Source organism: Streptomyces sp. NPDC051315 (genome assembly GCF_044455165.1).
Lineage (GTDB): Bacteria > Actinomycetota > Actinomycetes > Streptomycetales > Streptomycetaceae > Streptomyces.
This window is the reverse complement of record NZ_JBITEN010000025.1, coordinates 57,672-112,080: the sequence shown is the minus strand read 5'-3', so window position 1 is coordinate 112,080 and position 54,409 is coordinate 57,672. Positions and strand designations below refer to the sequence as shown.

The window sequence follows — 54,409 nt, the reverse complement described above, 5'->3', positions numbered from 1 at the left end:
CCGCGAGATGGCTGAGGAATCCGGCGGCCATCTGGGAGCGGCCGGCGTTGTGGACGCAGACGAACAGCACGGAGGCGAGCGGGCTGGAGGACATCGGTTCTTCCTTCGTGTATAGAGCGGTTGCTGGAGCGCGGTGCGGAGTTCAGGTGATCGGCGGGCCGTCGGGCGGGTCGGTGGTGCGGGCGTCGACCGCGTCGCGGATCGGGCGGACGGCTCCGGGCGGACGCCGTCGGTATCTGGAGCGGCGCCGGCCCTCGGGCAGGGCAGGGGTGGGAGTGGCGGGCATGGGGAGACCCTTCGACGGCCCCACAGGTCAGCCATCGCTGGTATCAGCGCCGGGTGATGTGAAAATATCAGCCCATGATGACGTCAGTCGACACTGACCTGATTCGGGTGCTGGCCGACCCGCTCAGGCTTCGGATCGTGACCCTTCTCGCCCGCGAGACGCTGTGCACCACCCACCTGGTGGAGGAGACCGGTGCGCGGCAGACGAATCTGTCCAACCATCTGAAGGTGCTGCGCGAGGCCGGGGTCGTCGAGACGGAGCCGTGCGGCCGCTTCACCTATTACAAGCTCCGGCCCGACGTCATCGCCCAGCTCGCCGAGCAGTTCGCCGATCTGGCTGAACAGGCCCGTACCGCCGCCGACAACAAGAGGGCCTGCCCGTGACCCCCACCCAAGCGCCCGCGACGGCGCACCAGACATCCGTCGTCGCCAAGCTCTCCACGCTCGACCGGTACCTGGCCGTGTGGATCCTCATCGCCATGGCCGTCGGTCTCGGTCTGGGGCGGATGATTCCCGGGCTGAACGACGCGCTGGCGACGGTGGAGATCGGCGGTGTCTCCCTGCCGATCGCGCTCGGTCTGCTGATCATGATGTACCCGGTTCTGGCGAAGGTCCGCTACGACAAGCTCGACGCCGTCACCGGTGACCGCAAGCTCATGGTCTCTTCGCTGGTCATCAACTGGATCGTCGGGCCGGCGGTGATGTTCGCGCTGGCGTGGACCTTCCTGCCGGACCTGCCCGAGTACCGCACCGGCCTGATCATCGTCGGCCTGGCCCGCTGCATCGCCATGGTCATCATCTGGAACGACCTGGCCTGCGGCGACCGCGAGGCGGCAGCCGTCCTCGTCGCGCTCAACTCGGTCTTCCAGGTCCTCGCGTTCGGCCTGCTCGGCTGGTTCTACCTCGACCTTCTGCCCGGCTGGCTCGGCCTCGGCGACGGGGATCACCTGGACATCTCCATGGGGAAGATCGCCCTGAACGTCGTCGTCTTCCTCGGCATCCCGCTGCTGGCCGGGTTCCTCACCCGCCGCATCGGCGAGAAGAGGCTCGGCTGGGTGGACTACGAGAGCAGGTTCCTGCCGAAGATCGGCCCGTGGGCGCTGTACGGCCTGCTGTTCACGATCGTCGTCCTGTTCGCTCTGCAGGGCAGGACGATCACGTCCCAGCCGCTGGACGTGGCCCGGATCGCGTTGCCGCTGCTGGTGTACTTCGCCGTGATGTGGTTCGGCACCTTCGCCCTCGGCAAGGTCATCGGCCTCGCCTACGACCGCACCGCCACCCTCGCCTTCACCGCGGCGGGCAACAACTTCGAGCTCGCCATCGCGGTCGCGATCGCCACCTTCGGCGTCACCTCCGGGCAGGCCCTGTCCGGCGTGGTCGGCCCGCTCATCGAGGTCCCCGTCCTGGTGGCGCTGGTGTACGTCTCGCTGGCCTGGCGCCGGAAGTTCACCACCGCGCGCCTGGGGTCGTGACCCGGCGCACCGGTGTGGTGGTGGTCGGCGGCGGCCAGGCAGGGCTCGCCGCCGGCTACCACCTGCGCCGCCAAGGCCTGGACTTCACCATTCTGGACGCAGGTCCGGCGCCGGGCGGGGCCTGGCAGCACATGTGGGACTCACTGCACCTTTTCTCTCCCGCCGACCACTCCTCCCTGCCCGGCCGGCTCATGCCCGTCCAGCCCGGCGAGACCTACCCGGACGCGGCGCACGTGGTCGACTACCTCGCCGACTACGAGAAGCGCTACGACCTGCCGGTCCAGCACGGCACCCGTGTGGACGCCGTACGCCGCGACGGAGACCGGCTCCTGGTCGACGCCGACTCCGGCAGCTGGCGGGCGGGCGCGGTCATCAGCGCGACCGGCACCTGGTCGCGGCCCTTCCTCCCCGCCGTACCCGGCCGCGGCGTCTTCACCGGGCGGCAGCTGCACACGGTGGACTACCGCCGTCCGGCCGACTTCTCCGGGCAGCGTGTCGTCGTGGTCGGCGGCGGGAACTCCGGCGCGCAGATCGCCGCCGACCTCGCCCTGGACGGCAACGCCGAGGTGACGTGGGTGACCCCACGCCCGCCCCGGTTCCTCGCCGACGACATCGACGGCCGCGCCCTCTTCGGCGTCGCCACCGCCCGACGCCGCGCCCTCGACGCCGGCCGCACCGACACCGGCGGAGTCGCCTCGCTCGGCGACATCGTCGCCGTCCCGCCCGTACGCGCCGCCCGCGACGCCGGACCGCTGACGGCGCAACCGATGTTCAGCCGGCTCACCGCCACCGGCGTCCGGTGGGACGACGGTCGCCAGGCGGGTGTGGACACGGTCATCTGGTGCACCGGCTTCCGCCCGGCCCTGGCCCACCTGGCCCCGCTGGAGCTGCGCGGCCCGGGCGGGCGCATCGCCACCGAAGGCACCCGGTCCCTGGGCGAGCCGCGGCTGCACCTGCTCGGCTACGGTGACTGGACCGGCCCCGCCTCCGCCACCCTCATCGGCGTCGGGCGTCCCGCCCGCGACGCGGCCCGCCAGATCGCCGCACTGCTGCGGTAGGCGCCCTGTCGCAAGCCGGAATCGGCTCGGCGCCGTACGGACGCGTCGTCGGCTACGCCACCACCGGGGTGCCGGGCGCCGCCATCGCAGCACGCCGACCGCCGTGTGGGCGGTCGGCGTGCTGCGGGCAGCCGCTTCCGGCGCGCGCTCGTTCGCCGCCTCTTGCTTGCGGACCGCTGTGGTGCTGACGGCTGCCTTCGTCTGCCTGGCGGCCTGCCTGGTCCTAGGTGGCCTGCTGTATGCCCTGCCCGCCGGTAACGGCAGCCGCCCGCCGGTATCGGCAGCCCTCCCCTCACACCGGCAAGCGCCGCCGGAGTTCTGCGGGCATCCGCTGGTCAGGCAGCCGGCGTACTGATCAGCAGTCGGCCCATCGCGGCCAGCACGTCCGGCTCGACCCGGTAGTAGACCCAGGTGCCGCGCCGCTCGGAGCTGAGCAGCCCCGCTTCCTTGAGCTTCTTCAGGTGGTGGGAGACGGTCGGCTGGGAGACGCCGACGTCGGAGATGTCGCACACGCACGCCTCTCCGCCCTCGTGGGAGGCGACGGCGGAGAACAGCCGCAACCGCACCGGGTCGCCGAGTGCCTTGAACATCCGGGCAGCCGTCTCGGCTTCCTCGGCGGTCATCGGGCGTTCCGTCAGCGGCGGGCAGCACGGCGCCGCACCCTGGCCGTCGGCGGGCTCGAGCAGGGGCAGCACCTTCACATTCGACATGCGTCTATGTTGACACACGTCGAACCAAGGTGGGGGGTGTCGGCGGCGAGCGAGGTGGGTGCCGGGCGCCGGCGATCCGGTCGGCTTCCCGGGCTCTGCCTCGCGGCGAGTTCGGAGTGAGGAAGGGGCCGGCCGGGCGGGGCGGTGTCCAGGCCGGTGCGAGTCGGTCGAAAGCGGGGATTCGATGAATGTCTATGTTGACGTTCGTCAATACAGGTGGCATGCTGGGGCACACAAGACATCGACAGATGTCGAAACAGCAAGGAGTCGACTGTGAACGCGCCTGCCACCCAGCTGCCCGTCGTCGTGATCGGAGCCGGTCCCGTCGGCCTCGCTGCCGCCGCTCACCTGGTCGACCGCGGCATCACGCCGTTGGTTCTGGAAGCAGGCGCGGTCGCTGGTGCGGCGGTGCGCGAGTGGGCGCACGTGCGGCTGTTCTCCACCTGGGGCGAGGTCACCGACCCGGCCGCCGAGAAGCTGCTGGCCCCGACCGGCTGGGTGAAGCCGGACGCCGCCAGCTATCCCTCGGGCGGGGACTGGGCCGAGCAGTACCTCCAGCCGCTCGCCGACGTCCTCGGCGAGCAGGTGCGCTTCGGCACCACCGTCACCGGCGTCTCCCGGGCGGGCCGGGACCGGATCGTGGACGCCGAACGCGAGGCCCAGCCGTTCGTCGTCCACATCGTCCACACGGACGGCCGCGAGGAGCGGCTGTTCGCCCGCGCGGTGATCGACGCCTCCGGCACCTGGACCACCCCGAGCCCCGCCGGCGGCAGCGGCCTTCCGGCCCTGGGCGAGAAGGCCGCCTCCGACCGGATCACCTACCGCGTGCCGGACCTCAAGGACCCGGCCGTGCGGGCCCGATACGCGGGCAAGCGCACCGCGGTCATCGGGGCCGGCGCCTCCGCCTTCACGGCGCTCGCGTACCTCGCCGACCTCGCCACGTCCGACGACGGCACCGGCACCAAGGCCGTGTGGATCCTGCGCCGGGGCATCTCCGGCTCCACCTTCGGCGGAGGCTCCGCAGACCAGCTCCCCGCCCGTGGCGCCCTCGGCCTCGCCGCCAAGGCCGCCGTCGACGACGGCCACGCCGACGCGGTCACCGGCTTCCGCACCGAGGCCATCGAGCGCGACGACGCAGGCCGCCTGGTGCTCGTCGGCGAGGACGGCCGCCGCCTGGACCCGGTCGAGGACATCATCGTCCTCACCGGCTTCCGACCCGACCTCTCCTTCCTCTCCGAACTCCGCCTCGGCCTCGACGAGCGACTCCAGGCGCCGACCGCGCTCGCCCCGCTCATCGACCCCAACCAGCATTCGTGCGGCACCGTCCACCCGCACGGCGTCAACGAGCTCTCGCACCCGGAGAAGGGCGTCCATCTCGTCGGCATGAAGTCCTACGGGCGCGCCCCCACGTTCCTCGCGATGACCGGCTACGAGCAGGTCCGCTCCATCGCAGCGTCCCTCGCCGGCGACCAAGAGGCCGCCGAGCGCGTCGAGCTGACTCTGCCGGAGACCGGAGTCTGCGGCGGCGCGGGCCTCTTCGACGACCCCGACACCGCGCAGTCCGTCGACGGTGGCGGCTGCTGCGCGACCCCCGCCACCCTCCAGATCGGCATCGGCGCCCCGGCCTCCTCCGGCGGTTGCTGACTCCCCACTCACACAAAGAGGTTCGTCATGTCCCGCGTACAGCTCGCCCTCCGCGTCCCCGACCTCGCCGCTTCCGTCGCCTTCTACACCGAGCTCTTCGGCACCCAGCCCGCCAAGCTCCGGGACGGCTACGCCAACTTCGCCCTCGCGGAACCCCCGCTCAAGCTGGTCCTCATCGAAGGCACCGCCGGGGAGGACACGCGCCTGGACCATCTCGGCGTCGAGGTCGAGTCGACCGAGGCGGTGCGCGCCGCGACCACCCGCCTCGCCGAAGCCGGGCTGGCCACGGCCGAGGAGAACGACACGACCTGCTGCTACGCGGTGCAGGACAAGGTCTGGGTCCAGGGCCCGGGCCGGGAGCCCTGGGAGGTGTACGTCGTCAAATCCGACGCCGACTCCCTGGCCAAGCAGCAGGGCAGCACCTGCTGCACGGGCCCGGGCGAAGCCGTCCCGGACGAGCCGGCCGCCGCGGCCTCCGGTTGCTGCTGACCGCCGAACACCGGCGCTCACCCCCGCGGGACCGCGACCGGAAGCGGGGGCGGGGCGCGGTCCCGCTGCGTCATGCCTGCCCTGTGCGCTCCTCAGTTCACCAGTTGGGGCGTCGTCCGGTGACGCGAGGAACACCGGGCCGGGTACGACACGCGGATGCCCCTGCTTGACCTTCAGCGCGGGCAGGATCGGATGGTGAGGGTCGCAGAGGCGGCGGACATGGGTCACGCCGCAGGGGTTCCGTGGTGCCTTCGTGGCCGTGCTGGAGCCGAGGGTGGTGTTGACCAGGCCGGGATGGGCGGCGACCGTGCGCAGTGGCAGCTCGCGGGTGCGCGCCCACGCCGTGAGCCCTTCGGTGAACAGCAGGTTCGCCGGCTTGGAGTCGAAGTACGCCGGCCATCGGTGGTATCGCCGGGGCTGGTGCGGCCGGTCGGTGCGGCATCGGCCCAGCCAGTGCAGGACGGAGGAGACGTTCACCACCCGCGGCTGGGGCGCGTTCAGCAGAGCGGGCAGCAGGTGGCCCGTCAGAGCGAAATGCCGAGATGATTCACAGCGACGTGCATCTCGTGGCCTGCGGGGGGCGGGTGTACGGCAGCGCGGCCACCCCGGCGTTGTTCACCAGCACATCCAGTCGTCCTCCCGTAAGGCCCGTGATCCGTTCGGCGGCCTCGCGGACCTGGTCCAGCTGAGCCAGGTCGCACGCGACGCTGTCCACCCGCGCCGTCCCGATGCGGCGGCCCAGCGCTTCGGCGACCGCATGCCCTTGCCCGGAGGAGGGGCAGAGGATGATGACGCGCGCGCCGAAGCCGGCCAGGTGCTCGGCCGCCGCGGCGCCGATGACGCGGGACGATCCCGTGATCACTGCCGTGCGTCCGGACAGGTCGGCTACGGCCGCCGGTGTCCACGACTCCTCCCCGGTCCGCCGGCGCCGCCACGGCCCGGGAAGGTCAACACCGTCGTGTCGGCCGCCGCAGGCCCACCTCACCTCGCTGTCGTCCACGCTTGGTGCAACGACTGCCGAAGGGGCAGGGAACGGTCCGCCTCACAAGGACGTCGCCCCTCATGTGGGTGTCGACCTGTCCGGCCGTGTCGGGCGGACGGGCGCCGACGTCACGGCGCTGCTGCCGGCTCCCGTCGGCGAGCGAGCACTAGCTGGGTCTGCCGGCTCGGGCAGCGACGTTGTCGATGCCTGTACCACCCGGTGGAGAGACGTTCGGTGAAGCGCAGGGGCAGGGGTGCCGTTGCCGGTCAGCCCGCGTCCTGCCGGGCGGCAGGTGAATCAGCCGGCAGGCGGGGGTCGGTGGGTGAGGAGCCGGTGACGGGCCGGCCGTAGTGCCGGGTGCGTACGCAGAAGATGAGCAGGGCCAGAAGGGTCGTGGTGACGAACCATGGCAGAGCCAGGGCGGCGCAGGTGAAGGACTCCGCGTCGGTGAAGGAGGCGGCCAGGGCCGCCTGCGCGGGGCCGTACAGCGGCAAGGCGCTCAGCCATGCCTGGTCTCCGGCCGGGTTCGAGACCGGGCTTTGCATGCCGACGTCGATCAGCGTGGCCATCACCACGACGAAGAACCCCTCCAGTTCGCCACGCAGCAGGTAGCCGGCCATGATGCCGAGCCCTCCGTAGGCCAGCACCGCTGCTGCCACAGCGGCGGCGACTGCCCCCGGCTGAGTCAGCGGCCAGGACAGCCACAGCAGGCCGGTGGTGTAACAGGTGAGCAGTGCCGTGATGACGAGGAGGGCAATGATCCTGGCGGCCAGCAGTTGCAGCCGCGGATAACCGGCCAGTACCAGGCGCAGGTCCATGTCCCGGGCGCTGAAGGTGGCCATGAACATCATGAAACCGGCGATCACCGTGACGGCGTGCAGGGCGCTGGAGACCTGGATGGTGCGGTTCATCGACGCGGTCACCTCGATACCCAGCGCGCTGCTGAACGTGATGTCCGTGTCCAGAGCGGTCACGCGGACCAGGTAGATCCAGGTCGGGATGAAGAAGGCGATCATGCTCATCGCGAGGCGGTTGCGCAGGTGACCGGTCAGCGTGAAGCCGAGCGCCACCGTGAAGGCTGTCCACTGGTGTCTCATCGTGGTGTTCCCGCCGGGTACAGGCGTCCGTCGCGCAGATGGTGGACGGTGTCGAAGTGCTGCAGGTCGTGCAGCAGGTGCGACACCACCACCACCGAACGCCCGCGGCTGCGCAACCGGTCCGCCAGCTGCCAAAAGCGCTGGTGCGTGTCCCAGTCGAATCCCTGGTAGGGCTCGTCGAGCACCAGCAGCGGCGGATCGTGCATCAGCGCCAAGGTCAGGTTGAGCTTCTGCCGGGTACCGCCACTGAGCTCTCCCGCCCGGGTACGCCGCTCGGCGCCGAAGCCGAGCAGGTCCACCAGCTCCCAGGCATCGTCCAGCCGCGGCAGCCGGTAGGCGACCTGGAACAGCCGCAAATGCTGGGCGACCGTGAGCGTGTCATTGATCACCGCCTGCTGCGGGCAGTATCCCAGCGCGCTGAAACGCCGCACAGCGCCGCGGTCCGGCATGAGCTGTCCCACCGCGATACGCAACAGCGTGCTCTTGCCCGAGCCGTTCTCGCCCACCACTGCCGCGAGCATGCCGGCCGACACGGTGAAATCCGCTCCGCGCAGCACCGCTCGTCTGCCGTACGCCTTGTGCACGGCCCTCATGTGCAGCCGCATGTCTGATGCCATGTCGTTCTGTCCCTCGCCGCCTACTGCACCATCAACGTTCGCTCAGGGCAACGCGAGCGGCCAGCGCGCGGACACGCCTGATCCGTTCCTGCGGCCGCGAGCGTCATCGCCGCAGCAGCCGTACGGCCGGAAGGGAAGGGGGAGCGGGGGCGGCGTCTTGGTGCGGCGGCTCTTCCATCGACATGAGGGCCGGCGCGATGGACCCAGGTGACGCCTGCCGCCGTCCCTACCTCACCCGAGACCTGCCGCCTCGTCGTCGACGGGGATGCCCAGCCGGCCGGCCACGGTGGTGAGGGCTGGTCCCAGCTCGAGCGCGACCCGAGTGAGGGCGTGCCGGTCGCCCCGGGTCGGGTCCCGGTTGACGATCAGCACCGGTTTCCCGGCCTGGGCCGCTTGGCGGACGAAGCGGAGCCCGGACATCACCGTCAGTGAGGAGCCCAGGACCAGCAGGGATGCCGCCTCATGGACCAGCTCGCGGCAGTGCTCGACCCGCCGCGGCGGAACGGCTTCGCCGAAGAACACCACGTCCGGCTTGAGGACGCCGCCGCAGACCGTGCAGGGCACCACGCGGAAATCCCCGACCTGTTCGTCGGTGAGGTCGGCGTCCCCGTCCGGGTTGATCGCTGCGGCCACCGGCTGGAAGCCCGCGTTGGCCTCCTCCAGTCGCCGGGCGAGTTCGTGGCGCGGGCTGAAGGCACCGCAGGACAGGCACACGACCCGGGACAGGCTTCCGTGGAGGTCGACTACGCCCTCGCTGCCGGCGGCCTGGTGCAGACCGTCGACGTTCTGCGTGATCACACCCGAGAGCAGGCCGTGGCGCCCGAACGCGGCCACGGCCCGGTGCCCGGCATTGGGGCGGGCGCGGCCGAAGGTGCGCCAGCCGAGGTGGCTGCGGGCCCAGTACCGGCGCCGGGCCTGGGCGCTGGCGGTGAAGTCCTGGTAGGTCATCGGGGTGTGCCGGCTCAGGCTCCCGCCCTCGCCCCGGTAGTCGGGGATGCCCGACTCCGTGGAGATGCCCGCCCCGCTCAGCACCAGCACGCCGCCGGTGCTCAGCGCATCGGCGACCGGCTCCGGATCCGTGGTGCCCGGCGGTAGATCCTCGGCAGGGGTCCAGCTCACAGTGGGGCGCATGCGCATGCCGCCCAGGGTACGGAACGGGCTGCCTTCCGTCGTTCTCACCGATCAGGAGGAGGGTGCACCGTGGCACCGGAGCGGCGACCCGGCCTCCTTCTGGAAGGCCTCAACGCGACCAGGCAGAGGGCCCCTCCGGGAGCGGATCCGCGAGTTCGGTGACCCGAAAACGTCCGGCGTGAACGCCTGGCACGTTCGCCCCTCCATATCCACCGCGCGCCTGTGCCGACCAGCGAAGTGACGGGTCGTGGCGATGGCGCCACGAGCAGCGGTACGTGGCTGTCGTCAACGGCTTGAACGGCACAAGCCTGCGAGTCGATTCCCGGGGCAGCGTGGTGCTGACGGACTGACGCGTCCGTCACGGTCAGTCGAGACAGAACTCGTTGCCCTCGATGTCCTGCATCACGAGGCACGACTCGTTGTCGTCATCGGCGGGCAGGAGCCGCACGCGTACCGCGCCGAGCGCGACCAGTCGTGCGCATTCGGCCTCGAGCGTGGCCAGGCGCTCCTCACCCACGAGTCCGGTGGCGACCCGCACGTCGAGATGCAGCCGATTCTTGACGACCTTGCCTTCGGGAACGCGCTGGAAGAACAGGCGCGGGCCCACACCCGAGGGATCAACGCATGCGAACCATGCACCCTGATTCTCAGGCGGCAGCGAGCGATCGAAGTCGTTCCACGTGGCGAACCCCTCCGGTGGCGGCGGTACGACGTACCCCAACACCTCGCACCAGAAGCGAGCGACGCGCTCGGGTTCTGCGCAGTCGAAGGTGACTTGGAACTGCTTGATCGATGCCATCGGGCCACCGTAGCAGGGACTTCGGCCGTTCAATTGCCGGTGCGAATCCGCAGGGAGGGGAGGGCGGCCCGTGCGAGCCGCTGCTGTCCGGGGTGGTCGCAGGGGTGAACCGATGTCGATGCCTCCAAGGGGCTTCCCGCCGGTCCGGACCAGACCGCGGCCACGGCCCTCGCCGCGGTTCCCGACGGCAGCCTGCCGGCGCCGACTGCCGCGACCTCGACGCCGACCGGCGCGCGTGATGCGCCGTCTGTGACGCTGATGGCCAGGCCGGCGACCTCGTCGTCACCGACCGTGCCGTCGACTCCACGTCCGGGAGTGGCACCGCCTGCACGGCTCCGGCATGCGCCGCGTCCGGGAACAGGTCCTCGCCCGTAACGCGGCACTCAGCGCGGTGCCTGCCGGCAGCTGTGTTCTCGCTGCCCGGCAGTGGGGCGCACCCGGCCGGGTCCTGGGCGGGTCTCGCGACCAGGACAGGAACGACGGCCGTGTCGGTCGGCGGGTACGGGAGATACCCAGTCCACGAATGCATAATGTGACTGTCTTTACATACCGTGACTTTTCATGTGTTGACGCTCACCGCGGCGATTCTCAAGCTGGTAGGCGGGGCTGGTGGAAGGGACTGCGGGCGTGAGTGGTGGGCAGAGTGGACTTCCCCGGTTGCTGACGGCAGCGGAGACGGCGGCGCCGGTGGACGCGGTCGACGTGGTCGCGGAGGACCTGCAGCGGCGTTTCGAGGCCACGAAGGTCTCCTTCCTCATCGTGGACCTGACGGGGAGGGCGTTGGCGCGGTTGTCCACCGCCCCCGGGGAGGGTGGGCGGGAGGCGGAGCGGATTCCCATGGCCGGCAGCGCCTACGAGGAGGTGATCCGTACTCAGCGGCTCTACCAGGAGGCGACCGGCCATGGACAGCGGGTGATCGTGCCGGTCACCAACCGGGGGGATGCGATCGGACTGCTGGAACTGCTCCTGCCTGCCGGCCCCAGCGACGACGTCCTTGACGCGGTCGGGGAAGCCGCCCACGCCCTGGCCTACATCGTGATCGCCAACGGGCGCTTCACCGACCTCTACACCTGGGGCAAACGCTCCAGGCCGCCCACCTTGGCAGCCGAGATCCAGTACCAGCTCCTGCCCCCGTCACTGTCGTGCGAGGCTGCGCAGTTCACGCTGTGCGGGAACCTGGAGCCCTCCGAAGACCTCAGCGGCGACACGTTCGACTACACCCTGGACCGCGACATCCTGCATGTGTCGGTGACCGACCCCATGGGCCATGACATCGATGCTGCCCTGGCTGCCACGGTCCTGGTCAGCGCCCTGCGTGGCGCCCGCCGCGCGGGAGCCGGCCTGGCCGAGCAGGCCCACCGGGCCGACCTGGCACTGGCTGACCACGGTCAGGGTCACGCCACCGGGCAGTTGCTGCGGATCAATCTCCGCACCGGGCAGGCCACGCTTGTCAACGCCGGCCACCCTTGGCCCTGGCGGCTGCGCGACGGGGTCGTCGAGGTGATCACCTGCAAGGTGGACCATCCCTTCGGGCTCTCCGAGTTCACGTCTCACCCCTACCGCGTGCAGGACCTCGATCTGCGCCCTGGTGACCGGCTGCTCATGTTCACCGACGGCATGCTCGAACGGCACGGGGAGAAGGTCGACCTGCCGGGCCTGGTGGAGCGGACCGGGAACCTGCACCCGAGGGAGACCGCACTGGCGCTGACGTCCGCGGTCCGGCATGCCGCCGGCGGCCAGCTCGAAGACGATGCCACCGCCATGTGCCTGGACTGGCACGGTCCCCAGGAGACCCGGCGGCAGGTCAGCTCCGGCGCGGACACCCGGCAAGCCTCGGCAGTCCGCACGAAGGAGCAGCCGTGACCAGGGCGCCCCCTGGAAGCACCGCCATGGCCGACGGCCGCCGCGCCCAGGCGAACGCCGCCGCCGGCGCGTGCAGACCGCCATCCGGCAGGCCACCCGCAGCGGCGGTGGCGGGCATCGCCCCGGCCTCATCACCGCGGCAGGCAGGCCCACCCCTGGTCGGCGCGGTGCCTGCCGCACCGACCATCGCACCGCTGACCGCCCTCGCGCTGATCCGCCCGACCCGCGCCACGGCCACGCGCCGCTCCCGCCTGCCCCTCAGCCGGGGGTCGAGCGCGGGTGCGGTGGTCAGACGGCCGGGCGCATACGGCCGGGCCAGGCGGCCGGGGCCATGGGTGGTTCTCGGACGAGCGGCTCGGCGGGCTTCGGTCTGATGCCGTACGTACTGTCTGGACCCTGTAGGGAGACCGCCGGACCGGAAGTCGGCACTGAGGCGCAAAGGGCCTTCCGGCAGATGCCGGGAGGCTTGTGGCGACCGTTCCCGCACGCCGTGCCTGAGATCGTCGGTCGACTGGCCGCACCGCTCACAGCGCGGTGCCCGTCTCCTCGGCCAATGCCTTCAGAAGGCTGTCCTGGAACGCCTCGTCGTGGACCGCGCCGTGCGGCTGCAGCCGCTGCCCGTGGTACCAGTACCCGCCGGTCGTCAGGGCCTCGGGTTCGTCGCCGGAAGCGAGCCACTCCTGCGTCCGATGGCCGAGCTCCAGGTCGTCCGGTGCGCTCGGCCCGCCCATCTTCGTCGGCACCCAGCCCGGATCGACGGCGTTGCTCACCACCCCGGGACGCAGACGAGCCACCGCGGCGGCGAGGGTCGTGACGAACAGCTTGCTGTCGGCATACGAGCCCGCGTTCTCGCCCCGCCAGTCCACGCCGTCGAGCGAGGGGCGCCCTCCGAAATGCGAGCCGCTGCTCAGGTACACCAGTCGGCGGGGGCCGTGGAGCAGGGCCGTGAGCAGGTACGGTGCGACGACGTTGACCGGCATGACCGCCGGTCCGCTCCACACACCGGCGTTGTGGATGACCGCGTCGAGCGGTCCCGCGTCGTTCAGCTCGGCGGCGACACGCCCTACGGCGTCCCGCTCGGTGAAGTCGCCCACCACGATGTGTGCCCCGCGGTCGACCAGCGTGTCGAGGGCCGCCGCGCGCTCCCGGTTCCGGGCGTGCACCACCACGTCGTGTCCCGCGGACAACAGGGTGTCGGCCGCGGCACGCCCCAGGCCGTCGGCGGAACCGGTCACCAGGATCCGACTCACGGTCGCACCGCCCCTCGCCCCCGCGAGGTCCGGCCGGGCCCCACCACTGGGATGCCGAGAGCCTCAAGGGCGACGTGCGTGTCTGCTCCTCGCATGGGAGGGCCTCCTTCCGTTCCGAGCCGCTGACCGCGACCGCCACCGAGAGAAGCATTGCGGCTCCTCCCCGGCGTTCACGCCGAGGAAACCCGCTTCGCCGTCGTGACCGCCGTCATCGCCTTGGGCCAGCCGGCGTAGAAGGCGAGGTGGGTGATCGCCTCGATGAGTTCGGTCTCGGTGACGCCGTTCTCCTTCGCTCGTCCGAGGTGGAGAGCGCAGCTGCTCGGCGTCGCCGCCGGCGACGAGCACGGCGACGGTGATCAGGCTGCGGTCGCGGGCGGGCGAATCGGTGCGATTCCACACGTCCTCGAACAGGACGTCGTCGGTGAGCTCGGCGAGCTGGGGAGCGATGTCACCGATCGTACGGCGCCGCCGCCGACCTGCTTCTGCTGTTGGCCGGTCATCGAAGATCCTCTGGCCGCGGGTGTGCGACGGCGGCGCCGTGCCGCCAGGACGGCGGCGAGCCCGCAGGCTGCCAGGCCGCGGCCGGCGCGGCAGGGCACCGCGTGCCGGGGGTCCCGTCATCCGACACCGGCGCACAAGGCGCGGTCCACGAGCCCGCGGACGGCCCGCTCGGCCGCGAGCAGCTGCTCTTGGCCGCCGCCGGTGCCGTTGGCGACGACGACGACCGAGCGGCGCCCGTCTGCCGTGGAGCCGGTGCGCACGGTGAACCCCTCCAGGTCCCCTCCGTGGCCCCAGGAATGGCCGCCGCAGGTCAGTGGCTGCCGCATCAGTCCCAGGCCGTACCGGAGGCCGGGGAACCCCACCTCGAAGTGTTCGCCGACGGACACGGTCCTGCGCATCTCCGCGAGCTGGGCGGGAGGCAACAGGCGCCCGGCCAGCAGGGCGGTGAAGAAGCGGTCCACGTCGCGTTCGGTGCCGACGAGGGCAGCGGCCGCGTCCGCCCGGGAGACGTTCCTGGCCGTGGTGTCCGTCCAGGTGACCGAGCCGGGGAACAGGTGGTAGGTGTGCGCGTGCGGCGGCTTCAGATAAGGGTCGTCGCCGGGGGCGTAGGTGCCGGTCAGGCCGAGCGGGCGGATGATGCGGTCGCGCACCTCCCCGGCCCAGGGCCGCCCGGTGGCCCTTTCGATGGTCATTCCGGCGAGGACGTAGCCGGGGTCGGAGTAGTTCCAGTCGGGGTCGGGGTCATCGGCCGGTGCGGGCGGGAAGTCCGGGTGAAGGCCCGGCCACGGGGGAGCGTGCTCGGGCCGGTCAGGTGAAGGCGGGTCAGCAGGCGTCGTACTTCCAGGCGCCGTCCTCCAGCGTCCAGGGCTGGTCGGTCTGGTCGAACTCGGGCAGCCCTTGCACCTTGTAGGTGGCGCGGCCGAGTTCGCCGGACACCTCGGCCTTCACGTCGGTCGCCGGGTGGTCCTCCCCGTGGTCCGCCTTCGCCTGCTGTACGACGCCGGCGTACGCGTCCGCGGTGATCTCGCCCCGGCAGCGCTTGGACAGCATGTCGTACGCGGTGGCGGCGTCGGCCGCGAAGTAGGCGGCGGTGTACACGGCGACAGCGGCCTCGAGGTCGTCGCCCTCCTTGTCGGCCGGGACGCTGATGGTCGGCTCGGCCGCGGGCGTCCCCGAATCGCCGGCGGGTTCGGCCTTGCCGTCGCTGCTGGCGGTCGAGCAGGCGGTGAGTGCGGCGAGGAGTGCGGCGGCTATGACGGTGGTGGCGCGGGTGCGCATGGTGTCCCCCCTGGACGTGGTGCCGGAGAGGGCATGGTGCCACGGGGGTCGGACACTCGGGGCGGAATGCCGCAGTCCCCGAGCCGAGGCGGTCACGTGATGGCCGCCGGACAAGCCCTGGCTGCAGTGATCACGAGCGTTGTCAACGCCGGCCGGGCCAGGGACGGCACCCGCGTCGGCCCGTCCAGCCGCAGCGCCGGCTGGACGGGCCGGTGAGGGGGCGGGGGAACAGAGCCCCCTGGACCCTGCTCATCTACCGCAGGCACCCTTAGAGCTCCGAAAAAAGGGGCGCCCGGCTCGCGACGCCCGGCACGCACGCTCGCCGCGTTGCCGGAAGGTCCCGGTAGCTCCGCTACAAGGACCTACTGGCGCCTTACGATCGCACGCACCGGACGCCGCGAGCTGATCGGACTCCCCTTTTTGTTCGGAACTCTCAACGGCGGGCCAGCTCCGACCGTCGGTACGAGTACCCGAAGTAGATCACGAGGCCGATCACGAGCCACGCGGCGAAGCGCACCCAGGTCTCCGTGCTCAGGAACGTGATCAGCCAGATCGAGAAGACGATGCCCACCGCCGGCACGAACGGCATCCACGGCGTGCGAAACGACCGCGGCAGGTCCGGCTGCCGGTACCGCAGCACGATCACGGCCGCGCACACCACGATGAAGGCCAGCAGGATGCCGATGTTGGTGAGCTCGGCTGCGTCGCCGATCGGCAGGAAGCCGGCGATGGCCGCCGAGGCGAAGCCGACGATCCAGGTGACGCGGGTCGGGACGTGCCGCGTCGGATGCGTCTTGGCGAACCACTCCGGCAGCAGGCCGTCGCGGGACATCGCGTACCAGACCCGGGTCACGCCCAGCATGAACGTGAACATGACCGTAAGGATGCCGATGATGGCACCCACCGCGATCACGTCCGCGAGTCCGCCCAGCCCCACCGACTTGAACGCCGTCGAGAACCCGCTCTCCGGGTCGATGTCCGTGTAGTTCTGCATGCCGGTGAGCACCAGGCAGGCGGCCACGTACAGCACCATCGAGATCGCCAGCGAGTAGAGGATTGCCTTCGGCATGTGCCGCTGTGCGTCCTTCGACTCCTCGGCCGCCGTCGACATGGCGTCGTAACCGAACACCGCGAAGAACACGGTCGCCGCACCGGCGAACGCGCCGCCGAGGCCGTACGGGAAGAACGGGGTGTAGTTGTCGGTGGTGATGTGGAAGACGCCGACCCCGATGACCAGCAACACGACCAGCACCTTCAGCACGACCACCACGGTCTCGAACCGGGCCGCGTTCTTGATGCCGAGGTTCAGCAGGTACGCGATCAGCAGGCACAGCAGCGCGGCGAACAGGTCGATGCGGTGCCCCTCACCGGTGCCGGGCGCCCCCAGCATCCAGTTCGGCAGGTCGGCACCCATCTCGCCGACGAGGAAGCTGAAGTAGCCGGAGATACCGATCGCCACCACCGCCACGATGGCCGTGTACTCCAGCAGCAGGTCCCAGCCGATGAACCAGCCCGCGATCTCGCCGAGCACCGCGTAGCCGTACGTGTAGGCCGAACCCGCCTTCGGGATGAGTCCCGCGAACTCGGCGTACGACAGCGCGGCCGCGGCGCTGGCGACGCCGGCGATGAGGAACGAGAGGAGCACGGCCGGCCCCGCCGTACCGTTCGCCACGGTGCCCGCGAGGGTGAAGATGCCCGCACCGATGATGCCGCCCACGCCGATCGCGGTGAGTTGCCACAGCCCGAGCGACCGTTCCAGCCGTGTGCCCTCGACGAGTTCCGTCTCCTCGATGTGCTCAATGGGTTTGCGGCGGAGAATTCCCTCACCCATTCGGAGCCTGGCCATGCGCCTCACCTCTTCGTGATCAGCAAACGGCTGACGGCGGATCATGATGGCTCAGTGACGGACGCAGTGAAAGGCGCCACGCACGTATCCAGCCGAGCTCTCGCGATCGAACGATCGCTCGGTCGGTCGAGGATGACGGCTGCGGAGTGAGGGAGTGACCTGAGCCGGAGAGGATGGTTGTGATCGCGCTGGAGGAGCGCGGGACCGCCCCGGCATGAGGCCGTTCGGCCCCCGCCGGGCAGGGCCTGCCCGTTCGGCCGACCGCCGGCAGCGCGGCCGTAGCCGTGCGCACTCGCCTCTGGTCGCTTGCACTCCCGCACCGATGCGCGCCCGGGACGACGGATCCGCGGTGTTCTACGGGATGGTGCGGCCGTCGAGAAGGCGAAGCAGCACAGCGGCCTCCGCACGGAGCCGCGCGACTCGGTCAGCGTGCGCGGGTGCCGTCAACCGGGCTGCCGCTTCCAGCCGTTCGGTGGCCTCGGCTCGTACGATGTCCGCCACACTGTCCTCGCTCAGCTCACGCCGAGCCGCCTCGGTGGCACCGGCACCGACCGGCGACTGTTCGAGGGCCAACCCGCGCAGTGCCGCTTCGTCGACGGGCACCGCCTCCGCGTTGTCCAACGCGGCGAGCGTCGCGCGCAGGGCGCTCACTGCCGCCTTGTCACGGGCCCGCATCGCTTCCGGGAGGGCGCGACGCATACGAACACGTAGGGACATGCCGGGACCCTACGGCCATGCTGCCGGCCCCACAACGGGATATCCCCACAGCACGGCGTTCCCGCCACCCGGAAACGCCGACCCGGTCTCCCCGACGGCTGGGACGAGCCTGCGTTGGTGCGGGCGAAACCAGGGCGACCGGCTGTCGGTCTGCTTCGGCTCCCATGTCACCGCCGCACGCCCTCTGGCGAACGCGCGTAGACCTCAGGCACCATCGCCCTGCACCACCTGCACAGCCGACCCACAAGAAGCACGGCCGACCGCAGGAAGGTCTCCCATGAAGACCCACAAGGCCATGAGGGCCCGCTCCGTCCTCACCGCCCTCGCCCTCGTCATCGCTCCCGGTGCCGCCGTCGTCGGCACCGCCACCGACGCCTTCGCCGTCACCAAGATCAGCCACGCGACCGCCACCCAGATGTTCCGCAGCGTCGGCATCACCTGGTCGTCCTCGGGCAGCTGCTCCGACCGCAACAACCCCACCTGTACCTCCTTCGAGCAGCTCAACCTCGCCACCGCTCAGGGCGCCCAGACCTTGAAGCGGGCCGGCGGCTGCGCGCTCAACATCACCGGCGGCACCGAGACCGGCCACGCCTCCGGCACCTACTCGCACTGGAACGGCTACAAGCTCGACTACGGCAAGAACACCTGCGTCACGTCGTACATCAAGAACAACTTCACCTACATCGGCCTGCGCGGCGACGGCGCCCCGCAGTACAGGTCGGGCTCCGGCAACATCTACGCCGACGAGGGCAACCACTGGGACGTCCTCTACTACAACTGCGGCGGCTGCTGAGCCCGGAGGACGGCGACCGGCCACATGTCCACCCCCCAGTGCTGCCGGCCGCCGTCCTCGCGTCATCGGACCCCGGTGAGTTGGCCGACGGCGCCCGCGTTCTGCGCCACGGCTCCGGTCGGGCCCCAACTCTTCGCTACGCGTACGGCCCGGTGTGCATCGTGTCCGGTTCAGGCGAAGACCTCCGGGCCGTCCCCTTCCGGAAGGCGGGCGCTCACCGGGACACCTCGGTCGTGCGGTGAGCGGCGGGTCGCGGGGGGTTCTCCCGGCCGAGCAGGCCTGCCACGGACAGGGCCCCCGGGCCGGAGAAGACCAGCAGCAGGAATCCCCAGCAGAAGAGTGCGGGGGCAAGGCCGCCGTTCTGGAGGGGGAAGAGGCCGTCCTCCTGATGTTCGGTGAAGTAAGCGAACGCCATGATGCCCGAGCTGATGAAGGCCGCGCTGCGGGTGGCGACGCCCAACAGGACGAGGGAACCGCAGGTCAGCTCGATCACCCCGGCATACCAGAACGGCCAGTCACCTGCCGGGCTGGCCTTTCGTCCCAGCACGCCGAAGACCGTCGCGGCACCCTCCGTGGTGAACAACAGGCCCAGAACCATCCGGAACAGGCCCATCACGAGGGGCTGGTGCGTCGTCAGCCGGTCGCTGAGGCGCGGAGAGGTCATCGGCGTACTCCTCGAACGTGTCGATGGGATCTCGGGGATGCGGGCCATGAGGGTGCAGGGCGCGGACTTCCCGGTTGTCCGTACGTGTGCGCATTGCGCTGGGTTCAAGCAGACGGTCGACTTTTTCCGGATGCCCCTGCGCCGCACGGTTCTCCCCACGCGGCGACGCCCGTGCCGCATCAGGCGACAGCATGCGTCACCACGCTCGTCGAGCGGGTGGACCGGGGCAGGGACAGCGGGGGATGCGGCGGTGAGCGCCGTGAGGGAGTCCGCTGTCGCCACGGACCGGCCCTCACCGGCCTGAGAGGATAGGGGCCATGTCCAGAAAGCGGCAGCGCACCCCGACACTGGCCGAGACGGTGGCCTCTCTGCCGCCGGTCCAGAGCTCTGAGGGCGAAGACGCCCAAGGCGTCCTGTCTCCCGCCGGCCGCGAGGAGTTCGTCGACGACACCGGTCAACGCTGGCAGAAGGTCCGCGGCCCGCTTCATCCGAGGCTTGCCCAGCGCCTGGTCGTCCAAGCCGACGAGCTCATCATCGGCGAAGGCGGCGGAGGACAGTTCCGCCACGTGCCACCCGAGGACAGGCTCGAGACCTGGCATGCGATCAAGCACCGACTCGACGCGGACGGCACTCCCGGTTACCGGCCCTTCGCGTTCTCCTCCGCCGAAGGACGAACGCTTCTCTACATCGAGGAAGACTGCTGACTCGCAGCTCACCGACCAGCAGCCGGCAACATCCCCAACGCTCGTCGGGATCGTCGGCTTCTCCCACGGAGGCGGCAAGCCCCGGGCGAGGGGACGGGCGAGCCGGAGCTGGGCGTATGCGGCGATGATCAGCCGTGGCGGCGGTCGGCCGCTCGCGGTTCCCACAGCCGGGTCCGGGTCCCGCCGAAGGTCCGCATTCCGGCAGCGTGACGCTTCCGTGAGCGCTCGGCGAACCCCCCACCTGGCGGGTCAGTTCGAGACACCGTTCGAGCAGGAACAGGAAGGCGAACGATTCAGGCGAGTGCGGGAGCGGAAGCGGGCATCATGGCGAGGTGGCTGCTCCTCACTCTCCGCCGCTTGCCGTCGACGGCCGCGGCAACGCCCTGGTGTCCTTCGTCCTGGGAGCGGAAGACAAGCCGCCCGGTGACGCACCGCTGCCCGTTGCGCTGGTGGCCCTGTGGCACGGTGATCGCGTTCTGATGGCCTTCAACCGGTTCCGGCGGGCCTGGGAACTGCCCGGCGGACGGATCGACCCCGGTGAGACCCCTCGCCAGGCGGCCGCGCGCGAGTTGCTGGAGGAAACCCAGCACGTACCCGAAGGGCAGCTCCACTTCGCCGGCTTCGCGAGCTTCACTCTGGCGCCTGACCAGCGTGCCGAATACGGCGCCCTGTTCACCGGCCGGGGCGCTGACGTCTCGCAGACGTTCCAGTCCAACGACGAGATCACGGCCATCCGGTGGTGGGACATGCGAGAGTCCTTGCCAGGGCGAATCCAGCCGCTGGACGCCTACCTCGCGGAGCTCAGCCGCCACATCCTGGCGAGCGCCCGCCACGGCACAGCCGGAAGCCAAGGAACGGAGGGGCAGGTCGGTCCGGGGGAAGCGTTGCGCCGGCCCGTGGCGCGGCCCGCGGCCGCGGCGGAGGGGGCGGACCAGCCGTGATCTGGGGTCGGCACACATCCCGGCGCCCGTCTTGAGCGAGTGGAACGACGCCAAAAGCGCCGTTCCACTCCTGCCCCTCCGCTGATGGTGGGCCCACCCCACGTTGCAGGAGGCCAGCCGTCGAAGCGCCACCAGGGGTACGAGTCGAACGAGCGGGCGCGGTGCACTCCGGGGAAAGCGGCCGGGCCTCTGCCGTGCCTTCGCCCTACAGTGTGAAGCCCCGGTTGGGCGACCGGACTTTCTCTTCGAAGGAGTGGGGCATGGGAGACACCGGGGTGGCCGGCGCAGCGGTGGACGGGCTTGAGGCATACCGCGGTGAGCTGACCGGCTACTGCTATCGGATGCTGGGGGCGTACGCCGAGGCCGAGGACGCGGTGCAGGAGACGCTGGTCCGGGCCTGGCGGAACATCGATCGGTTCGAAGGACGGTCGTCGCTGCGGTCGTGGGTGTACCGGATCGCCACCAACGTGTGCCGGGACGCCCTCGTCTCCGGTAAACGGCGGGCCTTGCCGATGGACCTTTCCAGTCCGGCGGAGGGGGCGACCCCGCCCGGCCCCCCGCAGGACGCCGCCCTCTGGATCGAGCCTTTGCCAGTCGGTGATCCGGAGAAGACCGCGACAGCGGGCGAGCAGGTGCGGCTGGCGTTCGTCGCGGCGCTCCAGCACCTGCCGCCCAAGCAGCGGGCCACACTGATCCTGCGGGATGTGCTGGGCTTCTCGGCCCGCGAGGTTGCCGATCTGCACGACTCCACCATCGCCTCGGTCAACAGCGCGCTGCAGCGGGCCCGTACGACGCTGGCCGCGCGCCGGGACTCCGCGGGTTACTTTCCGCCGCAGCCCTCGGACGCTGCTCGTCGGGTGCTGGCCGAGCGGTATGCCACGGCCTTCTCCCGATATGACATGGAGGAGCTGAGCATGCTCCTCCACGTTGACGCCACTCTGTGTCTGCCGCCGTACGCGAAGTGGATGCGCGGTGTCCCCGACATCCAGGCGTGGCTGACCGGCCCGGCCGTCGGTTGCAGGGGCTCCCGCCTGGTCCCCACCGTGGCGAACGGCACCACCGCCTTCGGCCAGTACCGTCCGCGCCCGGACGGGGCGGGGTACACGCCCTGGGCCCTCCAGGTCGTCGAGTTCTCCGGCGACCGCATCACCGGCATCACCGCGTTCCGCGACACCGACCGCCTCTTCCCGGTCTTCGGCCTCCCGGACCACTTGTCCGAGGACACCCCTCTCGCCACCCGGGCGTGAACCCGGGTCCGGGCCAGGGCGCCGGGACGGTGATCGGCAGGGAACTCCTGGCGCGCGGGGTCCGGGTATCTCGGCCTCCACGGCGTCCACGCCACCTGCGACCCGCGCAAGCCCGGAGGGGCGCGGGTGCTCCGCAGGCTCGGTATGACACGGAGGACGTCATCCCCACACCGCGCTGACCCGCGACGGCTGACGAGACCGCGATATGTTCGGCATCCACGAGGACGAGTGGCGCGCGGTCACCCCACTCCCTCGCGTCCCCACCGAGCAGGAGAGCTGTCCATGACCGAGCGCGTTCTGGATCGTGTTGCCGGACACGAGCACCGGTTCAACACCCTCTTCCAGGAGTACTTCGACACATTGAGTGCGGAACTCGATGCGCCGTCGTTCAGCCGTTTCACCCCGGAGTGCCTGCGGTTGCTGCGGGACCTGTCACTGCGGGGCGGAAAACGCATGCGGGTCGTTCTGCTGCACGAGGCGGCCGGCCTGGTGACCGCCGAGCCGGTCGAAGGACTGGATGCCGCCGCGCTGAGCATCGAACTGCTCCAGACCCACGGCCTGGTGCACGACGATCTCATCGACGACAGCCCCACCCGCCGCGGCGGCCCCACCACTTACTACGCCTACCGCGAGCGGTTCCCCGACCACCCGCAGGCGGCCCTCGGCCTCACCGTGCTCGCAGGCGATCTCGCACTCGCTCTGTCCCTGCGGGTGCTGCTGGAAGCGGACATCCCTGTCGCGCTCCGGCAAGCCATGGTCGAGGTGCAGACACGGGCGGCCGCCGACACGTTCGTGGGCCAGATCGTCGACCTCGAGCGCGATTTCTCCGCCACGGCGGACGAGGAGGTCCTGCACGGCGTGGCCGACTACAAGTCCGCCCGCTACTCGATTCTCGCGCCCCTGCGGCTGGGCCTGCTGGCCGCGGGCGGGCAACCGGCGCTAGTCGATGACGAACTGCGCGCCTACGCACGGCTGGTGGGGATCTGCGGGCAGATGCGCGACGACTACCTGGACCTGTTCGGCGATGAGAACACCATGGGCAAGCCCACCGGCACCGACATCCGTGACGGAAGGCACAGCTACACCGTCAGCGCCCTGCTGTCCGCCGTGAGCGACCCGGAGCGTGCCGTGGTGGAAGCCGCACTCGGTGATCCGTCCTGCACACCGGAGACCGTCGCCGCCGTCCGGACCATCGCTGAGGACCGTGGTGTGCCGGCCAGGATGCGGACGGACATGCGACGCTACGCGGAGCAGGCTTCCACGCTGGCCGCCGACTGGCGGCAAAGGTGGCGGGAGGAAGCGGTCACCTTCTTCGAGCACCTGCCGCTGTGGAGCGTCGACCGAGTCGTGTGATGCCGGGAGCGCACGACAGGCCGGGCGCGCGCCCGGCCGGGGCCACGGGACGAGTCCGGTGGCCCCGGGCGGCTGTGGCCGGCGCGGGGCGTCAGCCGCGGGAGAGGGACAGCGCCTGCGTGATGCGCTCGGAGGCGCGGCGGGCCTCCGTCGCCGGGTCGGCGCCGCCGAGCACCCTGGTCATGTAGTCCTTGATCGGGTTGTCGGCCTCGACGGCGGCCCACTCGGGCGTACTGGGGGTCGCCCGGCCCTGCGCGGCGCCCGCCGCCATGGCGGCGACCCCGTCCTCGCCCGCGACCGCGGACGCAAGCTCGGCCTTGTTCGGTACGTAGTTCATGGTTCTGGCCAGGTCGGTGTTCCACTCGGCGCCGGCCAGCGCTGCGACCACGTCGATCGCTCCCTTCCGCTGGTCGGTGTTGCGGGGGATGACGAGGTCCGACCCTCCGGTGAAGACGGCGCCCGGTTCGGCCCCGGTCTTTCCCGGCACGGGGAAGAAGCCCAGCTTGTCCTTGAGGGCGGGGTTCTGCCGCACCACGGCCTGCGCGAGACCGGGGACGGCGATGATCTGAGCCACCTTGCCCGCTGCGAACACCCCGGCCTGGGGCGGGTGTTCCTCGTCCGCGTGGATCGGCCCCTCGCCGAGGGACTGCAGTCGCCGGTAGAAGTCCATGCCGCGCAGGGCGGCAGGAGTGTCCAGGGCTCCCTCCCAGCGGCCGCCGTCCTCCGTGGCGAGGTCGCCGCCCTCGTCCCAAATGAACCCGGCGAGGGTGTACCAGTCCTGACCGGCCAGGTAAATGCCCTGATCACCCGCCGTGTTGAGCTTCTCGGTCGCGGCCAGCCAATCCTCGCGGGTGCGGGGCGGGGCGGTGACTCCCGCCTGTTCGAAGAGGTCCTTGCGGTAGATCACGACCCGGTTCGCCGCGTACCAGGGGATGCCGTACTGGTGGAAGCGACGCTGCCCCGGTTCGGCGAGGCCGGGCAGCCACTCCTCCTTGCCCCACTTGGTCACGGACTCCAAGGTCAGGTCGAGCAGCCGGTTGCCGTCCACGTACTGCGGGACCTGCGTGTTGCCGACCTCGATGACGTCCGGTCCCTCCTCGCCGTCGCCCTCCAGAGCCGTCTGCACCTTCTCACCGATCCCCGTCCATTCCTGGATACGGATGTCGAGATCGAGGTTCGGGTGGTCGCGTTCGAAGTCCTCGGTGAACCGGTCCAGGAAGCTCCGTGAGGCGCTGTCCTTCATCAGCCACACGGTGACGGTGTGCCGGTCGGTCCCGCCCACACCGGGTACGACGCCGCATGCGGTGAGAAGGGAGGCGGACACACAGAGGGAAGCGAGGAGGCGACGTCTCACGGCGGTCCTGTTCTGCCTGGTGGACAGGGTCAAGGGGCCCGGCGTGGGGGACACGAGCGCCGTGGCTCGAACGGGTGTGCAGGATTTTGGTATGGACCAATGCGAAGGTCAAGGGGGAACCGGCCCGCCGCCCGACGCCCCGCCTTCCACCGCAGCCTGTCGCAGCGCGACGTGACGCACCCCACACATCGACTATGCGGCGCCGTGACCCTCTCGGCGTTCGATGTGAGCGGTTCGATGCGCTGTGCGCGGGCGACGCAGGGCGGCCCAGGCAGTCAGGTTGGACAAGTGGGTCGTCCTGATCCCGTGCGCACTGGGCGGTGACGCGTCCGGACAGCCGGCGCATCGCACGCCCCGAAGGCGATGCGCTACTCCGAACTGGCCCGGCTACCGGCCGACGTCGGCCAGCAAATGCTGCCCCAGACCCTACGAGCCCTCGAACGCGACGGCTTGCTCATCCGCACCGTGACGCCCACGGCCCCCGTCACCGTCACCTACGAGCTGACTGACCGCGGCCTCTCACTCCACCACCTGACCCGCGGGCTCAGGCAGTGGGCGCAGACCCACATGGACCAAGTCCTCGCCAACCGCGAGAAGCACGGCGCACGAGCTTCCCAGCGTGGGCGGCGTTCCCCGTCCCTGCTGCGGGCTGAGATGTACCTGGCCTTGAGTGACGTGCGGTGGGCGCGGATCGAACCGCTGTTCCCGGACCGGATGTTGCGACCGGGCCTGCGGCCGGAACGACGAGCGGCTGATCCACACGAACCGCCGAGGGGCAGCCTTGACGTCAGGAAGGCGCGGCCTCCGGGGCGATGACGCCCCGCCGGCTCACCAGGTCTTGCCGGCCTGCTCTCGGATCGTGCGGTTGATCCGGTTGAAGAAGTTGGTCATCGCGATCTCCAGGATGATCGCGTTCAGCTGCTCCTCGCTGAAGTGGTCGGCGGCGGCGTCCCAGATCTCGTCGGTCACGCCCGGTGCGCCGTCCTGGAGCCGCGTGGCGGCCTCGGTCAGGGCGAGGGCCGCCCGCTCCTCCTCGGTGTAGAAGGGCGTCTCGCGCCACGCGACGACGTTGTGCAGCCGCTCGTCTGTCTCACCGGCCTTCTTTGCCGCCTCGGTCGAGGCGAAGACGCACGGGCTGCAGCCGTTGATCTGGCTGGTGCGCAGATGGACCAGCGACAGCAGGCGCTTGTCGGCGCCCCCGGCGTGAATCGCCTTGTAGAGGTGCTGGATCGCTGTGATCACGTCGGGGTTCGCCGGGCCGTTCACGCGTGCTTCCATCGGTGGTTGCTCCTTCATCGGTTACCTGAGCCCCTTCGGGCCCGTCATCACCCATGACGGAGCAGAGTCGAGGAAGGTAACACCATGTCCGACACCAGCCCGGCGGACCCGATGGCCGAGGCGTTCGAGGCCCAGCGTGACCGGCTGTGCGCGGTCGCTTACCGCATGCTCGGATCGCACGCCGATGCCGAGGACGTGGTCCAGGAGGCCTGGCTGCGCCTCTCCCGCCAGGACGCGGCGACCATCCACAACCTCGCCGGCTGGCTGACCACGGTGGTCGGCCGGATCAGCCTCGATGTCCTGCGATCGCGCCAGGCCCGCCCGGACACGTCCAGCGGCGACCGCCTCTCCGAGTTCGTGATGACGCTCGACGACAGTCCTGTTCCCGAGGACGACGCAGTGCTCGCCGACTCGGTCGGGCTCGCGCTGCTCGTCGTCCTGGAGTCGCTCGGTCCGAGCGAGCGGCTGGCGTTCGTGCTGCACGACCTGTTCGCCGTGCCGTTCGACGAGATCGGCCAGATCCTCGGCAAGTCCACTGCCGCGACCAAGATGCTCGCCAGCCGCGCCCGCAGGAAGGTGCGGGCGATCGAGCGGCCGACCGGCGTCGGACGGGAGCAGCGGGAGGTGGTCCAGGCCTTCCTGGCGGCGGCTCGCCGCGGCGACTTCGAGGAGTTGCTGCGGGTACTCGACCCCGAGGTGAAACTGACCGTCGACACCCCGTCCGGCGCAGTCGTCACCCTCGGCGCCACCAAGGTCGCAGCCGGCGCGCAACTGTCCGCCGGCGCAGCCGCACAGGGGCGGGCGGCGCTCGTCAACGGCCTCCCGGGGATCATTTCGTGGCGCGCGGACGGCACCCCTCTCTCGGTCGTCGCGTTCACCGTCGTCGACGGCCGGATCACCGACATCACGATCGTGGCCGACCCGGCCAAGCTCGCGCTGATGAACCTGCCGGATCCGGCGTGAGTCCCTGCCGGGACAGGCCGCCGGAAGACCTCGTCGAGCGCGTCCCCAGAAGCCAAGGCGCCGTCGCCACCGGTGAGGACGGGAGCCCGCATGCCCCGCCGCCAGTCCCGCAGCAGGCTCGCCCCGGACCGCGAAGAGTCGCTCTAGCCGTCGGCCGTCGCCATCAGATGGCCAGCTGCCTCGGCGCTACGCTGATGATCATGTCCAATGATCACATTGACGACGCCCTCGCGTTCGCCCTCCAGGTCACCGGCTTTGAGCTGGCCACCGAACCGCCGGCCCCGGACACCCCGCTCGGGCGCATCCTGGCCTACGCCGCCGAACACGGGTACGAGAGCCTGACCGACGAGCACTTCGACATGGCCAAGCTGGGCCTGCTCTGACCTGCCGCTCTTTTCGCCGCCCGACCATGAACGCCCGCAGTACGGGTGCCGTTGCCGTTGCCGTCGCCTCTGACGCCGCGTCGGTGGTGGAGCCGGGGGGCGGAACCGGGGACGGGGCGGGTCGGCTGCTGTTCTCGCCCGGTAGGAGGTGGCGTGCGGGTCCGGCCGAAGTCCTTTTCGGTGGGCTGGCCGGTGCCTACGGTGGGCACGTGGGCAGGATGGTGGTGAGCTGGGTCAGGTTGTCGGGGTGAACGCGGATTCCGGGGAGCCAGAGGTGTCGTCCGTTGTGTGTGACCTGGATCCAGATGCTGGTGTGTCGGTGGTTCTCGTCGGTGACGGTGACGCCGTTGGCGATGGTGCAGCGGGCCTGGAGCAGATCGTGGTGCCAGACACGGTCGGCGGAGTTGGAGGTCACGTATGGGCGGTAGGGGTTGTAGGCCAGGGATAACGCGCATTCGTGCGTGCGCGGTTCCTGGCACGGCTTCTCGACGTTGTGGACGAGAACCCCGGCGCTGCTGCTTTCACTTGTGCCGCCCTTGGCGCCCTGCGCGGCGTCGGGCCCGTCGCGTGGGGGAAGCAGGAGCAGCAGTCCCGTCACGAGTGCCCCCGCAGCGACAGCGGTGGCGGCCACGGCGATGGCCCCGCGACTGGACAGCGGTCCGCGCAGCCGGCGCCACCGGGCGGGGTGGGGGAGGGGTGACGGGCCGGCAGCTTCGGCGGTGTCGGCGCCGACTGGCTCATCGGGGCGGTTCGGGTCGGCTGCTTCCCACATCGCGCGGTACTCGGCGGGATCCGCGCCCAACGCCCGGCACAACTCCCTCACCACAGGCCAGGCGGGCACGGTTTCGCCACGGAAGTAGCGGGAGAGGGACGAGTCGCTGACACGGACCTGAGCCTCCAGGCCGCGCAGTGTGCGTCCCGATTGCTGTTGCAGGCTCCGCAGCGCCTCTCCGAGCTTCCGTGCTGCCGCACCCTGGTCCGGTTGTCGGCCGGTCATCGATCGGGGCCTTTCTGCAAGGCGGGGCAACGCCGTCCCGCCGGCTGTCCCATGTCCCGGGACAGGCGTGTTCCAGCAGGTCAGGACTGTATTTATCCCGACATCGGTGAAGCAAGCGGGATCTGGTTGTGAAGGTGCAGCTTCCCGCGCAAACTCGGCATACCGGCTGAGCGGATCACCCTCGAGGGTGAGTGTGCCGGTGATCGTCGCCGTGTCGGCGGACGCCGCACGGGCCGACTTCGAACCCCTACCGAAAGGATCTTCACCATGCGTGTACGCACTGCACTGTCCGCCTTCGCAGCGGTCGCCGTGGTCGGGCTCGGCGTGGGCTCGGCGGCGCCTGCCGTCGCGGCATCCCACCAGGTGGCCACCGTCCAGGCGGCCGACGGCCTCGACGTCCACCGCGGCAAGTACATGACCCTGGGCGGCTGCCAGACGGCCGGCCAGCAGGGCGTCGAGCGTGGCCACTGGGACCGCTACCAGTGCGCCGAGGGCTCCATGTGGCCCTGGGTGTGGAACCTCTGGACCAACCGCTGAGAACGTAGCGCTGTCGGTGGCCTCACTCGCACAGGAGGAGGCCACCGGCGGCCGGCGATTCCTGCGCGGCCCCACGGCCTGGCGCGGGCCTGTCCGCAGCCCGTTCCGCGGCTTCGCGCGGGCAGCCGTCTGACGAACTGGCTGACGGCATTCTCGCGGCGACGAACGCTGCACCGAGTCCTGCACCCAGTTGCCGCGGGTGCCGCGGCGGGGTTTCGGCGGAACTGCTCGCGTCTTGGGGCGGGCTGCTCCCGGTCAGGAGGTACCGAGGCTCCCGACGGATGGTTCCAGCAGGTCGAAGGCGCGCGTCGCCTCCGATGCGACGATGGTCTCGATCTCCTGCACCGTCCGCCCGGCGAGGGTGAGGCACTGGATCCGCTGGAAGAGCATGCGGTGGACGGCGCCGAGCAGACCGGCTGCCGTGCGGATGGTGATGTCGTCGCCCGGCACGTCCTCGGCCTGGGCGAGCGCCTCCGCAAGTGCTTCTTCCCGGCGGTCGTGCAGGCCGCGCACGCAGATCGTGAGGGTGGGGCTGTCGGCGACCATCCGGGCGAAGTCCGGGCCGGTGAAGCCTGCCACGGGATCGTGTGCGGCAAGTGCGTCGGTGAAGGCGCGGCGCAGCGCGCCCAAAGCCGACTCGCCAGGGTGCCGGGCCGCCACGGCCGAGGCCAGGGTCACGACGAACTCGTCCTGGTGGTCAAGGGCCATGTCCTCCTTGCGGGCGAAGTAGTTGGTGACCGTCTTCTTGGAGACGCGTGCGGCGTCGGCGATCTCGGCGATCGTCGTGGCGTCGAAACCCTGCCTGAGGAAGAGGCGGGTGGCCTGGTCGGAGATGTGCTGGCGGGTCTCCTGCTTCTTGACCTCGCGCAGGCCCGCGGGCCGTGACGACGTGGGCTCCCTGTCGCTGCTCATGGGCGAAGTTTACACTCGTAGCATTTTTATGTTGACAGTCTTGCGTGCCCCAGGGTAATTTTACGTTCGACGTAAATATCGAGGGGATCTGTGACCGCCGACCCTACGAAATCAATGAGACCGCCACTCGTCACGGCGTCACCCGCGGCACAGTCCCCATCTCCTGACCGACCCCCTGACCGACCATCCGCCTCAGCCGGTTCGCCCCGGCCCGCACGGAGCAAGCCCAGTCCGCCCCAGCAAGGAGCTGCGTTGCCCGACACCCAGTCCGCCACCGTGCCCCCGATGCCGTCGCTGCCCGCCCAGGCGGAACGCCTGATCGAGCTGGGACTGCACACACACGCCGGGATACCGGCCGAGGAAGCCCGCGCCTTCGCCGGGCAACACCGGAACAAGGGCGGTGACACCCTGCTCGCCATCCACCCCGACCGCGTTCCCGCCTCGGTCCTCGCCCCGCTGCTCCGCCACGGCGACAAGCCCGGCTTCGTCGTCACCGACATGCCCGACGTCGACCGCTTCACGCCCCACGGGATCGACCTGCCCGACTCCCCGCTCTACGTGGTCACCGGCGTCGACCGGGGCGACCACATGGCCAACTGGAGCCCGGACGAGGCACTGCCCGCGCTGACGAAGGAAGACCGCACCCCGCTGCTGCTCACCGAGGGCATCCACTGGGTGCTCCAGCAGCCGGCGGCCCTCGAGCGCAACCGCTGCTTCATGACCATCGGCTCCCGGCTGCGCAAGCCGAACGGCACGTACGACGCCCGCACCCCCGCCATCTGGATCAGCAACGGCACCGGCCGGGACGGTCGCGAAAGGCGCAACGCCCCGAAGATCGGCTGGTGCTGGTGGGGCAACCGCCACACCTGGCTGGGCTTCGCCTCCGCCGAGGGCCGCGGAAACTGACGCATCCGGAGCCGGACGCCGACACCGTGCACCGGTCGCGACCGTGCGTCCTCGGCGATGATGACACCGACGGCCGCCTCCGCCCGACCGACCGCCAGGTACTCGACGCCGTCCTGTGACAGCTTCGCCAGATCACCGGCACCGGCTGGGACACCATCACCGGCGAGGGCGCCACCACCGGACCGGCGACCACCGAGCAGCAGCTTCGTCGTCGTCCTCACCCCTGCGGTACGGATCGTGCTCCGGTCAAGGCCCTCGCTCATGCCGACCGGGCGAGTGCCCGCACGCCGTAGCAGCCCTGCTGCAGGAGGAGCCGACCGTTCGGCGGAGGGTTTTCCCAGAACTGGACGCGGCCCGTGCAGCGGCGCTCACCCCAGCGGGATGTCCCGGAGGGCGGGGCGCCGGGTGGATCGCCGTGGCCGGGCACGGCGTACGTCAGGCGGTCAGGGCCTGCTCGACGGTGGAATGGCAGGAGATGACCTCGTCCAGGCCGACAAGCTCAAGGAGCCGCAGCACCGACTCCTGGGCGCCGGCGAAACGCAGCCATCCCCGGGCATCGCTCATGCTCTTGTGGGCGGCGACGAAGACGTTGACGCCGCTGGAGTCCATGAAGGTCACGCCGCGGAGGTCCACCACCGTCCGCGGCGGCGTCGCGCCGTCGTAGGACAGCAGGGCCTCTCTGAGCATGTCCTTGACGGCGTGGTCGATCTCGCCGTGCACGGTGACCACCTCGATGCCGTCGACCGAGGTGCGGTCGATCGACAGCTGGCCGGGCCGTGCTGAGGCTGAGTGAATGTCCGTCAACGTGTCCTCGGTTGCGCTCGCTGATGGGGACTCAAGGCCCTGGCACGATAGCGCGCCGGTAACCTGCCCGATGCTACGGCGAACACGTGTGCGGCCCATTTCCCGGCCCCCACGGGATATGTGAGGCATAGTGCGGGATACGCGCAGGCGTGTGAACGGGGGGAGACAAGGTGGACCCGGCGGAATCAGTCCCCGATGGTGAGGGCGGCGTGATGCCTGACGCCCCTCCGATACAGGACACCATCGCTCTGGACGGTGACGGATCCCGTATCGCCGAGGCACGCCACCGAGCGGTGGACTTCCTCGCCCGCGTCCAGGCTGAGCACGGCCTGCCGGTGTCCGCTCGCGCCATGGACCTGACCCAGCTGGTGGTCAGCGAGCTGGTCACGAACGCCTGCAAGTACGCTCCCGGGCCGGTTCTGATGGAGCTGCGCGTTTCCGGCGACATGGTGGAAGTGGTCGTGTGGGACAGCGATCCCGTCCTGCCGGTGGCTCGGGCCGCCGACGCGGGCAGAGTCGGCCAGCACGGTCTGGAGATCGTCATGGCCGTCGCGCAGGGCTTCGAGGTCCAGCGGGAACCGGTCGGCAAACGCATCACCGTCCGCATCGCCCTGCCCGACGACCCCGGCGGGGACCTCACCGGACGTCGCCCCCAGTAGCAACCGGCACTCCGCCTTGCCCTCCGTCTTCCCCGGCGGCCTGCCGCGAAGCGGCGCCCGCGTGCCGCCACACCCTCCACGGTCAGCACCGCGGCCACCAGGAGATGGCGCAGGAGGCGACGTCGGCGGGGGAGAGGTCGGGGCGGGCGCGGTGGAAGCGCCCGGGGTGGCACCACCGGCCGCAGGCGCCTCGGGCGACGTCGACGCCGATGCGCACCACCAGCTCCGGCTCCTCCAGCGTGACGACCAGCTTTCTTCAGCCGGGAGCCCGCAGGCGATTCACCCGCACATGTGAGGCCTCGGCTGAATGTTCACCCACAGCAGTTTCCCCGTTCCGGAACGCTGCGCGGGCATCTCGCGGACCATAGGACGGACATGAGCCCGCACGTACTCCTTCTCAGTCGGCCAAGCCGTCCGTCCCCCGGCGGCGCGGTCGGGGTGCGCGTGGTGTCGGCTGCTTCCTTCGCGGTTGTGGCAACAAGCCTGGCAGCCGCCGGTTATCACCTGGCGTTCGGGGGCACGGCCTCAGCCGCGAGATGCCTGACAGTAGCGCTCGCACTGGTGGCGGGCTGTCTGCTGCATCCGCCCAGGGCGAAATCCTTGACGGCGGACCTGGGAGCCATGGTGCTCCTCCAGGCGTCCGCCTGTTGCTGGTTCGCCTGTCTCAGCGACCCCCTTCCCCCGGGGGCGGCCGTGCACGGCGAGGTGGGGGCCGCTCTCTACCTCGCGATGACGCTGGTGACGACAGTCGCCCTGCGCGTTGCCGCGCCCTTCCGGCCGTCTCTCTCCGTCATGGTGCTGGACGGGCTGAGTGCCGTCGCGCACCGGCTCGGTGCTCTGACATCCGTGCGGACCACGTCGGCTCCGGCCACCGACTCGAGGCGGCTCACTGGTGTCGGCGGCGACAGGGACGACGAGCCCGTGCCCGAGACACTGCCGAACGGCGCGGTTGCCCGTCGGGGGCCTCCCCTGCACCGCGAGGTATCCACGTAACAAGGACGCCCTCCCAGGTGTCCCACCGATGCCAGTTGCGGACACCGCCATACCCTTCGGCGTTCCTCACAGGTCACCCGCGCCCGCCCTCAGAACCTCCCTCAGTGGCAGCGCCTGCGCGCCTCACCTGCCACAACCGCACCAGCGTCCCTGACACCAGGAGCCCACATGACCACACCCCGCATCGACGTTGTGCACCCGGACGATCTGACACCAGGGGACCTCGATCTGTGGAACGAACTGCGGACCACCACGGCGGACGCAGCCAATCCCTTCATGAGCGCCCAGTTCACCCGGGCCATCGGCCGTGTCCGGCGCGACACTCGGGTGGCGGTCCTGCACCGGAAGAAGGAGCTGCTGGGCTACTTCCCCTACCAGCGAGGGCGATGGGGCCAGGGCCGGGCGGTCGGCCTGGGCGTGTCCGACTGCCAAGGCGCGGTCCTGCACCCCGGCGTCCACGTGGACCCGCGGCATCTCATGCGCGCCTGCTCCCTCAACGTCTGGGAGTTCAACCACCTCGAAAACGGCCAGGATCTCTTCCTCCCCTATGCGACCGGCCAGTTCGCCTCACCAGTCATCGACCTCACGCACGGATTCGAGCCGTACGAGGACCATCTCCGTACGCACTCGCGCAGTTTCCTGAAAACGGCAAGAGCCCAAGAACGCCGTATGGGCCGCCAACTCGGCCCCCTGCGCTTCGTCTACGACGAGCGGAACCCCGTGGCCCTGAGGACTCTCATCAGCTGGAAGTCCGCCCACTACCGGCGCACGGGCCGACGCGACCCCTTCGCCCAACCCTGGATCACCCAACTCGTCGACCGGCTCGCCGGCACCACCTCACCGCACTGCTCCGGCATCCTCTCCGTCCTCTACGCGGCTGACCGACCCGTCGCCGCTCACTTCGGCCTGCGCTCACGCACGGTCTTCTCCTGCTGGTTCCCCTCCTACGACCGCAGCCTCGCCACCTACTCGCCCGGCCGCATCCTCTACCTCCGTATGATCGAAGCCTCCGCCGCGTCCGGCATCCGCCTCTTCGACTTCGGTAGGGGGGACGCCGCCTACAAGAACTCCTTCAAAACCGGCGATCTCCTCGTCCACGAGGGAGCCCTGCGCACGGCCGGGCCGGGCGGCACCCTGCACTGGCTCCGCCGCGAACCGACGCGGGTCGCACATCGGCTGGTACGGGACCACCCCGCGCTGAGGAACGCGGCGGTACGCGCCCTTCGAGCCGTCGGCACGATGCGGGAGCGCTGACGAGGCGGTCAGTGTGGGCACGCCGCACAGTGTTCCGTCCCAACGGGGTTGCCTGGCAACTCCGGTGATGTCAGCAGGTACAGGTGGCGCGGCCGCTACGGAAAGCCGCCGCGCCGGTTCCCTGGAGGGGGCCCGCGTCACCGACATCGAGCACCTCGAGTTCGACCTGTAGGCGCCCCGAACACGCTGCCGGCTCCGGACCGAACGAGGTGCCCACCGCCGCGAACACCACCGCGGCGAGAAGACGGTGTGCTGCCGGAGCCGGGCTGCGTTACCCTGCAGCCAGTCAGGATCACACCACGTCGGGGGGCGTGCATGGCAGCGCGGGGCGAGGCAATCCTGGCCGAACTCAGCTCTCTTCCCGCTCACGTGCGCGCGGACTACATCCGCATCCTCGAGACGGTCGTGCGGGTCGCTCCCCGGGCATGGACCCGTCGCAGGGGCGTCCGGCTGCAGTGGATCACACTTCAGGACGGCGGCGATGACGTCGTGGTGCAGGTGGATTCCGGCGAACTGAGCAAGCACGTCGACTGGGACGGTCCACGGTCCACCCGTTCTTTCGCCGGAGCCCTGCGGGAGAAGCGGGGAACGAATCAGTGCGCCGCTCTGGTCCACGGCAACGCGATCGACTCGCGCACGTGGGGTTGGGTCCTCCCGCTCCTGCTCGGGCAGCTGCCCAGGCTGGACACAGCGGTGATGGTCGATATCGAACACCGCGCGGGGGCCCGGTCCACGTTCTCGTTCCCGGTCAAGTACCGGCGCCTGCTCGTCCGCCGCCTACGGTTCGAGGAGGACGTGCGCGCGATCCTGCGGCGCGCCAGGGCCATGTGACCCGGGTTCCGCGACTGCCGGGCACCGACCCATGTCAGTCGTCGGCCCGAACACGCCCAGGAAGCCGGGCCTCAGCTCCTCTGGTCCTCGGCACGGTGCACAGCCGCAGCCGCTGTCTTCCGGGCTGGTGACGCTGCGGGGCGGCCGGAACCGCGAGATCGTGCAGGAGACGGTGCCCCGCACGGTAGGGCGAGGCGGGTTCTGCGATGGCGCGCAGAGCCGGGTTCACCGGTCCCTGTCGCCGGTGGGGCCGGCTTCCTGGAAGCGGGTCGCTGCCCAGCTGGCGAGGAGCTGGAGCCGGTCCTCGTCGGTGGTGCCGGGCTCGGCGGTGTAGAGGGTCAGGGAGTGCGCCTCGTGGTCGGACATGGGCAGGTCCAGCGGTTGGTAGGTGAGCTGGAGAGGCCCGGCGTCGGGGTGGCGGAAGCGTTTGGTGCCGCCGTGGTGGATGCGCACGTGGTAGGCGGCCCACCGGGTGCGGAACGCGGTGCTGACCGTGGACAGCTCGCCGACGAGCTCGCGCAGGGCCTTGTCGTTGGGGTACCGGCCGGCTTCGGCGCGCAGCAGTGCGGTGGTGATGTCGGCGGCGCTGTCCCAGTCGTCGACGAAGTCGTGCGAGCCGTGGTCGAGGAAGTAGTAGCGGGCGAAGTTGGAGCGACCGTGCTCGACCGCGACATCACTGTCGAATATGGGTGCGAACAGGGCGCGGGTGAGGGCGTTGGTGGCCACGATGTCCAGGCGGCCGTTGCTGACGAAGGCCGCGGACAGGGTCATGGAGTCGAGCAGCCACTGGACGCGGGGCGGGACCTCGACGGACTTGCGGCGGCGCCGGATCGCGGGGCCGGGCTGGGCGGCTTTGGCCAGGTCGAACAGGTAGGTGCGTTCGTCCTCGCTCAGTTGCAGGGTGCGGGCGACCGCGTCGAGGACGTCGTCGGAGACGCCGCTGATGTGGCCTTTCTCCAGCCGGGTGTACCACTCGGTGCTCACGCCCGCGAGGACCGCGACCTCTTCACGCCGTAGTCCGGGGACCCGCCGCCGGCCGCTGCTGGGCAGTCCGACCTGCTCCGGGGTGAGCTGGGCGCGCCGGCGGGCGAGGAAGCCACGGATGTCGGCGCGGTTGTCGGAGCGGTGTTCCATGCCCTCCACGCTACGGCCCGGGACCCGGGCAAGGGGGCTGAGCTTGTACCCCCATAAACGCAGCCTCCCGCGCGGCCGACAGGAGCGGTTTCGTGGGATGCGCACCTTGATCTCGATCCCTGCGGAGACGAAGCATGACGACGCGAGGAGGAGCCCTCCACGCCCGTGCCGGTGCCGATGTACGCGTCGGCGACCGCGAGCGTCCGCCCACCCGGCTTCCGCTCGTCGTGTACGTGCTGGCCGCGACATCGTCACCGAGCGCGGCGACGAGGGCGTGGCGAAGATCAAGGAACTGACCGGCGGTCTGGGCGCGCACTCCGTCGTCGAAGCGGTCGGCACCCAGGAGTACATGCAGCAGGCCATCCGCTCCGCCCGCGGCGGCGGCCACGTCGGCTTCGTAGGCGTCAACCACCACGTCACCCTGAGCGGTGAGGAACTGTTCTTCTCCCAGGTCCACCTGGTCGGCGGGCCTGCCCCGGTGCGCCGCTTCCTGCCTGAGCTGATCGACCTGATCTGGCAGCGGAAGATTCACCCGGGCAAGGTCTTCGACCTCACCGTCCCCCTCGACCAGGCCGCCGAGGCGTACCAGGCCATGGACGAGCGGCGTGCCGTCAAGGCGCTGCTCACCGTCCGACCGGGTCCTCCGTCACGGGCCGCCCGACACCCTGTGGGGCCGGGCGGCCCGGGTCTCCCGCATTCGTCACCTTCCCCAGCTGAACGCCCCCGGCCGTGACGGCAACGCACGTCCGGCGGTGCAGCCCAGTTCCCCGCCCCTGACGCTGCCCACGCGGCACTGACAACCGACGGCCGTCCCGCGTCCTGGAGGCAGGGACGCCGCTGTCCCACGTCGAGGGTGGCCCTGCCCGCCCGCGCCGGCACGTACGGCTGATTCGTCAACGACAAGAAGGCGTACTCATGTCACTTCTGATCGGAGGGCTGGCTTCGTTCATCTCCATCACCAGCGTTTGTCGGCGTGTTTCGGAGGCTTTTGTCGATCTCGCCGCTCGTGATTGTTGGGGCGAAATGACGGCGCTGTTGTCGCGACAGGTGATCGTTGTCGGCTGCCTGCTCGGAGAAGCACGCGGATGAACGAGCCCGGCTTGCGACATGGGCCGTTCCTTCTTGACCTGAAGCTTCGTCGAGGTTTTAACGTCAGAGCATATTGATCACCGCCCTGATGGCAGGAGAAGACCTCGTGATCCTCGTGACCGGAGCCACCGGAAACATAGGAAGTGCCCTCGTGAAAGAGCTCCAGGCGTTCGGCGCCGGACCGTTGAGGGGGCTCACCCGTGACATTGCACGGGCCGCGTTCCCGGAAGGGGTCGAAGCGGTTGCGGGTGACTTCGCTGAGACGGCCTCACTGAAGCCCGCGTTGGAGGGGGTCCGATCGCTGTTTCTTGTGTCACGCATGGGTCCGGACGCCGAGATCATCGAGGCGGCCCAGCGGGCAGGCGTGGAACACGTGGTGCTGGTCTCGTCCGTTACCGTCCAGACCCATCCGCACCTGGGGCCCGCCGGCGAGAACCTGACTGTCGAGCAGCTGCTCAAGGGCAGCGGCATGACCTGGACGATCCTGCGGCCGACGCAGTTCGCCTCGAATGCCCTGTGGTGGGCGGGAGCGATCCGCGAGCACGAAACGGTCCGCGTGCCCTATGCGGACATCGGTCTCCCCACGATCCATCCTGCGGACATCGCGTCGGTGGCTCGGGTGGCACTGACCGAGTCCGGCCACCAAACGCGGACGTACGCCCTGACTGGTCCGGACAGGGTCACGGCCCGGCAGCAGGTCGGTGCCATCGCGGCAGTGCTGGGGCGGAAGGTACCGTTCGCCGAGATCAGTCGGGAGGAAGCCCATCGTCAGATGGCCGTCTTCCTGGGCGACGAAGCCGCTGACGCGGTGCTGGACCTGACGGGTGGAGACGTCAACGACGAGTTGCTCATGGTGCGTGACACAGTTCCCCGGATCACCGGTGTCCCGGCCAGGACGTTTCAGCAATGGGCCGCGGAGAATGCCACTGCTTTCCGCTGAGCCGCCCGGTCCTGAGCACGGTCATCGTGCCCCGACAGCAGGACGGTTGGCCGTCGGGGCAGGCAGTGAGGGCACAGATCAGCCGGCCTTGGCGGGCTCATCAACTCGTGCCCGGGCGCTGGCAGGCGGTGGGAATCGGTGCCGGTTTCGAGGATGGTGCCGTTGAAGGTGAGGCGGTCGACGATGGCCGCGCAGAGGCGGGGGTCGGTGAAGGTCTTGGTCCAGCCTCCGGAGAACTCGTTGGCGGCGATGGCGACGCTGTTCTTCTCTCGCGTTCGGGCAGGACCTGGAAGGGGAGTTCGGCGCCGTGGCGGTCGAGAGTATGGGCAGGCTGCGTTCATGCCTACTCGTCCCCTTCGGCGCGGCCAGCCGTCAGCGGCGCGTTCTGCGTGACCGGAAGCGTCCGTCCGAGGCGTGCGAGCGGGGACACAGCGATCACCACGGGGGACAGCAACATGCATGCGGCCGTTGCCAAGAGAGTGGTGCGCGGCCCCCACTCCTCAGCGCAGAATCCGCCGAGCAGGGAGCCGAGCGGGGACAGCCCCATGCCGACGAACGTGATCGTCGCGGCCACGCGGCCCTGCATCCCGTCTGGAGTGACGGCCTGTCGGACGGCCATGACCGCCACATTCACCAACTGGCCGCCGGCCCCGAACACGAAGTTGACCACGAGGAGCGCGGGAACGGTCACCGCGGAGGAGCCGTGCAGCGCGGGTACGCACAGAAACACGCCGTCGCCGAGTGCCGCCGCGGCCACGAGTACCGGGCCGTACCCGAACCGGTTCGGCAGGTGGGCGGCCAGCATGGCGCCCAGGAGCGCGCCCGGTCCCGTCGCCGCGAGTGCCAGCCCGACGGCGGTGCCGGACAGGTGCAGTTCCCGCGGCAGGAAGAGCAGATAGACGGTCATCACGGCCGCGAAGGAGAACTGGAAGGCGGCCGAGGCCAGGCACACGGCCCGCAGCGCGGCATCGCCGGCGACGAGTCGGAGACCCTCGTGGATCTGCCGCCAGACGCGAGGGGGACGTTCCAGTCGCCGCGGAGTCGATTCTCTCCGGCGGATCCGTCGGATCGACAGGAACGACAGCGCGAAGAACAGCGCGCTGGAGGCGGCAGCGATCGGCGCCGACAGCAGGGACACCAACGCACCGCCGAGGGCGGGACCGCCGATCTGAGCCGCGGACCGGCTGCTCTCGAGCGCGCTGTTGCCCCGCACCAGCTGATCGCGTTGCACCAGCCGTACGACAGACGCCTGGTAGGCCACGTCGAAGAACACGGAAAGGGCCCCGACGGCGAAGGCGGTCACGAAAAGCGCGGGCAGGCCGAACCAGCCGAAGAGGCCGGCCATGGCGGCGGCACCCAGGGCAAGGGTCCGGCCGACGTCAGTCAGCACCATCACAGTGCGGGTCCGCCACCTGTCCACCCACGCGCCGACGAAGAGCGAGAGCAACAGGATCGGCGTCTGCCCCACGGCGCGCAGGACGCCCAGTTGGTCGGCACTGGCGTTGAGCGTCAGGACGGCGAAGAGCGGAAGAACCACCAGGCTCGCCTGTTCCCCGAGTTGGGAGGCTGTCTGCCCCACCCAGAGTCTGCGGAAGTCGCCGTTCCGCCACAGGCTTGACGGAACAGGGCGACCGGAATCGGATACAGCGGAGGAAGCGGACGGCACGGGGATTCCTTGGGTTGCCGACAACGAGGCCCGCTACCGGGCACACGACAGGTGTGCCGACGGTTCGGGCAGGAGAAGGCTCGCTGTGCCGCAACATCAAGGGCAGCACGCGATGACAGGCCGATCACGGCCTCCAACGTCAACGCGCGCTCGGACGACCGATCATGTCTTTGCTCCTCGTGAGTCTCTCGATGCCCCCGAACACTAGCCCGCAGTGGCTCGACACGAAAGGGAGTTGGGGCCCGGGACAGGCGGTCAGACCCGTTCCGCCCCGGCGCAACCTCCCACAGCCCTGGATGAGGCATCCCCCTCCTCGCACGAGGGAACCGTCTCGAGAGCGCAGAGGAGTCATCGGTCGTCGGACGAGCCTTGTCGTCGCGAGAGGACCAGCCTGCGTCGCTCTCGGTCGATCTCGGTGACGACGACCGCGACTTCATCGCCGACCTGGACGACATCTGCCGGAGTCTCCACGGGAGTCCAGGTGAGCTCTCGCAGGTGGACCAGCCCTTCGATTCCGTCGGCAACCTGGACGAAGACGCCGAACGGGACCACTTTGGTGACCCGTCCGTGCAGTTTCTGCCCCACCGCGGTGCCGGCGGCGAATGCTTGGAAGGGATCCGGCTGCGTCGCTCGCAAGGACAGTCTGGCCTCCAGATTCCATGTGTCGAACTGGAGGAACTCGCATCGCACGCGCTGTCCGACCCGCACGACTTCGGAGGCGGCCTCGAAACGCCGCCAGGACAACTCGGCGACGGAGATGAACCCGACACCGGGGAAGACCGGGTGCTCGGGGCCGTCGTCCAGCCCCACGAACACGCCGAACCGCTCGATCGCGGTGACGGTGCCGGACAGCAGCTCGCCGCAGTGCAGTGATTCCAAGAACGCCCAGAGTTCCGGGTTCTCAGACGGTCCACCCCTCACGCTCCCAGCCTTTCACGACGAGCCGCGCACTGGGCCGGTGGTCACGCGCCGCGGTCTCGAGGGGGACGTCGTGCCGCTGTCCCGGCGGACGGGGTGGCTGTCAGTGCCCTCCGGCATAGTGCCGCGCGTGATCAAGGATTTGGACAGCATCGACTGGTCGTCGATGGGCCACGCGTACGGGCCGGCCGGTGATGTTCCGATGTGGCTGCGGGCCATGAACTCGCCCGACCCTGAGGTCCGCGAGAAGGCGCTCAGCGACTTCCGCGGCGCGGCCCACCACCAGGGCGACGTGTATCCGTGTACGGCGGCCAGCCTGCCGTTCCTGTTCGACATGGCCGACGACCCCGCGACCCCGGACTGTGCCTCGGCCACTGCTCGGCCACCGGCCCGTTGAGGACCTCGCCCCTGCCGGGTGCGGCGAGCAGCACGCCCGCCTTGATCCGGGGCTCGACCAGGTGCACCACCTTCCCGTTGTCGGGGTCGGTGAGCCCCGCGCCCAGCAGGAGGGCGGCGGTGAATCCGCCGAGCGAGTGTCCGCCGAGGGCGACCTTGGTGTGGTCGATCCGCCCGGCGCGCTGCGGCACGGTCTTCTCGATCAGTCGAGCCGGTCGAGGATGTGGGTCATGTCCTCGGCGCGCGAGCGCCAGAAGAAGGGTGCGCCGGGGGCGTCGGCGACCAGGTGGCTCAGTGTCCTGGAGGTGAGGTGGGTGGGCTGGACGACGACGAACCCGTGCGCCGCCCAGAAGTCGGCGAGCGGCGCGTAGTCGTTCAGCGAGGAGAGGTTGTTCGAGGGGCAGTGGACGCCTTGTCGGCGCGCACCGGCCGCGGCCTCGCGGCCCGCCCGGACCGGTCGGGGCACACGGACACGGTCCAGGACCGCCTCGAACGCGGGAGTTCCCGCGCTGCCCGGCGGTCACCACGATGAACAGGGCTTCTGCCCCCTGCTCAACCGCCCGATGCGGCTTGGTGGTCAGGCCGCCGCGCGAGCATCCCAGCCCGTAGCCGTCAGCTCCGCCGGCCGTACGCCACGCGGTCGCGCCATCCGAGCTCGCCCTGTCCCGGCCAACACGCAGGGAGGATTGTCCGTCACGGGAACGGCAGGGCAGGACAGTCAGCCCAGCCACTGCTTCCGGCGGGCGCGGGGCGGATCACGGACGCATCGTGCTCAGTGGAACGGCCCGGTGATTCACGCGCCTGCCTGCCGTGCGCCTTCCACCTTCGGGGGCACGAACCCGCGTCCGTCAATATCTGGTGGCACGGGCGCAATGTCCGATGACAACGGACACCCGCCGGCCGGTCCTGCCGAACTTCGAGCTGCGCCAACGAACCGTGATGGACGAGAACTGGCCCCGGCCGGCCGTTCCGAGAGCGGTTCACCGCAGCGCGGGTGTTGTGCCTGGCCGCGGTCGGCGTCGGGTCACCACCGGGTGATGAGCGGCGCGTCCGGTTCGTGCCGCCGCCAGGCTTGGGTGAGGCGGGTGAGACGGGTGGGGGCGGCGGTGCCGCGCACGGTTGCGATCTTGCCGTTGGTGATGTCGAACGTCACGGCGCCGATGACCTGGTCGCCGAGTACGAAGAGGATGGCGGGGGCACCGTTCACGAGCGCGTAGTGGACGGCGGGCGTGCCGCCGGCAAGTCGCCGTTTCGCGGGTGTGGGTTTGAAGCCGGCCCGTGCGACGGCGGCGACGCGCTGCGGAGTGTCGTACCGCAGCAGCGTCCTGGTCAGGCCGGCGCCGTCGGAGATCGCGGTCGCGTCATCGGTGAGCAGCGCCACCAGACGTTCGGTGCGGCCCGAGGCGGCGGCGGCGAGGAATTCCTCGACGATCCTGCGGGCGGACGTCTGGTCGACCTCGTCGCCGCCGCGGCGGCGCGCGGCGGTGATGCGGCGCCGGGCCCGGTGGAGGTGCTGTTGGCTCGCGGACTCGGTGATGTCGAGGATCTCGGCGATCTCGGCGTGGCTGTGGGAGAACGCTTCGCGCAGGAGGTAGACGGCTCGCTCGAGGGGCGACAGGCGTTCCATGAGAGTCAGCATGGCGAGGGAGACCGATTCGCGCTGCTCGAAAGTGTCGGCCGGGCCGAGCATCGGGTCGCCGTCGAGGAGCGGTTCGGGCAGCCAGGCGCCGACGGTGCGTTCGCGGCGGGCCTGTGCCGAACGGAGCCGGTCGAGGCACAGGTTGGTGACGACCTTGGTCAGCCATGCTTCCGGCACCTTGATCCGTTGCCGGTCGGCGGCCTGCCAGTGCAGGAACGCGTCCTGCACGGCGTCTTCGGCGTCGGCGGCGGAGCCCAGCAACCGGTACGCCAGCGAGGCCAGCCGGTTCCGGCTGGCCTCGAACCGGCTGGTGTCGAAGCGATCAGTGGCGGTGCTGTCCACGCGGTCCACCCTAGGCGGCAACGCGGATCTCGGCGGACGTATCCGGCGCGGCGGCCAGGCGGCGCTTGCGCTTGGGCAGGCCGAAGGTCGGGTGCGAGATGGCCCACAGCGACAGGGTGAGGATGCCCGCCTTGATCCGCGCGGCCTTCCGGCCGGCCACGTACTTCGGCTTTGCCTGCGCTTCGTCGTCGACCATCTGCAGGATCCCGTCCCGCCGCCCGAGGCTGATGTGGTTGCCGACGTAATCCAGCTTGACGTTCCCGGTCTTACGGCCGGTCAGCCTTCCCACGATCGCCTCCGTGGCCTGCCGGCCGGTGGAGCCGGCCGAAGCACAGGACATCGGCAGTGGCCGGCCGTTGTCGCCGATGGCGTAGGCGCTGTCGCCGGCGGCGTAGACGTTCGCGTGCGAGACCGACCGCATGGTGCGATCGACGACGACCCGACCGGTCTCGGTGACCTCCAGACCGCCGGCGGCGGCGATGGGGTTGACCGCGAACCCGGCCGTCCACACGGTGGCGTCGGACGCCAGCACGGTGCCGTCGGCGCACAGCACCCGCGTCGCTTCGACGGCTTCGACGGTCGTGTGCTCCAGGACGGTGATGCCCAGCCGGTCGCAGGCCTGGCGCAGGTGGCTGCGGGCTCCGGCGGAGAGCCGGGCGCCCAGCTCGCCGCGGGCGACCAGCGCCACCGACAGGCCTGGCCGGGATTCGGCGATCTCGGTGGCGGTCTCGACGCCGGTCAACCCGTCGCCGACGACCAGCACACTCCCGCCTTCGCCCCGCCTGCCCAGGCTGTCCAGGCGCTCGCGCAGGCGCAGCGCCGAGGGCCGGCCGGTGACGTCGAAGGCGTGCTCGGCCACGCCGGGGACGCCGTGGTCGGCGACGTGGCTGCCGAGCGCGTAGAGCAGCGTGTCATAGCCGAGCTCGCCGTCGCCGTCGGTGTCGGCCACGGTGACGACCTGGCGGTTGGGGTCGACGGCGGTGACACGGGCCAGGTGCAGCCGTATCCCCGTGCCCGCGAAGACGTCGGCGAGCTTCCGAGCCTCGATCTCGCGGCCGGCCGCGAGCTGGTGCAGCCGCAGCCGCTCGACGAAGTCCGGCTCGGCGTTGACCACGGTGATCTCGGTGTCGGCCAGGGACAGTCGGCGGGCCAGGTTCCCGGCCACGTAGGCCCCGGCATAGCCGGCGCCGAGGACGACGATGCGGTGCTTCATGTGTTGCTCCTGTCGGTCGCTTGCTCCCGAGAGTTGAGCGGAGCGGCGCCCCGATTGCTGACAGGAACTGCATGTGTCGTGGGTCACACACTGGCAGGAGGGGGCCCGACGATCCTCGCGACGCTGATGCGGCGTAGGCGGATGTCCCGGCAGCGCGAGTGAGTGGTGTGAGGGAGCCGTCCTTGACCGGCCGTCCGTGCGGGGGCGGCCGGTCCAGGAGAGGGCGAGTCCCGGCCGTCCAGCGTGGCGTGCCGACGCCCTTGAGCCGGATGTCGCGGGAGGAGGAGCCGACCTGGACCGTGCGGCGGCCGGCGGGAAGCACCCAGTGCCCCTTGCCGGTGTCCCAGTAGGACAGCCGGCGCTCGTCGACGTGCAGGGTGAGGTGGCGGGACTCACCCGGACGCAGCTCCACCCGGTCGAAGGCGGCCAACGTCCTGACCGGCATCTCGACGGGCGCGTCCGGTGCCGGACCGACGTAGACCTGCGGTACCTCGGCCCCGCGCCGGTCGCCGAGGTTGGTCACGGTGAACCCCGAAGCGGTCGTACTGGCCGAGGATGCGAAGGACCGCCGTGTCGATCGCCGACTCGGGGACGGTGCCGTCCCGCACGGCCTGCTCGAGCGGGTCGCCGAAGAAGGAGCCGTCGGGCATCTGCATGTCGAGGCCGTCCTCGACGCTGACGCTGTGGGTGGCACCCCAGTCGGAGGTGACGAAGCCGGTGAGACCGAGTTCGTCACGGAGGATGTCGGTCAGGGGGGCGGTTCTCGGTGTTCCACTCGCCGCCTAGGTGGTTGTAGGCCGCCATCACCGAGGAGACGCCGGCGCGGACCACCGCCTCCCAGGCCGGCAGGTAGATCTCGTGCAGGGGTGCGGTCATCGACCCGGAAGTCGAAGTCGGTCGCCGGGTCGTCGGGGTCGGACCGGTTGAGCTCGCCGTTGCGCTGGTTGTTGGCGGGGTAATGCTTGGCCATGGCCAGCATGCCCTGCGCCTGGACACCGTCGACCTGAGCGGCGGCGAGCCGCGCGTTGAGATAGGGGTCCTCGCCGGTCTGGTCCTTGTTGCGGCTGAAGAAGGGGGCACGGGACAGCTCGATCTGCGGCGCCAGCAGGACGTCCGTCCGCAGGGTGCGGCCCTCACGTCCCATCACCTCGGCCGTACTCGCGGGCCAGGTCCTTGTTGTAGGAGGCGGCCAGCGTGGAGACCGGGGGGAGGCCGGTGGCGGAGGCGGCGACGTTGATGCCGGCCGGGCCATCGCTCATCCTCAGTGGCGGTATACGGAGGCGGGGTACGCCGGGCAAGTAGCCGGCCTGGCCCAGTCGTTCGGGGTCGGTGGCTCCGCGCAGCAGGGAGATCTTCTCGTCCAGGGTGAGCCGGGCCGGCAGGTCACGGACTCTGGGGCCGCCGTCGACGGGTCTCGCCGCCGCGGCCCGGTCCGACAGGGCGAGGGAGGCGACGGCCGCTGCCGCGGAGCCGAACCCCTTCAGCACGTCCCGGCGGCTGCGAACGGGCGGGGTGAGGTCACGGGGTGGTGCATGCGGGCGTTCCTTTCCCTGCGCGCACGTCGTCAGGCACACCGCCCGGCTCCCCCTGACACGAGCCAGACGAGGGCCGCCTCGGCTCGGGTGCCAGGCGGGTGCGGACCGAGTGTCGACGGGGTGGCGCCCGTGGTCAACACTTCAAGCCACGCCTGAAGTTGACGACTCGTTCGTGTTCAGCGCCCGAATCAACCGCGTCTTCGCAGGTCACATCGGAGTGACCGCGCGGCGAACGGCTTCAGGAACTGAAGAAAAATCTGTCGCGCATATTGCTGACAATATTGCTGGCCGGTTACGTTCGCAGTCGGTCACAGACAACCCACATCCAACGGCCCACATCTCCGGTCGCTCGGACGGCGGCCCCTCTCTCTTGGAGGTTGTGTGTTCAGACGTGTCCTGAAGCGGCGCCTGGCCGCTCTCGCGGCAGCCGCCCTGCTTCCCGCACTTGCCCTGGTGGCGTCCGCGCCGACCGCCACCTCAGCCGCCGACCGGGACGCGAGTCGCGCGGCCCCGGTCGTCCGGACGGACAGCGGCCTGGTCCGCGGGGTCACCACCGACCGGGCGGACCGCTTCCTGGGTCTGCCGTACGCGGCGCCTCCCGTGCGGGATCTGAGGTTCGCGCCGCCCGCCGCCCCCGCGTCCTGGAAGGGCGTGCGTGCGGCGGACGAGCAGTCACCCGCCTGTCTGCAGTTCCAGCCCAGCGGTGTGCGTGAGGAACAGGCGGTCAGCGAGGACTGCCTCTACCTCGACGTCTACCGCCCGAGCGGCACCGAGCCCGGTGCCCGGCTCCCCGTGCTGGTGTGGTTCCACGGCGGAGCCAACACCCAGGGCACCGGCGTCATCTACGGCGGTGGCTCCATGGCCACCAGGACCGGCGTCATCGTCGTCACCGTCAACTACCGGCTGGGCGCCCTGGGTTTCCTCGCCCACCCGGCGCTGAGCGACGTCACCCCGGGCGGATCCGGCAACTACGCCCGGATGGACCAGGTGGCGTCCCTGAAGTGGGTCCAGGACAACATCGCCCGCTTCGGCGGCGACACCGGCAATGTCACCATCGCGGGCCAGTCGGCCGGCGGCGGCGCCGTGTGCGACCTGATGGCCATGCCGTCCGCGCGGGGCCTGTTCGACAAGGCCGCCGTCCAGAGTTCCCAGTGCCTCCAGTCCCAGTCGACCCTCGCCGACGGCGAGAAGAGCGGCGTCACGTATGCCCAGGCCGTCGGCTGCACCGACGAGGCCACCGTCGTCTCATGCCTGCGCAGGACGTGGCCAGGCACGCTGATCGCGCACCAGGGCGAGTACCTGGGCGGTTCCAAGGTCGGCGGCTCCACACTGCCCGAGACCTTCCGGCAGGCGTTGGCCGACGGGAGCTGGAACGCGGTCCCGGTGCTCACCGGCAACACGCGGTCCGAGAACCGGCTGGCCTCCGAATCGCTCGCCGACCTCACCACGGAAGGCTACGAGGAGCTGGTCCGTACGACCTACGGCGACCGGGCCGACCGCGTCCTGGAGCTCTACCCGCTGGACAAGTACACGAGCCCGTGGGACGCCATCACCCAGATCCGGACGGACTCCCAGCGCGCCTGCACCAACCAGCAGAGCGCACAGCTGATCTCCAGCAAGGCCCCCGTCTACCGCTACGAGTTCAACGACCCGACCTCGCCCACCCTGTACGGCTTCACCATCCCGGGCAAGGACATGTCCAACGCGCACAGCGCCGAACTCGCCTACCTCTTCGACTTCACCCTCGGCGAGAAGCCCCTCACCGCGCAGCAGGAGAAGCTGGCCGACCAGATGATGCGCTATTGGGGCGCGTTCGCCCACAGCGGCGCCCCGAAGGCCGAGGGTGAGCCCGCCTGGCCGCGCTACACCGACGGCTTTCACTGGCCGGTCATGCAGCTGCGCACCGCCGGCACCAGCAAGGTGATCACCAGCTACTCGGCCGACCACCACTGCGACTTCTGGCTCGCCTGACGGCCTCCCGCCCGCCCGTTTCCGGCACACCCGCACGCAGAGAGCAGGGATCCACGGAACCGTCCGTCACACCGCGCGGCAGAGGCCGCACCGTCCTGACCGCCCTGTCCCTCCTCGCCCTCGGTGTGACGCCGATCGTCGCCCAGGCCCAGTCCTCGTCGACGCCGGGGAGCCGCCCGCTCTCCGCCGTGGTGCAGACCGCGGACGGCAAGATCCGGGGCACCCACCGCACCGGTTACGACGCATGGCTCGGCATCCCGTACGCGGCGGACGCCTCCGGCGCGGGCCGCTGGAAAGCCCCGCGGCCCGCCGCCAAGTTGTCCGGTGTCCGCGACGCCACCTCCTTCAGCAGCCGCTGCGCGCAGAACAGCGGCTGGGACCCCGGCTACGAGAAGACCGTCACCACCGAGGACTGCCTCGACCTCAACGTCTACGTCCCCGACACCGCCCGCGCCAGGACACCGGTGGTGGTGTGGATCCACGGCGGCGGCTTCACCGGCGGCGCGGGCCAGGACACCAACCCGGGCCGGTTCGTCACGCAGACCGGCGCGATCGTCGTCACCCTCAACTACCGGCTCGGTGTGCTGGGCACCCTCAACATCCCTCAGCCGCAGGCCGAGGGCAAGGACGGCCCCGGCAACTACGGCCTCCTCGACCAGCAGGCGGCCCTGCGCTGGGTCCACGCCAACATCGACCGCTTCGGCGGCGACCCGAAGAACGTCACCCTGGCCGGCCAGTCCGCCGGCGCCGGCTCGGTCTGCGACCACCTCGCCTCACCCACCGCGAAGGGCCTGTTCTCCCGCGCGGTCCTCATGAGCGGCGGCTGCAGCCTTCAGTCCGCGGCCTCGGGGCGGGCGCAGAGCACCGCCTTCGTCAAGGAGGCCGGCTGCGCCGCCGCCGACGTCCTCGCCTGCCTGCGGGCCAAGCCTGCCGCCGACCTGCTCGCCGCGCAGAAGACGGCGGGCGTCAGCCCCTCCGTCGGCGGCCGGGCCTTCCCGGTCGACCCGGCGACCGCCGTGCGGACCGGCCAGTTCAACAGGGTCCCGGTGATGCTGGGCCAGACGAACAGCGAACGGGGGCGTCCACCTTCCAGAACTATGACTACCTCGGCACGCCCATGACGGCCGCCCAGTACGAGGCGGCCGTGCGCTCCGCCTACGGCGCCAACGCCGACAAGGTGCTCGACGAGTACCCGCTCAGCGCCTACCGGACGCCGGGCGAGGCGTGGACCGACTCCCAGAACGGTTCGACCTCGCACACCCGCTGGGATCTGACGCGCACCTTGTCGAAGTGGGTGCCCACGTACGCCTACGAGTTCGCCGAGAGCGACACACCGCACTTCACCTCCATCTTCCTGATCCAGCAGAAGAGCGAGGCCGCCCGTGCCTTCCCCTTCGGCGGCGCCGTCCACGTCGACGACCTCGGCTACCTCTGGGACTACCTCGGCCAGGCCCTGCCCTACGACGACGACCAGCTGGAACTGTCCCGGCAGATGATCGGCTACTGGGGCCGGTTCGCGGCGTCGGGCGACCCGAACGGCTCGGGTTCCCCGTCCTGGCCGAGGTTCGACGAGCGGACGGGGACGCTGATGTCGCTGGTGGCCTGCGACACCTCCCCGGCGACCGGTGACGCACCGGCCGCCTGCCCCAGCGCGAGCCGGGACTTCGCCGAGGAGCACAATCTCGCCTTCTGGCAGAGCCTGCCGTCCTGACAGGACCCGAACGGAGACGAAGGCCGACACGCTTGCCGCGTGCCGGCCTTCGTCCCTTCGTCGGTGAATACGCTCAGCGCACCCTGGGCAGCACCTTCTCCCCCAAGGCTCCGCAGCGTCCGCTCAGCCGCCACACCGAACCCGAATAGCAACGGACCGACATAGCGCTCGTCGATGCCCGACAGCCTCTGCAGTCCCGGGCTCACGAACGTGTGGGCCGAGAAATGCCCGAACGCTATGGGGGCCGTCGTGATGATCCCGATGCGCACACCCGGGTTGCGGAACTGCTCCACCAGAAGCTTCGGCCGGATGGCCAGCGACGGCGGCACGGTCGGCAGGGCGGTCAGCGTGCTGAGCGCCAGGCCGCTCAGCGCTCTCTCAAATCGTGCGGGACGATGTTTGATCCGCTCATCGAGGCGATGCGCGACTGGGCTCACAAGCGGCGCAGAGCCCCCGACGCCAAGAAGGCGGCCGTGCCCACCATGCACATCCGTGAGGGTCAGGGCATCCCGGTGCTCGCGCGGGGTGGCCGGACCCACCCGAGCTAGAGGGTCATGAAGGACGAGTGCTCACTGAGCAGGAGCTTGCGCAGTGCCAAGCGCACACGCGACAGAACTCGTCGACGTGGCGATGCGGGTGCAGACATGGTTCCCCCAGCGGCGGTAAGGTACGCGTAGTTGCGTACCTCTCGACAAGGTACGCAACTACGCGTACCTTGTCGAGAGGTGAAGTGATGACGGCAGGCGAGTTGGCGCACCCCAGTGCCGAGGAGTTGGAGGTGGGGCCCATCCTCCTGGCGCTCGCTGATCGGAACCGGCGTCGGGTCGTGGCTGAACTGGCCGAACGGCCGGATGAAGAGCGGCTGTGCGCTTCCTTCGATCTGCCGGTGAGCAAGTCCAGTCGCACCCGTCACTGGCGAGTGCTGCGCGAAGCAGGCTTGGTGTACCAGCGTGATGCCGGGAATGGGTTGTACATGCGCCTCCGCAAGGAGGACTTGGACCGCCGGTTTCCGGGCCTCATCCAGGCCGTCATAGCTGCGGACTAGGTGCTCCGACGTACGTCAGCCGCCGTGGGCGTCGATGGTTGATGAGGGCGGCGGCAATGCCGACGAAGGCGAGGAAGTGTTCGGCCCTGTGCTCGTGGCGGCGGTGCAGGCGGCGGCAGCCGGCGAGCCAGGACACGGTGCGTTCAACTGCCCAGCGGTGGCGGCCCAGCCGCCGGGAGGCTCAGTTCCTTTGCGTGCGATGCGGTGGCGGACGCCGTGTCTGCGCAGACGTCCGTAATCGTGTCCGGCCGGGACCTGGGCGGGAGGTTTCGGTGCACCGGCCAGGAGTCGGCCTTCGCACGCGCCGCGCCAGCGGAACAACGGGCGGCGACCCGCCGGCCCGGACAGCGATCGCTGAGACTTCCTGAGGGTGGCTGACGGAGTCATCGAGCAGGGCTGCGTCCGAATCGCGACTGCCCCGGCCCGGCAGAGTCGGTCGACGCCCGTACCGGGGCGGAGTAACCCCAATGGTTCAAGATCGTTGGCGGGGTATGAACAACACCAAGCGCGTACTTGCCGCCGTGGCCCTCGCAGGGGCCGCGTTGACCATGACCGGGACCGCTCACGCCGCGTCGACAGGACTGCACAGCGCGAGGAGCCCGCTCCCACCGCTTCCTTCTCCGGAGTCCTTGATCACCGAAGGAATCACCATCGAAGGCCCCCTGATCAACAACCTTGGGCTGCCGCAGGTGATCTGAGTCGGAAGCCTGTTCGGGTCCATCCTCAACCTCCTTGTTTGAACGGCGAGGTCACCAGTCCGGAGGCGCGCACTGCGGCACCGGTGCCAGCCGTCGGACACCACAGACGCCGAATGGGCGCTGATCGGGTCGCTGTTGCCGGTGCCGGTGCCGGTCTGTCGCACGCCGCGGGTCGGGTGGCCGGAGAAGCATCCGCGCCGGAAATCGCCGACGTCCTCCTCTACGTGCTGGACTCGGGCTGCAAGTGGCGGGCTCTGCCTGCCGACCTCCCCGGTTTCAGAGGTTGTCTCATGCGGTGAGGCGACGGTGACAGATGTGGTTCCGGCTTGGCCGACGAAGGCGAGGAAGCGCATACGAAACGCCGCTGAGTCACTGTCGCCCCGGCCAACTGGTCGGGGCCACATGTGTGTGCGCAGGTGAAGCGCACATCAGGCTCTCGGACATCGTCTGCTCGGTGGTGCGTCCGGCGGGCGCGGGTCGGTCACCGATGCCGGTGGCGTGGTGGAAGGGCAGTCCGGTTCTCTCCTGAAGGGTCACGAGCAAGCAGGTCCGCCAGGCGTTCCGCGATGCTTCGACGGGGTCCTGGTAGGGGTGGGTCACTGCCCGCGCCTACGGTGGGCGCGGGGGAGGCCTCGAGAGCCCTGGCCGGGACCGGGCCTTGGCGGCAGTGGTGTCGGCGAACACGAACGCCACCGGGCCGCAGTGCTTGCACACCGGGCGCCGTGCCTCCTTCTCGGTGCTGCGCAAGGAGGAGTACATGCCCGCGAGCCGGAGCTCTAAGAGGGCGGTTCGTGAGTTTATGGCCGTTTCCAGGTGAGGTTGGGCAGAGGTGCTGGTCGCCGGGCTTCGGTCGGCTACTGCTTCCTGGTGAAGCTGCCGGTGTCGACCTCGGCGAGGACGTCGAGCCTGACGAGGCGTTTCAGCTTGGCGCGAGTGCCTTCGAGCTGGATGCGTTCACTCACCCCTCCACGTCACCAGACCACCGGCTGCGGGCCAGCAGATTCCGCCCGCACCCACACCATCAAGCGACGACAGAAGCAATCAAAGGCTCATGAACCGATCTCTAAGAGGGCGATTCGCTCCGGCCAGGCGTCTCAAGACGGTTGAAGCCGGCGAGGCGGGGCGAGATGGCGAAGGGGAAGGATTCGCCGTCGGGGGTCTTGAGGGCCGCCACGATGTCGTGGTCCGGTGCACCGAATATCTCGAAGTGCTGCACGGTGCAGTGCTCCATCACCTCGCGGATGTACGGATCCGACAGCCGCCAGTGAGCGCGGATGGCATCGGAGTCGCGGTAGAGCTGGAAGCTGTGCGCCAGCATCCGCTCCTCGTCGATGAAGACCTCCACCATGAGCTGGGGGCCGTGCTCTTGAGTGAATGCCACCGCCTGCGCGATGGCGTGCCGGAAGCCGTCGAGGTGTCCGTCGGTGATGCGCATGGTGTTGCGGAAGAGGATGGTGCTGCTGTTTGTGGTCTTCATACATCGAGTGTTGTACCTAAACCAAGGTTGAGGTCAAAAGGTGCAGCTCAGCCGGGGACGTCGGCGACGATGCTGAGGTTGTTGATGAAGCCCTGGCGGGCCCCTTCGCGCTCTTCTCCGGCGTGGAGGACCGAACGGCACCTCTCACCCAAGCCCAATGATGAACCGGACATCAACCCGCAAACCGCCCTCTAAGAGCTCCGGACAAAAGGGGGGCGGCTCGCGACGCCTGGCACGCGCGCTCGCCGCGTTGCCGGAAGGCCCTGGTAGCTCCGCTACAAGGATCTTTCGGCGCCTTGCGATCGCACGCACCGGACGCCGCGAGCTGATCGGACTCCCCTTTTGTCCGGAGCTCTCAGGCCGCCACCGCTACCGCGCGTCCGCGGCGGGGGCGAGCTTCTCGCCACGGCAGCCGACGATGGTGGTACAGCGGCCAGAGGCGCGCCTGCAACCTCTGGCCCGCCGACCGGGCCGAGGGGTCTCAGCCTGCACGAAGGCTCCCCCCGTTCCTTCTGCGAGTTGCGGGCCCACTTCCGCGAAGGCCGACTCCGAACGGGACCGATGGCCTCTGCATGTCTGGAATACCCGCGCTGATCAGGCCGTTGATCGCTGAGGCGTCGCTCTGGCGACGGAGCCGAAGAGACGCATCGAGAGATCGGAGCATCCAAGGTGGACGTCTTCATCATCGGCATCACCGGCGGTATCGGTGGTCTGCTTGCGCAGAAACTGCGCTCGCGGGGAGACGCCGTCCACGGGCTCGTACGCCGGGACGACCAGCAGGCCGAGCTCGCGACGCTGGGAGTGAACGCACGAGTCGGCGATCTTTCCAGCATGACCGTGGACCAACTCGCTGCAGCATTCGGTGACATGGACGTGATCGTCTTCAGCGCCGGATCGAACGGCGGCAGTAAGGAGGTCACGAAAGCCATCGACGGCGATGGCGTCGTCAAGGCCCTCGAGGCGGCACGTCTCGCCGGTGTGAAGCGCTTCGTGCTGGTGTCGGTGCTTCCGGAATCATGGCGGGAACGCAACCTCGGCGAGGAGGTCGAGTACTACTTCGCCGTGAAGAAGGGGGCAGACGTCGCGCTCAGCCGCAGCGATCTGAATTGGCTGATCCTGCGTCCATCACTCCTTGTCGACGGTCCGGGAATCGGCACCGTGTCCCTCGGGCCGGCCGAGTTCCACGGCCAGATCGCTCGCGACGATGTCGCCGCCACCCTCGCTGAACTGCTCCACGAGCCCCGGATCGGCCGACAGATCCTCGAGCTCAACACGGGGGCGACACCCATCGAAGAGGCGGTTCGAGCGAACATCCGCTCTTGA

General features: G+C 70.1%; 56 protein-coding genes and 9 pseudogenes (1 of these 65 running past the window's edge). 32 read left to right on the top strand and 33 right to left on the bottom strand.

Annotation, left to right across the window (positions count from 1 at the left end; all coding sequences use genetic code 11):
* Window positions 1–94: the beginning of an arsenate reductase ArsC gene (locus ACIBBD_RS34840; RefSeq protein ID WP_399423579.1), read on the bottom strand. It extends 326 nt beyond the left edge of the window; 94 of the gene's 420 nt are visible here — the first part of the coding sequence; its start codon is at window positions 92–94; its stop codon lies off the left edge, out of view.
* A 48-nt stretch (window positions 95–142) separates the two neighbouring features.
* On the bottom strand, window positions 143–286 hold the full coding sequence (locus ACIBBD_RS34835) for a hypothetical protein (RefSeq protein WP_399423578.1): 144 nt from the start codon (window positions 284–286) through the stop codon (window positions 143–145).
* 74 nt (window positions 287–360) lie between these two features.
* Here ACIBBD_RS34835 and ACIBBD_RS34830 point away from each other — a divergent pair, with 74 nt between their 5' ends.
* From ACIBBD_RS34830 to ACIBBD_RS34820, 3 genes are read left to right on the top strand one after another with little or no spacing between them, the layout of a single operon-like run.
* Window positions 361–669 (top strand): ArsR/SmtB family transcription factor, encoded by a 309-nt coding sequence (locus ACIBBD_RS34830; protein ID WP_399423577.1) that lies wholly within the window; start codon window positions 361–363, stop codon window positions 667–669.
* Window positions 666–1,757: an ACR3 family arsenite efflux transporter gene (gene arsB, locus ACIBBD_RS34825; RefSeq protein ID WP_399423576.1), complete on the top strand. Its 1,092-nt coding sequence runs from the start codon at window positions 666–668 to the stop codon at window positions 1,755–1,757. The genes ACIBBD_RS34830 and arsB overlap by 4 nt, the downstream gene beginning before the upstream one ends.
* Window positions 1,754–2,815: an ArsO family NAD(P)H-dependent flavin-containing monooxygenase gene (locus tag ACIBBD_RS34820; RefSeq protein WP_399423575.1), complete on the top strand. Its 1,062-nt coding sequence runs from the start codon at window positions 1,754–1,756 to the stop codon at window positions 2,813–2,815. The genes arsB and ACIBBD_RS34820 overlap by 4 nt, the downstream gene beginning before the upstream one ends.
* Before the next feature lie 335 nt (window positions 2,816–3,150).
* Here ACIBBD_RS34820 and ACIBBD_RS34815 read toward each other — a convergent pair whose 3' ends face one another.
* Window positions 3,151–3,525 carry an ArsR/SmtB family transcription factor gene (locus tag ACIBBD_RS34815; RefSeq protein WP_399423574.1) on the bottom strand — a complete coding sequence of 125 codons (375 nt, stop codon included), beginning with the start codon at window positions 3,523–3,525 and terminating at the stop codon, window positions 3,151–3,153.
* Window positions 3,526–3,798: 273 nt separating this feature from the next.
* Here ACIBBD_RS34815 and ACIBBD_RS34810 point away from each other — a divergent pair, with 273 nt between their 5' ends.
* Window positions 3,799–5,169 carry an NAD(P)-binding domain-containing protein gene (locus ACIBBD_RS34810; protein WP_399423573.1) on the top strand — a complete coding sequence of 457 codons (1,371 nt, stop codon included), beginning with the start codon at window positions 3,799–3,801 and terminating at the stop codon, window positions 5,167–5,169.
* Window positions 5,170–5,196: 27 nt separating this feature from the next.
* Entirely contained in the window at window positions 5,197–5,658 is a 462-nt protein-coding gene (locus tag ACIBBD_RS34805; protein ID WP_399423572.1) for an ArsI/CadI family heavy metal resistance metalloenzyme, read from the top strand.
* A gap of 547 nt (window positions 5,659–6,205) precedes the next feature.
* Here the strand turns inward: ACIBBD_RS34805 and ACIBBD_RS34800 are convergent.
* The 5 genes from ACIBBD_RS34800 to ACIBBD_RS34780 form a co-directional block, all read right to left on the bottom strand.
* Entirely contained in the window at window positions 6,206–6,520 is a 315-nt protein-coding gene (locus tag ACIBBD_RS34800) for an SDR family NAD(P)-dependent oxidoreductase (protein WP_399423571.1), read from the bottom strand.
* 386 nt (window positions 6,521–6,906) lie between these two features.
* Window positions 6,907–7,737, bottom strand: coding sequence for a hypothetical protein (locus ACIBBD_RS34795; protein ID WP_399423570.1), 831 nt, complete (start codon window positions 7,735–7,737; stop codon window positions 6,907–6,909).
* Window positions 7,734–8,354, bottom strand: a complete 621-nt coding sequence (locus ACIBBD_RS34790) for an ATP-binding cassette domain-containing protein (protein ID WP_399423569.1) — start codon at window positions 8,352–8,354, stop codon at window positions 7,734–7,736. Before ACIBBD_RS34790 ends, ACIBBD_RS34795 begins: the two co-directional genes overlap by 4 nt.
* 231 nt (window positions 8,355–8,585) lie before the next feature.
* A complete protein-coding gene (locus ACIBBD_RS34785) occupies window positions 8,586–9,491 on the bottom strand; it encodes an NAD-dependent protein deacetylase (protein WP_399423568.1) in 906 nt (301 codons plus the stop codon).
* 358 nt (window positions 9,492–9,849) lie between these two features.
* Complete coding sequence (locus ACIBBD_RS34780) at window positions 9,850–10,284, bottom strand: VOC family protein (protein WP_399423567.1); 435 nt, start codon at window positions 10,282–10,284, stop codon at window positions 9,850–9,852.
* A gap of 687 nt (window positions 10,285–10,971) precedes the next feature.
* On the opposite strand from ACIBBD_RS34780, the gene ACIBBD_RS34775 reads away from it, so the two are divergent.
* On the top strand, window positions 10,972–12,147 hold the full coding sequence (locus ACIBBD_RS34775; RefSeq protein ID WP_399423599.1) for a PP2C family protein-serine/threonine phosphatase: 1,176 nt from the start codon (window positions 10,972–10,974) through the stop codon (window positions 12,145–12,147).
* A 524-nt stretch (window positions 12,148–12,671) separates the two neighbouring features.
* Here ACIBBD_RS34775 and ACIBBD_RS34770 read toward each other — a convergent pair.
* The 6 genes and pseudogenes from ACIBBD_RS34770 to ACIBBD_RS34745 all read right to left on the bottom strand — a co-directional run bounded on the left by ACIBBD_RS34770 (window position 12,672) and on the right by ACIBBD_RS34745 (window position 17,697).
* Window positions 12,672–13,397 carry an SDR family NAD(P)-dependent oxidoreductase gene (locus ACIBBD_RS34770; protein WP_399423566.1) on the bottom strand — a complete coding sequence of 242 codons (726 nt, stop codon included), beginning with the start codon at window positions 13,395–13,397 and terminating at the stop codon, window positions 12,672–12,674.
* 170 nt (window positions 13,398–13,567) lie between these two features.
* Window positions 13,568–13,904, bottom strand: a pseudogene (locus ACIBBD_RS34765) (carboxymuconolactone decarboxylase family protein).
* A gap of 110 nt (window positions 13,905–14,014) precedes the next feature.
* Window positions 14,015–14,641: pseudogene (locus ACIBBD_RS34760) on the bottom strand (serine hydrolase domain-containing protein); the annotation flags it as partial.
* 79 nt (window positions 14,642–14,720) lie between these two features.
* Complete coding sequence (locus ACIBBD_RS34755; RefSeq protein ID WP_399423565.1) at window positions 14,721–15,176, bottom strand: hypothetical protein; 456 nt, start codon at window positions 15,174–15,176, stop codon at window positions 14,721–14,723.
* 433 nt (window positions 15,177–15,609) lie between these two features.
* Window positions 15,610–17,022 carry an amino acid permease gene (locus ACIBBD_RS34750; protein WP_399423564.1) on the bottom strand — a complete coding sequence of 471 codons (1,413 nt, stop codon included), beginning with the start codon at window positions 17,020–17,022 and terminating at the stop codon, window positions 15,610–15,612.
* A 354-nt stretch (window positions 17,023–17,376) separates the two neighbouring features.
* Window positions 17,377–17,697 carry a hypothetical protein gene (locus ACIBBD_RS34745; protein WP_399423598.1) on the bottom strand — a complete coding sequence of 107 codons (321 nt, stop codon included), beginning with the start codon at window positions 17,695–17,697 and terminating at the stop codon, window positions 17,377–17,379.
* A gap of 319 nt (window positions 17,698–18,016) precedes the next feature.
* On the opposite strand from ACIBBD_RS34745, the gene ACIBBD_RS34740 reads away from it, so the two are divergent.
* Window positions 18,017–18,532, top strand: coding sequence for a hypothetical protein (locus ACIBBD_RS34740; RefSeq protein ID WP_399423563.1), 516 nt, complete (start codon window positions 18,017–18,019; stop codon window positions 18,530–18,532).
* Between the two features lie 214 nt (window positions 18,533–18,746).
* Here ACIBBD_RS34740 and ACIBBD_RS34735 read toward each other — a convergent pair whose 3' ends face one another.
* Entirely contained in the window at window positions 18,747–19,196 is a 450-nt protein-coding gene (locus ACIBBD_RS34735) for a DoxX family protein (protein ID WP_399423562.1), read from the bottom strand.
* Window positions 19,197–19,513: 317 nt separating this feature from the next.
* Here ACIBBD_RS34735 and ACIBBD_RS34730 point away from each other — a divergent pair, with 317 nt between their 5' ends.
* The 4 genes from ACIBBD_RS34730 (at window position 19,514) to ACIBBD_RS34715 (ending at window position 23,441) form a co-directional block, all read left to right on the top strand.
* Window positions 19,514–19,900, top strand: coding sequence for a hypothetical protein (locus ACIBBD_RS34730; protein ID WP_399423561.1), 387 nt, complete (start codon window positions 19,514–19,516; stop codon window positions 19,898–19,900).
* A gap of 332 nt (window positions 19,901–20,232) precedes the next feature.
* Entirely contained in the window at window positions 20,233–20,841 is a 609-nt protein-coding gene (locus ACIBBD_RS34725; protein ID WP_399423560.1) for an NUDIX hydrolase, read from the top strand.
* A 260-nt stretch (window positions 20,842–21,101) separates the two neighbouring features.
* Window positions 21,102–22,088 carry a sigma-70 family RNA polymerase sigma factor gene (locus tag ACIBBD_RS34720; RefSeq protein ID WP_399423559.1) on the top strand — a complete coding sequence of 329 codons (987 nt, stop codon included), beginning with the start codon at window positions 21,102–21,104 and terminating at the stop codon, window positions 22,086–22,088.
* A 282-nt stretch (window positions 22,089–22,370) separates the two neighbouring features.
* Entirely contained in the window at window positions 22,371–23,441 is a 1,071-nt protein-coding gene (locus ACIBBD_RS34715) for a polyprenyl synthetase family protein (RefSeq protein WP_399423558.1), read from the top strand.
* Between the two features lie 91 nt (window positions 23,442–23,532).
* Here the strand turns inward: ACIBBD_RS34715 and ACIBBD_RS34710 are convergent, their stop codons facing one another.
* Window positions 23,533–24,795 (bottom strand): extracellular solute-binding protein, encoded by a 1,263-nt coding sequence (locus ACIBBD_RS34710; RefSeq protein WP_399423557.1) that lies wholly within the window; start codon window positions 24,793–24,795, stop codon window positions 23,533–23,535.
* A gap of 283 nt (window positions 24,796–25,078) precedes the next feature.
* On the opposite strand from ACIBBD_RS34710, the pseudogene ACIBBD_RS34705 reads away from it, so the two are divergent.
* Window positions 25,079–25,410, top strand: a pseudogene (locus ACIBBD_RS34705) (winged helix-turn-helix transcriptional regulator); the annotation flags it as partial.
* Window positions 25,411–25,623: 213 nt separating this feature from the next.
* On the opposite strand, the gene ACIBBD_RS34700 reads toward ACIBBD_RS34705, so the two are convergent.
* The gene (locus ACIBBD_RS34700) at window positions 25,624–26,073 is read right to left on the bottom strand and encodes a carboxymuconolactone decarboxylase family protein (protein ID WP_399423556.1); all 450 of its coding nucleotides are present in this window, start codon (window positions 26,071–26,073) and stop codon (window positions 25,624–25,626) included.
* Window positions 26,074–26,157: 84 nt separating this feature from the next.
* On the opposite strand from ACIBBD_RS34700, the gene ACIBBD_RS34695 reads away from it, so the two are divergent.
* Together ACIBBD_RS34695 and ACIBBD_RS34690 are read left to right on the top strand one after the other, a co-directional pair.
* Complete coding sequence (locus tag ACIBBD_RS34695) at window positions 26,158–27,036, top strand: sigma-70 family RNA polymerase sigma factor (RefSeq protein WP_399423555.1); 879 nt, start codon at window positions 26,158–26,160, stop codon at window positions 27,034–27,036.
* Window positions 27,037–27,236: 200 nt separating this feature from the next.
* Window positions 27,237–27,419 carry a hypothetical protein gene (locus tag ACIBBD_RS34690; RefSeq protein ID WP_399423554.1) on the top strand — a complete coding sequence of 61 codons (183 nt, stop codon included), beginning with the start codon at window positions 27,237–27,239 and terminating at the stop codon, window positions 27,417–27,419.
* A gap of 196 nt (window positions 27,420–27,615) precedes the next feature.
* Here the strand turns inward: ACIBBD_RS34690 and ACIBBD_RS34685 are convergent, their stop codons facing one another.
* Window positions 27,616–28,050, bottom strand: a complete 435-nt coding sequence (locus ACIBBD_RS34685; RefSeq protein WP_399423602.1) for a hypothetical protein — start codon at window positions 28,048–28,050, stop codon at window positions 27,616–27,618.
* A gap of 156 nt (window positions 28,051–28,206) precedes the next feature.
* A pseudogene (locus ACIBBD_RS34680) lies at window positions 28,207–28,416 on the bottom strand (helix-turn-helix domain-containing protein); the annotation flags it as partial.
* A 267-nt stretch (window positions 28,417–28,683) separates the two neighbouring features.
* Here ACIBBD_RS34680 and ACIBBD_RS34675 point away from each other — a divergent pair.
* Window positions 28,684–28,953, top strand: a complete 270-nt coding sequence (locus ACIBBD_RS34675) for a hypothetical protein (protein WP_399423553.1) — start codon at window positions 28,684–28,686, stop codon at window positions 28,951–28,953.
* 255 nt (window positions 28,954–29,208) lie between these two features.
* Here the strand turns inward: ACIBBD_RS34675 and ACIBBD_RS34670 are convergent, their stop codons facing one another.
* Window positions 29,209–29,865: a TetR/AcrR family transcriptional regulator gene (locus ACIBBD_RS34670; RefSeq protein WP_399423552.1), complete on the bottom strand. Its 657-nt coding sequence runs from the start codon at window positions 29,863–29,865 to the stop codon at window positions 29,209–29,211.
* A gap of 252 nt (window positions 29,866–30,117) precedes the next feature.
* Between ACIBBD_RS34670 and ACIBBD_RS34665 the strand changes: the two genes are divergently transcribed.
* Window positions 30,118–30,771 carry a DUF5701 family protein gene (locus tag ACIBBD_RS34665; RefSeq protein WP_399423551.1) on the top strand — a complete coding sequence of 218 codons (654 nt, stop codon included), beginning with the start codon at window positions 30,118–30,120 and terminating at the stop codon, window positions 30,769–30,771.
* Between the two features lie 435 nt (window positions 30,772–31,206).
* Here the strand turns inward: ACIBBD_RS34665 and ACIBBD_RS34660 are convergent, their stop codons facing one another.
* Window positions 31,207–31,575, bottom strand: a complete 369-nt coding sequence (locus ACIBBD_RS34660) for an STAS domain-containing protein (RefSeq protein ID WP_399423550.1) — start codon at window positions 31,573–31,575, stop codon at window positions 31,207–31,209.
* Between the two features lie 212 nt (window positions 31,576–31,787).
* On the opposite strand from ACIBBD_RS34660, the gene ACIBBD_RS34655 reads away from it, so the two are divergent.
* The gene (locus tag ACIBBD_RS34655) at window positions 31,788–32,234 is read left to right on the top strand and encodes an ATP-binding protein (RefSeq protein ID WP_399423549.1); all 447 of its coding nucleotides are present in this window, start codon (window positions 31,788–31,790) and stop codon (window positions 32,232–32,234) included.
* A gap of 82 nt (window positions 32,235–32,316) precedes the next feature.
* On the opposite strand, the gene ACIBBD_RS34650 is transcribed toward ACIBBD_RS34655, so the two are convergent.
* On the bottom strand, window positions 32,317–32,454 hold the full coding sequence (locus ACIBBD_RS34650) for an ATP-dependent DNA ligase (RefSeq protein ID WP_399423548.1): 138 nt from the start codon (window positions 32,452–32,454) through the stop codon (window positions 32,317–32,319).
* Between the two features lie 380 nt (window positions 32,455–32,834).
* Here ACIBBD_RS34650 and ACIBBD_RS34645 point away from each other — a divergent pair, with 380 nt between their 5' ends.
* The 3 genes from ACIBBD_RS34645 to ACIBBD_RS34635 all read left to right on the top strand — a co-directional run bounded on the left by ACIBBD_RS34645 (window position 32,835) and on the right by ACIBBD_RS34635 (window position 35,312).
* On the top strand, window positions 32,835–33,227 hold the full coding sequence (locus tag ACIBBD_RS34645) for a hypothetical protein (RefSeq protein ID WP_399423547.1): 393 nt from the start codon (window positions 32,835–32,837) through the stop codon (window positions 33,225–33,227).
* Between the two features lie 168 nt (window positions 33,228–33,395).
* Complete coding sequence (locus tag ACIBBD_RS34640) at window positions 33,396–34,481, top strand: GNAT family N-acetyltransferase (RefSeq protein ID WP_399423546.1); 1,086 nt, start codon at window positions 33,396–33,398, stop codon at window positions 34,479–34,481.
* A gap of 315 nt (window positions 34,482–34,796) precedes the next feature.
* Entirely contained in the window at window positions 34,797–35,312 is a 516-nt protein-coding gene (locus tag ACIBBD_RS34635; RefSeq protein ID WP_399423545.1) for a hypothetical protein, read from the top strand.
* A gap of 225 nt (window positions 35,313–35,537) precedes the next feature.
* Here the strand turns inward: ACIBBD_RS34635 and ACIBBD_RS34630 are convergent, their stop codons facing one another.
* The gene (locus ACIBBD_RS34630) at window positions 35,538–36,446 is read right to left on the bottom strand and encodes a helix-turn-helix domain-containing protein (RefSeq protein WP_399423544.1); all 909 of its coding nucleotides are present in this window, start codon (window positions 36,444–36,446) and stop codon (window positions 35,538–35,540) included.
* A 244-nt stretch (window positions 36,447–36,690) separates the two neighbouring features.
* On the opposite strand from ACIBBD_RS34630, the pseudogene ACIBBD_RS34625 reads away from it, so the two are divergent.
* The 3 genes and pseudogenes from ACIBBD_RS34625 to ACIBBD_RS34615 form a co-directional block, all read left to right on the top strand.
* Window positions 36,691–37,071 (top strand): annotated as a pseudogene (locus ACIBBD_RS34625) (zinc-binding dehydrogenase); the annotation flags it as partial.
* A gap of 290 nt (window positions 37,072–37,361) precedes the next feature.
* Window positions 37,362–37,535 carry a hypothetical protein gene (locus ACIBBD_RS34620; protein WP_399423543.1) on the top strand — a complete coding sequence of 58 codons (174 nt, stop codon included), beginning with the start codon at window positions 37,362–37,364 and terminating at the stop codon, window positions 37,533–37,535.
* A 106-nt stretch (window positions 37,536–37,641) separates the two neighbouring features.
* Window positions 37,642–38,475, top strand: coding sequence for an NAD(P)H-binding protein (locus ACIBBD_RS34615; protein ID WP_399423597.1), 834 nt, complete (start codon window positions 37,642–37,644; stop codon window positions 38,473–38,475).
* A 78-nt stretch (window positions 38,476–38,553) separates the two neighbouring features.
* On the opposite strand, the pseudogene ACIBBD_RS34610 reads toward ACIBBD_RS34615, so the two are convergent.
* The 3 genes and pseudogenes from ACIBBD_RS34610 to ACIBBD_RS34600 all read right to left on the bottom strand — a co-directional run.
* Window positions 38,554–38,794 (bottom strand): annotated as a pseudogene (locus ACIBBD_RS34610) (ATP-binding protein); the annotation flags it as partial.
* Window positions 38,795–38,818: 24 nt separating this feature from the next.
* Entirely contained in the window at window positions 38,819–40,141 is a 1,323-nt protein-coding gene (locus ACIBBD_RS34605; protein ID WP_399423542.1) for an MFS transporter, read from the bottom strand.
* A gap of 348 nt (window positions 40,142–40,489) precedes the next feature.
* Entirely contained in the window at window positions 40,490–41,062 is a 573-nt protein-coding gene (locus ACIBBD_RS34600; RefSeq protein WP_399423541.1) for a S1 RNA-binding domain-containing protein, read from the bottom strand.
* Window positions 41,063–41,189: 127 nt separating this feature from the next.
* Between ACIBBD_RS34600 and ACIBBD_RS34595 the strand changes: the two genes are divergently transcribed.
* Entirely contained in the window at window positions 41,190–41,456 is a 267-nt protein-coding gene (locus ACIBBD_RS34595) for a hypothetical protein (protein ID WP_399423601.1), read from the top strand.
* Here ACIBBD_RS34595 and ACIBBD_RS34590 read toward each other — a convergent pair.
* The 6 genes and pseudogenes from ACIBBD_RS34590 to ACIBBD_RS34565 form a co-directional block, all read right to left on the bottom strand.
* Window positions 41,428–41,921, bottom strand: a pseudogene (locus tag ACIBBD_RS34590) (alpha/beta hydrolase family protein); the annotation flags it as partial. The gene ACIBBD_RS34595 and the pseudogene ACIBBD_RS34590 sit on opposite strands and share 29 nt — an antisense overlap.
* A 558-nt stretch (window positions 41,922–42,479) precedes the next feature.
* A complete protein-coding gene (locus ACIBBD_RS34585; RefSeq protein ID WP_399423540.1) occupies window positions 42,480–43,436 on the bottom strand; it encodes a sigma-70 family RNA polymerase sigma factor in 957 nt (318 codons plus the stop codon).
* Between the two features lie 10 nt (window positions 43,437–43,446).
* Complete coding sequence (locus tag ACIBBD_RS34580; protein ID WP_399423539.1) at window positions 43,447–44,649, bottom strand: NAD(P)/FAD-dependent oxidoreductase; 1,203 nt, start codon at window positions 44,647–44,649, stop codon at window positions 43,447–43,449.
* A gap of 289 nt (window positions 44,650–44,938) precedes the next feature.
* Window positions 44,939–45,172 (bottom strand): annotated as a pseudogene (locus ACIBBD_RS34575) (fibronectin type III-like domain-contianing protein); the annotation flags it as partial.
* 225 nt (window positions 45,173–45,397) lie between these two features.
* Window positions 45,398–45,793 (bottom strand): glycoside hydrolase family 3 N-terminal domain-containing protein, encoded by a 396-nt coding sequence (locus ACIBBD_RS34570; RefSeq protein WP_399423538.1) that lies wholly within the window; start codon window positions 45,791–45,793, stop codon window positions 45,398–45,400.
* Window positions 45,783–46,136, bottom strand: a complete 354-nt coding sequence (locus ACIBBD_RS34565; protein ID WP_399423537.1) for a hypothetical protein — start codon at window positions 46,134–46,136, stop codon at window positions 45,783–45,785. Before ACIBBD_RS34565 ends, ACIBBD_RS34570 begins: the two co-directional genes overlap by 11 nt.
* Before the next feature lie 429 nt (window positions 46,137–46,565).
* On the opposite strand from ACIBBD_RS34565, the gene ACIBBD_RS34560 reads away from it, so the two are divergent.
* The 7 genes and pseudogenes from ACIBBD_RS34560 to ACIBBD_RS34530 all read left to right on the top strand — a co-directional run.
* The gene (locus ACIBBD_RS34560; RefSeq protein WP_399423536.1) at window positions 46,566–48,155 is read left to right on the top strand and encodes a carboxylesterase/lipase family protein; all 1,590 of its coding nucleotides are present in this window, start codon (window positions 46,566–46,568) and stop codon (window positions 48,153–48,155) included.
* 125 nt (window positions 48,156–48,280) lie between these two features.
* Window positions 48,281–49,276 carry a carboxylesterase family protein gene (locus tag ACIBBD_RS34555; protein ID WP_399423535.1) on the top strand — a complete coding sequence of 332 codons (996 nt, stop codon included), beginning with the start codon at window positions 48,281–48,283 and terminating at the stop codon, window positions 49,274–49,276.
* Entirely contained in the window at window positions 49,273–49,866 is a 594-nt protein-coding gene (locus tag ACIBBD_RS34550) for a carboxylesterase family protein (RefSeq protein WP_399423534.1), read from the top strand. Before ACIBBD_RS34555 ends, ACIBBD_RS34550 begins: the two co-directional genes overlap by 4 nt.
* Before the next feature lie 395 nt (window positions 49,867–50,261).
* The gene (locus ACIBBD_RS34545) at window positions 50,262–50,414 is read left to right on the top strand and encodes a hypothetical protein (protein ID WP_399423533.1); all 153 of its coding nucleotides are present in this window, start codon (window positions 50,262–50,264) and stop codon (window positions 50,412–50,414) included.
* 185 nt (window positions 50,415–50,599) lie between these two features.
* Entirely contained in the window at window positions 50,600–50,911 is a 312-nt protein-coding gene (locus ACIBBD_RS34540; protein WP_399423532.1) for an ArsR/SmtB family transcription factor, read from the top strand.
* 491 nt (window positions 50,912–51,402) lie between these two features.
* The gene (locus ACIBBD_RS34535) at window positions 51,403–51,609 is read left to right on the top strand and encodes a hypothetical protein (RefSeq protein ID WP_399423531.1); all 207 of its coding nucleotides are present in this window, start codon (window positions 51,403–51,405) and stop codon (window positions 51,607–51,609) included.
* 72 nt (window positions 51,610–51,681) lie between these two features.
* Window positions 51,682–51,890 (top strand): annotated as a pseudogene (locus ACIBBD_RS34530) (transposase); the annotation flags it as partial.
* Between the two features lie 782 nt (window positions 51,891–52,672).
* Here ACIBBD_RS34530 and ACIBBD_RS34525 read toward each other — a convergent pair.
* Window positions 52,673–53,086, bottom strand: coding sequence for a hypothetical protein (locus tag ACIBBD_RS34525; protein ID WP_399423530.1), 414 nt, complete (start codon window positions 53,084–53,086; stop codon window positions 52,673–52,675).
* 669 nt (window positions 53,087–53,755) lie between these two features.
* Between ACIBBD_RS34525 and ACIBBD_RS34520 the strand changes: the two genes are divergently transcribed.
* Entirely contained in the window at window positions 53,756–54,409 is a 654-nt protein-coding gene (locus ACIBBD_RS34520) for an NAD(P)-binding oxidoreductase (protein WP_399423529.1), read from the top strand.

What these genes read in the sequence shown, in the direction of transcription:
- ACIBBD_RS34835 (WP_399423578.1), bottom strand. Translation starts at nt 286, where the DNA reads ATGCCCGCCACTCCCACCCCTGCCCTGCCCGAGGGCCGGCGCCGCTCC.
- ACIBBD_RS34830 (WP_399423577.1), top strand. Translation starts at nt 361, where the DNA reads ATGATGACGTCAGTCGACACTGACCTGATTCGGGTGCTGGCCGACCCG.
- ACIBBD_RS34815 (WP_399423574.1), bottom strand. Translation starts at nt 3,525, where the DNA reads ATGTCGAATGTGAAGGTGCTGCCCCTGCTCGAGCCCGCCGACGGCCAG.
- ACIBBD_RS34805 (WP_399423572.1), top strand. Translation starts at nt 5,197, where the DNA reads ATGTCCCGCGTACAGCTCGCCCTCCGCGTCCCCGACCTCGCCGCTTCC.
- ACIBBD_RS34795 (WP_399423570.1), bottom strand. Translation starts at nt 7,737, where the DNA reads ATGAGACACCAGTGGACAGCCTTCACGGTGGCGCTCGGCTTCACGCTG.
- ACIBBD_RS34790 (WP_399423569.1), bottom strand. Translation starts at nt 8,354, where the DNA reads ATGGCATCAGACATGCGGCTGCACATGAGGGCCGTGCACAAGGCGTAC.
- ACIBBD_RS34785 (WP_399423568.1), bottom strand. Translation starts at nt 9,491, where the DNA reads ATGCGCATGCGCCCCACTGTGAGCTGGACCCCTGCCGAGGATCTACCG.
- ACIBBD_RS34780 (WP_399423567.1), bottom strand. Translation starts at nt 10,284, where the DNA reads ATGGCATCGATCAAGCAGTTCCAAGTCACCTTCGACTGCGCAGAACCC.
- ACIBBD_RS34755 (WP_399423565.1), bottom strand. Translation starts at nt 15,176, where the DNA reads ATGCGCACCCGCGCCACCACCGTCATAGCCGCCGCACTCCTCGCCGCA.
- ACIBBD_RS34750 (WP_399423564.1), bottom strand. Translation starts at nt 17,022, where the DNA reads ATGGCCAGGCTCCGAATGGGTGAGGGAATTCTCCGCCGCAAACCCATT.
- ACIBBD_RS34745 (WP_399423598.1), bottom strand. Translation starts at nt 17,697, where the DNA reads ATGCGGGCCCGTGACAAGGCGGCAGTGAGCGCCCTGCGCGCGACGCTC.
- ACIBBD_RS34740 (WP_399423563.1), top strand. Translation starts at nt 18,017, where the DNA reads ATGAAGACCCACAAGGCCATGAGGGCCCGCTCCGTCCTCACCGCCCTC.
- ACIBBD_RS34735 (WP_399423562.1), bottom strand. Translation starts at nt 19,196, where the DNA reads ATGACCTCTCCGCGCCTCAGCGACCGGCTGACGACGCACCAGCCCCTC.
- ACIBBD_RS34730 (WP_399423561.1), top strand. Translation starts at nt 19,514, where the DNA reads ATGTCCAGAAAGCGGCAGCGCACCCCGACACTGGCCGAGACGGTGGCC.
- ACIBBD_RS34720 (WP_399423559.1), top strand. Translation starts at nt 21,102, where the DNA reads ATGGGAGACACCGGGGTGGCCGGCGCAGCGGTGGACGGGCTTGAGGCA.
- ACIBBD_RS34715 (WP_399423558.1), top strand. Translation starts at nt 22,371, where the DNA reads ATGACCGAGCGCGTTCTGGATCGTGTTGCCGGACACGAGCACCGGTTC.
- ACIBBD_RS34700 (WP_399423556.1), bottom strand. Translation starts at nt 26,073, where the DNA reads ATGGAAGCACGCGTGAACGGCCCGGCGAACCCCGACGTGATCACAGCG.
- ACIBBD_RS34695 (WP_399423555.1), top strand. Translation starts at nt 26,158, where the DNA reads ATGTCCGACACCAGCCCGGCGGACCCGATGGCCGAGGCGTTCGAGGCC.
- ACIBBD_RS34690 (WP_399423554.1), top strand. Translation starts at nt 27,237, where the DNA reads ATGTCCAATGATCACATTGACGACGCCCTCGCGTTCGCCCTCCAGGTC.
- ACIBBD_RS34675 (WP_399423553.1), top strand. Translation starts at nt 28,684, where the DNA reads ATGCGTGTACGCACTGCACTGTCCGCCTTCGCAGCGGTCGCCGTGGTC.
- ACIBBD_RS34670 (WP_399423552.1), bottom strand. Translation starts at nt 29,865, where the DNA reads ATGAGCAGCGACAGGGAGCCCACGTCGTCACGGCCCGCGGGCCTGCGC.
- ACIBBD_RS34655 (WP_399423549.1), top strand. Translation starts at nt 31,788, where the DNA reads ATGCCTGACGCCCCTCCGATACAGGACACCATCGCTCTGGACGGTGAC.
- ACIBBD_RS34640 (WP_399423546.1), top strand. Translation starts at nt 33,396, where the DNA reads ATGACCACACCCCGCATCGACGTTGTGCACCCGGACGATCTGACACCA.
- ACIBBD_RS34635 (WP_399423545.1), top strand. Translation starts at nt 34,797, where the DNA reads ATGGCAGCGCGGGGCGAGGCAATCCTGGCCGAACTCAGCTCTCTTCCC.
- ACIBBD_RS34630 (WP_399423544.1), bottom strand. Translation starts at nt 36,446, where the DNA reads ATGGAACACCGCTCCGACAACCGCGCCGACATCCGTGGCTTCCTCGCC.
- ACIBBD_RS34620 (WP_399423543.1), top strand. Translation starts at nt 37,362, where the DNA reads ATGTCACTTCTGATCGGAGGGCTGGCTTCGTTCATCTCCATCACCAGC.
- ACIBBD_RS34580 (WP_399423539.1), bottom strand. Translation starts at nt 44,649, where the DNA reads ATGAAGCACCGCATCGTCGTCCTCGGCGCCGGCTATGCCGGGGCCTAC.
- ACIBBD_RS34570 (WP_399423538.1), bottom strand. Translation starts at nt 45,793, where the DNA reads ATGGGACGTGAGGGCCGCACCCTGCGGACGGACGTCCTGCTGGCGCCG.
- ACIBBD_RS34550 (WP_399423534.1), top strand. Translation starts at nt 49,273, where the DNA reads ATGACGGCCGCCCAGTACGAGGCGGCCGTGCGCTCCGCCTACGGCGCC.
- ACIBBD_RS34545 (WP_399423533.1), top strand. Translation starts at nt 50,262, where the DNA reads ATGTTTGATCCGCTCATCGAGGCGATGCGCGACTGGGCTCACAAGCGG.
- ACIBBD_RS34540 (WP_399423532.1), top strand. Translation starts at nt 50,600, where the DNA reads ATGACGGCAGGCGAGTTGGCGCACCCCAGTGCCGAGGAGTTGGAGGTG.
- ACIBBD_RS34535 (WP_399423531.1), top strand. Translation starts at nt 51,403, where the DNA reads ATGAACAACACCAAGCGCGTACTTGCCGCCGTGGCCCTCGCAGGGGCC.
- ACIBBD_RS34525 (WP_399423530.1), bottom strand. Translation starts at nt 53,086, where the DNA reads ATGAAGACCACAAACAGCAGCACCATCCTCTTCCGCAACACCATGCGC.